Annotated in this window: 50 protein-coding genes, 4 pseudogenes and 1 riboswitch (1 of these 55 only partly in view); of the genes and pseudogenes, 29 read left to right on the top strand and 25 right to left on the bottom strand. The window is 62.2% G+C overall.

From position 1 onward, the window contains the following. Positions 1-491 precede the first annotated feature (491 nt). Entirely contained in the window at positions 492-641 is a 150-nt protein-coding gene (locus M1R55_RS28355; RefSeq protein WP_249396379.1) for a hypothetical protein, read from the top strand. 143 nt (positions 642-784) lie between these two features. Here the strand turns inward: M1R55_RS28355 and M1R55_RS28350 are convergent, their stop codons facing one another. Together M1R55_RS28350 and M1R55_RS28345 are read right to left on the bottom strand one after the other, a co-directional pair. Next, positions 785-1,369: a hypothetical protein gene (locus tag M1R55_RS28350; RefSeq protein ID WP_371827330.1), complete on the bottom strand. Its 585-nt coding sequence runs from the start codon at positions 1,367-1,369 to the stop codon at positions 785-787. A 113-nt stretch (positions 1,370-1,482) separates the two neighbouring features. Further along, on the bottom strand, positions 1,483-1,698 hold the full coding sequence (locus M1R55_RS28345) for a hypothetical protein (protein WP_249396548.1): 216 nt from the start codon (positions 1,696-1,698) through the stop codon (positions 1,483-1,485). Positions 1,699-2,995: 1,297 nt separating this feature from the next. Here M1R55_RS28345 and M1R55_RS28335 point away from each other — a divergent pair. From M1R55_RS28335 to M1R55_RS28300, 8 genes and pseudogenes are all read left to right on the top strand, one after another. Next, positions 2,996-4,423 (top strand): ABC transporter substrate-binding protein, encoded by a 1,428-nt coding sequence (locus M1R55_RS28335; RefSeq protein WP_249396378.1) that lies wholly within the window; start codon positions 2,996-2,998, stop codon positions 4,421-4,423. Between the two features lie 156 nt (positions 4,424-4,579). Further along, positions 4,580-5,503 carry a carbohydrate ABC transporter permease gene (locus M1R55_RS28330; protein WP_249396377.1) on the top strand — a complete coding sequence of 308 codons (924 nt, stop codon included), beginning with the start codon at positions 4,580-4,582 and terminating at the stop codon, positions 5,501-5,503. 53 nt (positions 5,504-5,556) lie between these two features. Then, positions 5,557-6,363 (top strand): carbohydrate ABC transporter permease, encoded by an 807-nt coding sequence (locus M1R55_RS28325; RefSeq protein ID WP_249396376.1) that lies wholly within the window; start codon positions 5,557-5,559, stop codon positions 6,361-6,363. Positions 6,364-7,161: 798 nt separating this feature from the next. Beyond that, positions 7,162-7,596, top strand: coding sequence for a response regulator (locus M1R55_RS28320; protein ID WP_249396375.1), 435 nt, complete (start codon positions 7,162-7,164; stop codon positions 7,594-7,596). A gap of 66 nt (positions 7,597-7,662) precedes the next feature. Continuing rightward, a complete protein-coding gene (locus M1R55_RS28315; RefSeq protein WP_249396374.1) occupies positions 7,663-8,052 on the top strand; it encodes a response regulator in 390 nt (129 codons plus the stop codon). Between the two features lie 133 nt (positions 8,053-8,185). Beyond that, positions 8,186-8,632: a response regulator gene (locus tag M1R55_RS28310; protein ID WP_249396373.1), complete on the top strand. Its 447-nt coding sequence runs from the start codon at positions 8,186-8,188 to the stop codon at positions 8,630-8,632. 250 nt (positions 8,633-8,882) lie between these two features. After that, a pseudogene (locus M1R55_RS28305) lies at positions 8,883-9,640 on the top strand (IS6 family transposase). A gap of 97 nt (positions 9,641-9,737) precedes the next feature. Beyond that, positions 9,738-12,413 carry an EAL domain-containing protein gene (locus M1R55_RS28300; RefSeq protein ID WP_249396372.1) on the top strand — a complete coding sequence of 892 codons (2,676 nt, stop codon included), beginning with the start codon at positions 9,738-9,740 and terminating at the stop codon, positions 12,411-12,413. A gap of 135 nt (positions 12,414-12,548) precedes the next feature. Here M1R55_RS28300 and M1R55_RS28295 read toward each other — a convergent pair whose 3' ends face one another. From M1R55_RS28295 to ribD, 11 genes and pseudogenes are all read right to left on the bottom strand, one after another. Next, positions 12,549-12,914: a response regulator gene (locus M1R55_RS28295; RefSeq protein ID WP_305880283.1), complete on the bottom strand. Its 366-nt coding sequence runs from the start codon at positions 12,912-12,914 to the stop codon at positions 12,549-12,551. Positions 12,915-12,927: 13 nt separating this feature from the next. Then, positions 12,928-16,143, bottom strand: a complete 3,216-nt coding sequence (locus M1R55_RS28290; RefSeq protein ID WP_305880286.1) for a GAF domain-containing protein — start codon at positions 16,141-16,143, stop codon at positions 12,928-12,930. A 191-nt stretch (positions 16,144-16,334) separates the two neighbouring features. Then, positions 16,335-16,520, bottom strand: coding sequence for a hypothetical protein (locus M1R55_RS28285; protein ID WP_249396537.1), 186 nt, complete (start codon positions 16,518-16,520; stop codon positions 16,335-16,337). 132 nt (positions 16,521-16,652) lie between these two features. Next, positions 16,653-17,126: pseudogene (locus M1R55_RS28280) on the bottom strand (DDE-type integrase/transposase/recombinase); the annotation flags it as partial. A 566-nt stretch (positions 17,127-17,692) separates the two neighbouring features. Next, positions 17,693-18,097 carry a hypothetical protein gene (locus M1R55_RS28275; protein WP_249396536.1) on the bottom strand — a complete coding sequence of 135 codons (405 nt, stop codon included), beginning with the start codon at positions 18,095-18,097 and terminating at the stop codon, positions 17,693-17,695. 1,031 nt (positions 18,098-19,128) lie between these two features. Further along, complete coding sequence (locus M1R55_RS28270) at positions 19,129-19,950, bottom strand: alpha/beta fold hydrolase (protein ID WP_249396535.1); 822 nt, start codon at positions 19,948-19,950, stop codon at positions 19,129-19,131. Positions 19,951-19,966: 16 nt separating this feature from the next. Then, positions 19,967-22,336 carry a PAS domain S-box protein gene (locus M1R55_RS28265; protein ID WP_249396534.1) on the bottom strand — a complete coding sequence of 790 codons (2,370 nt, stop codon included), beginning with the start codon at positions 22,334-22,336 and terminating at the stop codon, positions 19,967-19,969. Positions 22,337-22,507: 171 nt separating this feature from the next. Then, positions 22,508-22,969 (bottom strand): 6,7-dimethyl-8-ribityllumazine synthase, encoded by a 462-nt coding sequence (ribE, locus tag M1R55_RS28260; RefSeq protein ID WP_249396533.1) that lies wholly within the window; start codon positions 22,967-22,969, stop codon positions 22,508-22,510. Positions 22,970-23,018: 49 nt separating this feature from the next. Continuing rightward, a complete protein-coding gene (locus M1R55_RS28255) occupies positions 23,019-24,233 on the bottom strand; it encodes a bifunctional 3,4-dihydroxy-2-butanone-4-phosphate synthase/GTP cyclohydrolase II (protein ID WP_249396532.1) in 1,215 nt (404 codons plus the stop codon). Continuing rightward, positions 24,230-24,889 (bottom strand): riboflavin synthase, encoded by a 660-nt coding sequence (locus M1R55_RS28250; protein ID WP_249396531.1) that lies wholly within the window; start codon positions 24,887-24,889, stop codon positions 24,230-24,232. The genes M1R55_RS28255 and M1R55_RS28250 overlap by 4 nt, the downstream gene beginning before the upstream one ends. A 14-nt stretch (positions 24,890-24,903) precedes the next feature. Beyond that, positions 24,904-26,013 (bottom strand): bifunctional diaminohydroxyphosphoribosylaminopyrimidine deaminase/5-amino-6-(5-phosphoribosylamino)uracil reductase RibD, encoded by a 1,110-nt coding sequence (gene ribD / locus M1R55_RS28245; protein ID WP_249396530.1) that lies wholly within the window; start codon positions 26,011-26,013, stop codon positions 24,904-24,906. A 31-nt stretch (positions 26,014-26,044) separates the two neighbouring features. Next, positions 26,045-26,211, bottom strand: a riboswitch (FMN riboswitch). 903 nt (positions 26,212-27,114) lie between these two features. Between ribD and queF the strand changes: the two genes are divergently transcribed. From queF to M1R55_RS32000, 5 genes are all read left to right on the top strand, one after another. Then, positions 27,115-27,579 (top strand): preQ(1) synthase, encoded by a 465-nt coding sequence (gene queF / locus M1R55_RS28240; RefSeq protein ID WP_249396529.1) that lies wholly within the window; start codon positions 27,115-27,117, stop codon positions 27,577-27,579. After that, positions 27,579-27,989 carry a 6-carboxytetrahydropterin synthase gene (locus M1R55_RS28235; RefSeq protein ID WP_249396528.1) on the top strand — a complete coding sequence of 137 codons (411 nt, stop codon included), beginning with the start codon at positions 27,579-27,581 and terminating at the stop codon, positions 27,987-27,989. Before queF ends, M1R55_RS28235 begins: the two co-directional genes overlap by 1 nt. Continuing rightward, the gene (locus M1R55_RS28230) at positions 27,986-28,678 is read left to right on the top strand and encodes a 7-carboxy-7-deazaguanine synthase QueE (protein WP_249396527.1); all 693 of its coding nucleotides are present in this window, start codon (positions 27,986-27,988) and stop codon (positions 28,676-28,678) included. Before M1R55_RS28235 ends, M1R55_RS28230 begins: the two co-directional genes overlap by 4 nt. A 9-nt stretch (positions 28,679-28,687) precedes the next feature. Beyond that, complete coding sequence (gene queC, locus M1R55_RS28225; protein WP_371827339.1) at positions 28,688-29,380, top strand: 7-cyano-7-deazaguanine synthase QueC; 693 nt, start codon at positions 28,688-28,690, stop codon at positions 29,378-29,380. Positions 29,381-30,103: 723 nt separating this feature from the next. Then, entirely contained in the window at positions 30,104-32,767 is a 2,664-nt protein-coding gene (locus M1R55_RS32000; RefSeq protein WP_305880285.1) for an HD domain-containing phosphohydrolase, read from the top strand. Between the two features lie 459 nt (positions 32,768-33,226). Here the strand turns inward: M1R55_RS32000 and M1R55_RS31925 are convergent, their stop codons facing one another. From M1R55_RS31925 to M1R55_RS28185, 7 genes are all read right to left on the bottom strand, one after another. After that, on the bottom strand, positions 33,227-33,388 hold the full coding sequence (locus M1R55_RS31925) for a hypothetical protein (protein WP_371827338.1): 162 nt from the start codon (positions 33,386-33,388) through the stop codon (positions 33,227-33,229). Further along, positions 33,348-33,590, bottom strand: a complete 243-nt coding sequence (locus tag M1R55_RS28210; RefSeq protein WP_249396526.1) for a hypothetical protein — start codon at positions 33,588-33,590, stop codon at positions 33,348-33,350. Before M1R55_RS28210 ends, M1R55_RS31925 begins: the two co-directional genes overlap by 41 nt. Then, positions 33,571-33,687: a hypothetical protein gene (locus M1R55_RS32515; RefSeq protein WP_371827344.1), complete on the bottom strand. Its 117-nt coding sequence runs from the start codon at positions 33,685-33,687 to the stop codon at positions 33,571-33,573. Before M1R55_RS32515 ends, M1R55_RS28210 begins: the two co-directional genes overlap by 20 nt. 124 nt (positions 33,688-33,811) lie before the next feature. Continuing rightward, positions 33,812-34,219 carry a hypothetical protein gene (locus M1R55_RS28200; protein WP_249396524.1) on the bottom strand — a complete coding sequence of 136 codons (408 nt, stop codon included), beginning with the start codon at positions 34,217-34,219 and terminating at the stop codon, positions 33,812-33,814. A gap of 57 nt (positions 34,220-34,276) precedes the next feature. Further along, positions 34,277-35,824 (bottom strand): tripartite tricarboxylate transporter permease, encoded by a 1,548-nt coding sequence (locus M1R55_RS28195; protein WP_249396523.1) that lies wholly within the window; start codon positions 35,822-35,824, stop codon positions 34,277-34,279. Beyond that, positions 35,821-36,273 (bottom strand): tripartite tricarboxylate transporter TctB family protein, encoded by a 453-nt coding sequence (locus M1R55_RS28190; RefSeq protein ID WP_249396522.1) that lies wholly within the window; start codon positions 36,271-36,273, stop codon positions 35,821-35,823. Before M1R55_RS28190 ends, M1R55_RS28195 begins: the two co-directional genes overlap by 4 nt. Before the next feature lie 115 nt (positions 36,274-36,388). After that, positions 36,389-37,336, bottom strand: a complete 948-nt coding sequence (locus tag M1R55_RS28185; RefSeq protein ID WP_249396521.1) for a tripartite tricarboxylate transporter substrate binding protein — start codon at positions 37,334-37,336, stop codon at positions 36,389-36,391. A 204-nt stretch (positions 37,337-37,540) separates the two neighbouring features. On the opposite strand from M1R55_RS28185, the gene M1R55_RS28180 reads away from it, so the two are divergent. The 4 genes from M1R55_RS28180 (at position 37,541) to M1R55_RS28165 (ending at position 42,351) form a co-directional block, all read left to right on the top strand. After that, positions 37,541-38,341 carry an IclR family transcriptional regulator C-terminal domain-containing protein gene (locus M1R55_RS28180; protein ID WP_249396520.1) on the top strand — a complete coding sequence of 267 codons (801 nt, stop codon included), beginning with the start codon at positions 37,541-37,543 and terminating at the stop codon, positions 38,339-38,341. A 224-nt stretch (positions 38,342-38,565) separates the two neighbouring features. Continuing rightward, entirely contained in the window at positions 38,566-39,471 is a 906-nt protein-coding gene (locus tag M1R55_RS28175; RefSeq protein WP_249396519.1) for a shikimate dehydrogenase, read from the top strand. Continuing rightward, positions 39,468-41,438, top strand: coding sequence for a bifunctional sugar phosphate isomerase/epimerase/4-hydroxyphenylpyruvate dioxygenase family protein (locus M1R55_RS28170; protein WP_249396518.1), 1,971 nt, complete (start codon positions 39,468-39,470; stop codon positions 41,436-41,438). The genes M1R55_RS28175 and M1R55_RS28170 overlap by 4 nt, the downstream gene beginning before the upstream one ends. A gap of 37 nt (positions 41,439-41,475) precedes the next feature. Further along, complete coding sequence (locus M1R55_RS28165) at positions 41,476-42,351, top strand: IclR family transcriptional regulator (protein WP_249396517.1); 876 nt, start codon at positions 41,476-41,478, stop codon at positions 42,349-42,351. Between the two features lie 105 nt (positions 42,352-42,456). Here the strand turns inward: M1R55_RS28165 and M1R55_RS28160 are convergent, their stop codons facing one another. Both M1R55_RS28160 and aroQ read right to left on the bottom strand, forming a co-directional pair. Beyond that, positions 42,457-43,398: a DMT family transporter gene (locus tag M1R55_RS28160; protein WP_249396516.1), complete on the bottom strand. Its 942-nt coding sequence runs from the start codon at positions 43,396-43,398 to the stop codon at positions 42,457-42,459. Continuing rightward, positions 43,395-43,838: a type II 3-dehydroquinate dehydratase gene (gene aroQ / locus M1R55_RS28155; protein WP_249396546.1), complete on the bottom strand. Its 444-nt coding sequence runs from the start codon at positions 43,836-43,838 to the stop codon at positions 43,395-43,397. Before aroQ ends, M1R55_RS28160 begins: the two co-directional genes overlap by 4 nt. A gap of 222 nt (positions 43,839-44,060) precedes the next feature. Between aroQ and pcaD the strand changes: the two genes are divergently transcribed. From pcaD to M1R55_RS28110, 9 genes and pseudogenes are all read left to right on the top strand, one after another. Beyond that, a complete protein-coding gene (gene pcaD / locus M1R55_RS28150; RefSeq protein ID WP_249396515.1) occupies positions 44,061-45,290 on the top strand; it encodes a 3-oxoadipate enol-lactonase in 1,230 nt (409 codons plus the stop codon). Then, entirely contained in the window at positions 45,287-46,015 is a 729-nt protein-coding gene (gene pcaH / locus M1R55_RS28145) for a protocatechuate 3,4-dioxygenase subunit beta (RefSeq protein WP_249396514.1), read from the top strand. Before pcaD ends, pcaH begins: the two co-directional genes overlap by 4 nt. Next, positions 46,008-46,628, top strand: coding sequence for a protocatechuate 3,4-dioxygenase subunit alpha (gene pcaG, locus M1R55_RS28140; RefSeq protein ID WP_249396513.1), 621 nt, complete (start codon positions 46,008-46,010; stop codon positions 46,626-46,628). The genes pcaH and pcaG overlap by 8 nt, the downstream gene beginning before the upstream one ends. 63 nt (positions 46,629-46,691) lie before the next feature. Then, the gene (gene pcaB, locus M1R55_RS28135; protein ID WP_249396512.1) at positions 46,692-48,035 is read left to right on the top strand and encodes a 3-carboxy-cis,cis-muconate cycloisomerase; all 1,344 of its coding nucleotides are present in this window, start codon (positions 46,692-46,694) and stop codon (positions 48,033-48,035) included. Further along, positions 48,032-49,321, top strand: a complete 1,290-nt coding sequence (locus M1R55_RS28130; protein WP_249396511.1) for a thiolase family protein — start codon at positions 48,032-48,034, stop codon at positions 49,319-49,321. Before pcaB ends, M1R55_RS28130 begins: the two co-directional genes overlap by 4 nt. Beyond that, positions 49,318-50,679, top strand: coding sequence for a 3-oxoacid CoA-transferase (locus tag M1R55_RS28125; protein WP_249396510.1), 1,362 nt, complete (start codon positions 49,318-49,320; stop codon positions 50,677-50,679). Before M1R55_RS28130 ends, M1R55_RS28125 begins: the two co-directional genes overlap by 4 nt. Before the next feature lie 456 nt (positions 50,680-51,135). Further along, a complete protein-coding gene (locus tag M1R55_RS28120; RefSeq protein WP_249396509.1) occupies positions 51,136-51,297 on the top strand; it encodes a hypothetical protein in 162 nt (53 codons plus the stop codon). Continuing rightward, entirely contained in the window at positions 51,294-51,563 is a 270-nt protein-coding gene (locus M1R55_RS28115; RefSeq protein WP_249396508.1) for a hypothetical protein, read from the top strand. The genes M1R55_RS28120 and M1R55_RS28115 overlap by 4 nt, the downstream gene beginning before the upstream one ends. Positions 51,564-51,841: 278 nt before the next feature. After that, a pseudogene (locus M1R55_RS28110) lies at positions 51,842-52,868 on the top strand (acyl-CoA synthetase); the annotation flags it as partial. 107 nt (positions 52,869-52,975) lie between these two features. Here M1R55_RS28110 and M1R55_RS28105 read toward each other — a convergent pair. Beyond that, positions 52,976-53,200 (bottom strand): hypothetical protein, encoded by a 225-nt coding sequence (locus M1R55_RS28105; RefSeq protein WP_249396507.1) that lies wholly within the window; start codon positions 53,198-53,200, stop codon positions 52,976-52,978. 326 nt (positions 53,201-53,526) lie between these two features. Continuing rightward, complete coding sequence (locus M1R55_RS28100; RefSeq protein WP_249396506.1) at positions 53,527-54,534, bottom strand: diguanylate cyclase; 1,008 nt, start codon at positions 54,532-54,534, stop codon at positions 53,527-53,529. Between the two features lie 381 nt (positions 54,535-54,915). Between M1R55_RS28100 and M1R55_RS28095 the strand changes: the two genes are divergently transcribed. Continuing rightward, positions 54,916-55,308 carry an SH3 domain-containing protein gene (locus tag M1R55_RS28095; RefSeq protein ID WP_249396505.1) on the top strand — a complete coding sequence of 131 codons (393 nt, stop codon included), beginning with the start codon at positions 54,916-54,918 and terminating at the stop codon, positions 55,306-55,308. Positions 55,309-55,386: 78 nt separating this feature from the next. Here M1R55_RS28095 and M1R55_RS28090 read toward each other — a convergent pair. Beyond that, positions 55,387-56,395, bottom strand: a pseudogene (locus M1R55_RS28090) (IS630 family transposase). Positions 56,396-57,202: 807 nt separating this feature from the next. On the opposite strand from M1R55_RS28090, the gene M1R55_RS28085 reads away from it, so the two are divergent. Beyond that, on the top strand, positions 57,203-57,671 hold the beginning of the coding sequence (locus M1R55_RS28085; protein ID WP_249396504.1) for a replication initiator protein A. 896 nt of this gene lie beyond the right edge of the window; only the first 469 of its 1,365 coding nucleotides appear in the window; the start codon lies at positions 57,203-57,205; its stop codon lies beyond the right edge, outside the window.

The following is a 57,671-nucleotide window of genomic DNA, read 5'->3' as shown; positions in this document are numbered from 1 at the left end:
GGGCCGGTCAGCCTCAGTTACATGCTCTGTCTAAGAGCGGAGTGCGCTGCAGGAGCTGGAATCGGCGCTGGGCGATCCCAGTGACCCAAACCCGTGCGGGCAAACCGGAACGAGGCCAGCCCAGAGCGTGGGTGTTCAAATCCCGCAAGACCGCTTCAACGGCGCCTTCCTGATCAGCGACTTGGGCGTGCTCGGCGAGGGTGAACAACAAAGGGGCGAACACTTGAACGCAGGTTTGGAGGGCGTGAGGCTCCCCTCGTCCACAGCCAGATAAGGCTTGTTCAGCCGCTGTAGTCTGGGGAGAGGCGTTCATGTCCGCAGTGTGGTCCCCAGGTGATCATCTCCGGCGCGCCTTTCTTGGGGAACAGCTCATTCAGTAGGGAGAATGTTGGAAGGTTCTCATTTCTGGCACCCTGACGAGCTCATCCGGCGCCTGAATGGACGGAGAACTCAAAGACAACCTTCTGACCTCCCAGCCTGGCCTCGCTTTCATGGATGCCCTGAACCCTGAAGACTGGCAATCTGCGGACGGTCAAGCGGTGGCCGCCCTGTTCAACCTCCGCACGGGAGACCGCGAACGCTTCAGCGGCCTCTACCGACGAGGAGACGCGGTGCCGTTGCAGGTCAAACAACCCCGATGAGCTGACGCGCTAGAGAGGCAGAACCGCCCTGTACCGCGGATCGTGCAATCTCTGCTGAAATAGAGGACGCCACAGACCCTGAGGAGGAGTGGTGGTGAGAGGAACAGGAAGCCCCAGCACTGAGCCGGGGTGCGGGGGGGAACTTATTTTTTCTTAGAACGGGCTTTGGTTTTCCTGTTCGCGCTGCCTAATTTCTGGCCCTTGAGAAAGCTGGCTTCCAGCTGCTGACGGGTGTGGGCGGCCAACACCTTAAAGTCTACGGCTCCAGATTCAATGCTTTCGAGGAAGATGCGGGGGGCAGAGGCCCGGCCTTCTCTCAGTTGCGCGTCTATTGTTTCAAACCAGGCCTGAAATTCAGGCGTCACTTCAAACAGCATGTCTCTGGCCAATTTGTTGTAGGTCTCACCGTCTCCGCTTCGCCGCTTGAACTGTTTGGGCAGTTCGAAGCGGGCACCCGGAAGCTTGACCGCTTCGATCTTGCCTTCACGCACAGCAATCTGAAACTGCTTAACAAAGGCGTCACTGCGTTGGAGATTACTGAGTTTTTGAACCTGTTCACTGAGTTTGAGATAAGCCATAAGGTGTTGTATCAGTTCACTTAAAAAGAAGGAAGAGGTCATTTGATTTGAGAAATTTGGGCTTATGTTTGATACCGCCGTGTTTGTTGAAGAGCTCGCAGCAAAGCGGAAATGCGGTTCAGCAGGATCTGGAAAAGCACTGTAATTCAATGCTCTGACCCTGAGCTTCAAGGTCGGTTCCGCTCTTTGGGCAGCAAGGTTCCTTCACCTCTGCCGTGCTGAGCCACTCAGCCATATCGGTGGCTGAGCCTTGGTTATGGCACTCATTCCGTAAAGATCTGACGCAATTGCGCCTGCACCATCGCCGGGAGACTCTGACGCCAGGCCATGCGAAAGGGCAGGGCTGGACACGGATCATGCACAGGCCGGAACGTGACCCCAGGATGAGCGAGAGCCGTCAGGGAACGGACGATCAAAAACAGGCTCTCCTGCTCAGCGACGAGGCGCATCACGCCCGCGAACGGTTGTGTGGCCTTCACTTGCCTCGCAGCATGTGGAGGGCAGGGGTGGCCTGACGATCAAGCACACCCCTGCCGCAACCGCAGACCACATCTGGAACGCTTGTCTTTGATGCGCTCTTCGGATCAGGGCGGAAACGCTGATGCGAGTGTGATGGTGGAGGTTCAGAGGTCCGGGCATGCCGGCTCAACAATTCCTGAGCGCGTTCTCGTTGTTTGAATCCAAGTCGCTGTCGCTCTTGACGCCGTGTGGGACGATGCGATTGTTTAACCACAGTGTTGCAGCGTGCCGTGGAGATGACCAGGAGGTGGTCGACGTGGATCAGACGGGTGAGTTCCTGAATTGCCGCCCCGTCACTTCGCCGCTGACCCGGTGTGGATGACCTCTGGGACCCCGTCGTCTTCCAACAGCCGGGTCAGGACAGGCCTTGCAGCTCCTCAGTCCCGACGTCTGTGAAGGCGAAGGTCGAGGACGAAGCCGTGGTCATCCACAGCCCTGCACCACCCCTGCCGGACGCCATCGACGCTCGGACACACCTCCATCAGCTGCCACCGGGAACAGGGGCGGGTTGCCGGTGGCGTCACTCTTCAGCGAAGAGGGAGGCGAACTGGATCCACCGTTCGCGCAGCGTCTCGTGACTGACCGGTTGGGCCGCGCCCGTGGAGCAAGTCCTGAACGTCCCGGTCACTGGGAGGAAAGCGGGGAGAGAGCCAGACGGCGTGCTGGAGGATGATCATAGGAAAACGGTGGCGGTCACGCCCAGTCAGCCTCCCCCGATCCGGTTCAAGCAACACAACCGCGTTGGCTGCTGTGGGCGTGCTGTCACTCTGATTTTAAATTTTGACGAATTTCTGCACGCCCATCACGAACATCACTGCCCCACCTTGCTCGCCCCAAATGAATTGTCTTAATGGCACTGACTCGCAGGCACCGCTGAATACTGAGCTTCAGACAGACGAACGAACTGACACTCCCGGCCTGACACTCCCGGCGCCGCGCATGCCATGCACGTTGCGATTGCTGCCCAGTTCGATTTAAGATACCTGGTATCAGCCGTCAGCATACCGAACAAGATTCGACCCCCACGTTGGAGCAGTGCCGCCACTGAAGCGCCCCGGAACTGGGTTTCCCTACCTGCATACGCATTGAATCCCCGTGGCAACAGCCAAGCTGCGCGGTCAGCACCCTGTCGCTGTTCTGATCCACCTCAGCCGCGTATTGGGTATCCTTTTTAATACGTTCAAGCCGTAATAAATCCAGCTGTCCAGACTACCGAGCTTCCTTATGCTGCCTAGGTTACTTATTGAAGGAGCCTGTATGAGACGTAGGATTGCCCTGACCGCCCTCCTCCTGAGTTCGTTCGCTGCCGCAGCGCCTGGAAGCTGGCGCGGCACCATTACCATGAGCGCCGCCGACTACGCTCCTAATTTTCCGGGTCAGTCCAGGCCACTCAAGGTCTTCCAACAGATCGCCAGCGAGTACGAAAAGAAGTACCCCGGGATGAAGATTAAGTTTCATAACGCTCCGGTTCCCGACACCAACACCATGATCCGGGTCAAGGCGGCAGCGGGCGAACTGTTCGACATCTACTGGGCACAGGCGTATAGCCTGAACTCCACGCTGCCCAAAGGCGTGGCCGCCGACCTCGCGCCTGCCTTCCGCCAGCCCAATCCCTATATCTCTGGCAACAAGGCGTGGCAGGACGTAATGGACAAAGCCCAGCTGGCCGAGAGCCGCAACCCCAGTGGCGCCGTGTACACCCTGAGCGGCGATAGGGTGGTGTACACCATTTTTTACAACACAAACCTTTTCAAGAAAGTGGGCATCACGAAGGCGCCAGCCAGCTGGCCTGAGCTTATTGCCGTGTCCAAAAAGCTGAGCGCGGCCGGTATCTACCCTATGCACGCCGTGCCTGCTTACCCCTGGTGGAGTCGCCACTTCCTGACTGACCTGTACAGTAAAGACTACGTCAAATTGACGGGATACGACGGCTTGCCCGGCCAGTCACCTCTGGACGAGGCAGTGGCGATTCACAAGGGCATCCTGACGCCCGAAGACGACCGCTTTATGTCGTGGTGGCCGGTTATGAAGCAGTTTACGGATACTTGGCCGAAGGACTACCTGACCGCGGACCCTTCCAAGAACTACGACGCTTTCCAGGATTTCGTGGGCCAGAAGGAAGCCATGCTGTACGAAGGTAGCTACAAAACCCGCGAGATGCTGGACGCTGGCGTCAAGTTCCCGGTTTCAGCTTTTAACTTTCCACGCCTGACCCAGAAAGAAAGCAAGTACGCGACTGGCGTAAATACCGCCAATGCTTACACAGGCACGGGCGGCTTTCAATACGCCGTCAGCACGCCACTGTCGAACAAGAGCATGCGAGAGGCTGGCAAGATGGAAGCCGTGCTCGACTGGATGCGCTACTTTGGCACGCCGAAGAACCTGCAACGCCTAACAGCCGAGCAGGGAACCTACGTGCCCACCTGGCCCGGCACCACGGCCAAACTCGCCCTGAACAGCTTTGATGCGGCGGCCATCCAGGCGCAGATCAAGCAGCCTGAGCGCTCTGTGGGAATGGCAAACGCTTCGGCTAACTTGGGCTGGGGCGATATGCAGCGTATTTTTGGGCTGTACCTCAGCGGAAATGTTACGCTGGAGCAGGCCAAGGTGCAGGCACAGACGGTGCTGGATCGCGCCGCAGCGGATTATGCCCGCAAGAACAAAATTGACCTGTCGAAGTACTGAACACAGGCCGATGTTTCCCCTCAGATGAGTGACCGTCCTTACCTGCTGACAACCCTCAGCTATACCTGGCTCCAGAGCCGGGCCGCCTGATTTACAGGCCGGACAGGAGCCCCTGCGCGCTTGTCCGGCCTGCTTCGCTTTTCCTAGAGGAGTTCCATGACTGCCCGACCCGGTTTCCGCTCTGCTCGCTCTGCGCGGCGCAGCTTTCTCACCCGGCTGCGTGGCGGGTGGCCTGCCTACCTTTTTCTGCTGCCGACCCTGCTGCTGACTGGCTACTTCTCGTACTACCCAGCCTATACCGCCATTGTACGGGCATTCACTGACTGGGACGGTCTGAACGTGCCCACCTTCACTGGGTTTGAGAACTTCGGGCGGGCGCTGAGCGACCCAGTGATGGGGCAGGCTTCACTGAACATGGGCATCTGGGTGGGCCTGGGGTTACTTCTGGCACTGGTGACGCCGCTGCTCGTCTCCGAACTGGTCTTTCACCTGCGGGGTCGGCGGCGCCAATATGTCTACCGCACTCTTCTTGTCGCACCTATCGTGATTCCCTCACTGGTGCTCCTGCTGGTCTGGGGAACTTTTTACCGCAGTGATGGCCTGCTCAATTCGCTGCTGGGTGCCGCTGGCCTGCCCGGACTCCAACGAGACTGGCTGAGCAACCCCGATACGGCGCTGCTCAGCCTGATCTTCCTGGGCTTTCCGTACATCGACGCCTTTAACTTCTTGCTCCTGTACGCCGGGCTTCAGGGTATTCCTGAGGACGTGTTCGACGCTGCCAAAATTGACGGCGCGTCCGGGTGGCGGCGGGTACTGACAGTGGATCTGCCGCTCCTGCGCCCACAATTGGGACTGATTGCGGTGCTGGCGATCATCGGGAACGTGCAGTACTTCGTCAGTCCATTGGTGCTGACTTCGGGAGGGCCGGGCTTTTCAACCACTGTGCCCGCACTGCTGATGTATTTCACAGCCACCCGCGACGGCGAGTACGGCTACGCGATGGCCATGGCTGTGCTGCTGATGCTGGTCGTCATTGCCCTCACCGGCCTGTCGCGCCTGCTGAGCCGGGAGGGCAGATGAGGCACGAGGTCAGGCCACGCCGCGCGGGACTGCACCTCACGCTTGGAGAGCTCGTGCGTCAGGCTGCGCTGCTTGTGTTCGGGCTGTTGGCCCTGTTTCCGCTCTATTTCAGCGTGGTCAATTCCTTCAAGGATCGCCTTCAGTACGCGGAGAATTTGCTCAATATTCCCACACGTCTGCATCCCGAGAACTACGCAGTCGCCTGGGCACAGATTCAGGGGCCGCTGGCGAGTTCGGTGATCGTGACCGGAGTCAGCGTCCTGGCGACCCTGGTGCTTGCGGCGCTGAGCGCCTACGCCTTTGCCCTGATGGATTTTCCGGGGCGTCACCTGCTCTTTGCTCTTGTCTTTACGCTGCTGCTGGTGCCAGAGTTTCTGACCCTGATACCGCTGTACGTCCAAATTCAGGCGCTGCCCCTGCCCAACAATTACCTTGCCCTTATCCTGCCCACGGTGGCGGCTGGGCAGCCTTTCGCCATTCTGGTGCTGCGCGCAGCCTTCGGGGCGATTCCGCGCGACCTGTTGGAAGCCGCGCGGCTTGACGGCGCCGGGCACTTGGCCCTGCTCTGGCGCATCGTGCTGCCCATCAGTCTGCCGCTGCTCATCAGCGTGGCGATTATTCGGCTGATTCCAGTCTGGAACGATTACCTGCTGCCGTCGTTGGTTCTTGACGAGGCGCACCGTACCCTGCCCGTCGCGCTGGTAGCCTTTCAGGGAGGCGGCGCGGCAACTGCTGCCACGCCCAATTACGGAGCGCTGATGGCGTCCTACGTGCTGTCAGCCATTCCGCTGGTGGTGCTGTTCGCCTTTCTGATGCGCTACTACATTCAGGGCGTCACGAGTGGCGGCGTCAAGGGCTGAACCTGGGAACGCGTCCACTCCGGAGTGCCCGTGACCATGTCCAAGCGCTTTCCAGTCCGGTAGGCTGACCACCAGTCGGCACGCATTAAAGCCCCGGTCTCAGAGCACCTTGACCACTCCATTAAAGTAGGCGCACTACAGGCTACGGCAGGACACCACGATAGTTGTGTCCTGCAGCGAGGCATGAAACCTTTCCTGAAGACACTCCAACCCGCAGGCATCCTACCGCTGACCACTCGGCGACCCCTGCAGTTCCAGTCAGCTGCGCTCTTCCACTCACCTCTTGCACCGCTATCTGCTCGCTGGTGGGAGTCTTATTGCTGACACCTTCAGTTGAAGTACTGCGAGATTCGCGTCAGAGTTTCCCACCAGGTTCAAATGATGAACCACACCTCTTCCCCACGTCTGTCGCCCGTTTTATTCACCGCAGATGAGAAGAAGTGACTGGCAGGGTTGGGGGACGGTCTCCTTCCAACGGGCCCTGAGCGGCAAGAGCTGCAGGCCGAACTCGAACGGCAGTTGCTCCTCACCACCGCTCGCCTGGCGGCCGCCACCGGGCACCGACGCCCCTCCGCTCAAGTGCGGGCTCGGGGCAGCCAACTCAACGCACTCCACCGCAAGGTACTGTTCCTGAAGACCGAGGTCTTGAGCCCCCAGGTCGTCCCTCCTGACCCGATTCCCTCCTCAGATGAATTCAAGGGTCACTGCAGTAAACTTTCTCACACCCCAGATGCGCGTCCGGTAGACTTCAGCCATGACTGATGCCCTGCGCCTCCAGCCCACACCCCCGATCGCCTCATGACTCGACCCCTGCGGGTGCTGCTGGTCGATGACAGCCTCATCGACCGTGAGCTGGCAGAAACCGCGTTTGAGCTGTTGAGGTCGCCCTGCACCTTAGAGACGGTAGACAGTGGCTCCGCTGCGCTCCAACGGCTCCTGCAGCCGGAGGCAACGATGCCAGATGTCATCTTGCTGGACATCAACATGCCCGGTATGACGGGTTTTGAGGTTCTGTCGACCTTTAAGACGCATCCCCAGCTGAGCGTCATCCCTGTGGTGATGCTGACCACGTCCGCGCAAACGGACGACGTGACCCGGGCCTACACTCTGCATGCCAGTGCCTACCTGCTCAAATCCATTCACTTTCAAACGTTTCTGGAACAGATGGAGAAGCTTATTGAGTTCTGGATGCGGGCTCGGCTGACCACTTGGCCGCAAATGATCAGTATATGAAGTGCTGCAATCGCTAGTTGCCTTTAAGCTAGGTCATATGTGGATTGACACCCAGGAGCAGGCCAGGTGACGCCTGCGCGGGTGGTGCGGCGAGTCTTGATCATTGAAGACTGTGTGGAAGACGCGCTGTTGTTGGGACTGGCCTTTGAAGACCATGCCCCCGATGTTCAAGTGGAAGCGGTTTCCGATGGGGCCAGTGCCCTCGCTTACGTTCAGGCCACCGACCCTCCACAGGTCGTGGTTCTGGATTTGCATCTTCCGGGGCAGACGGGGGTGGAGATCCTAACGCAACTGCTGTTGCAGGCGGAAACGCCAGTGCAAGTGGTGTGTTGGAGCAGTCATGCTCATCCGGCAGAAGTGCAGGCCATCCTTGAGCACGGCGCGGTCGCGTATGTGGAGAAGCCTCGGGGAGACGCGGGCTTTGGGCAGATCGTTCAGACCGTGTTGGCTCTCTAAAGCCTGATGCGATCTGACAGTGAAGGATCCCAACGGCTAGGCCAACCGTGCTCAAGGGGTCTACACTGGAGTACAACAGCCTCGACTGTGGGTTTGCGGAACGCTCACTCAGAAAAGCGACGCTGAGACGACGATGACGCGGCTTCTGCAGATCTGGGTCATTGATGACCATCCTGCGGATCTGTTCCTCACCCAACAGGTCTTTGCCACGCTCAGCGATCAGGTGACCGTGACGCCCTATCAGAGCGCTCAAGCCGCGCTCGATGATCTGCGGCGTCCAAATGCCACCTACCCGGACGTGCTGCTGCTGGACATCAACATGCCGCAACTGAACGGTTTTGACGTTTTGAGGGCCATGAAGGCCGATGACCGACTTACGCTCATTCCGGTGGTGATGCTGACCACCTCGGAAGCTGTGGAAGACATTCAGCAGGCGTACGCACTGTTCGCCAGCGCGTATCTGGTGAAGTCGGTGGACTTTTCAAGTTTCATCCAGCAGGTGGAGAGCTTGGTCACGTTCTGGGCGCACAGTCGGCTGCTGAACTGGTCTTCGCCAAATTCAGCGGGGCCTCAGCGGTAAAAGCCTAAAACTGAAGTCTGTGGCGCAGCCCGTTGAGGATCTGGTCAGGTCGCTCCTGAAGTGCCAATCAAAAAAGTGGGAGGCAAAAGGTGTCTCCCCTGAGGGCTCCGAGCGTCTGCAGGTGGACTCGTCAGCAGGGAAGCTAGAGATCGTTCTTTGACCTCAAGCTACAGGTCAGCACCTTGAACCCGGCGGGCGCTACATCCAATGGTTGTGTCGCCTTAATCGGGTTGGGGTAGGCTGACCCGCTGTGACCGACCCGAAACCGTACCGCAATCCTTTCCCCATGACCCTCATCCAGCACGCAATATCTGGCTGTACCACCATTTTTCCCTGGACTACTGGAATGGCCAAGCATTACTGCACCAGCGCGGCCCAACAGGTCAGCCACGAGACCCTCCGCGAATGGTGTATCCCATTCAGCGCCCTCCCCAGTGAAGAACTGCGCCACTGGGAACCCCATCTGGGTTCCCGGTAACATTTGGACGAGGTGCGTACGCGCGTCGATGGCGTCCGACATTGGTGATGGCATGCAATGGACGAGCACGGGTTCGTGCAGGGTACTCTTCGCCAGCGTTACCGCGACACTGACGCCGCAAAAATCTCCCTGACCCGACTCCTGGGTGAATATGATGTCCCAGAGATTATATACCGGGTCAGCTGCGGAGTTATGGATCTGCGATCCGGAAGCTCCCAGTCTGATCAACGTCGACCACCAGCAGGTCATTTCGACGGCACCCTGCAACAATTTGGTTGAACAATCCCACTATCCTACACGGCGTCAAGAGCGAAGTCAGCAGAGCTTCAAACGACGAAAACGCGCTCGGGAATTCCTGAGCCTGCACGCCCGAATCTCTGAACCTTCACCACTACTCCCGCACCAGCGTTTCCGCTACGACCAGACGAAGCAGCCAAGTACAAGCCGTTCCAGACGTGGTCAACCGTCGCGGCAGGGGTGGACTGAACCTCAGGCTACCCTTGCCCTCAGCCTGCTGCGGGTCAAGTTAACGCAACGCAACCCTTTTGGCACCTTCTTGAGCAGGTTGAGCGAATAAGGTGACACAATCCCTGCGGGCGTTGGGTGACAGGCAGAGCACGATAACGCTTGAATCCAGCCCTCGTCGGCGATGAGGTTCTGATGCACTCTATGGAAGGCCAGTACAATCCTGCCCTCGTCGCCCTCTCCTACGCTATTGCCACGATCGCCTCCTACGCCGCCCTCTCCCTGGCCGGCCGGGTCGCAGCCTCAGGCGGACGTGAACGCGCGGCGTGGCTCGTTGGCGGTGCTGCGGCCATGGGACTCGGTATCTGGGCGATGCACTTCGTCGGCATGCTTGCCTTCTCCCTATCCACGCCGGTCGCCTACGACCCCCTCACGGTTTTGGCTTCGCTGATCGTCGCGGTGCTGGCCTCGGGCGTCGCCCTCTTCACTGCTGGGCGCTCCCATCTGCGCCTCCCGCGCCTCTTACTCAGCGGCCTGACGATGGGCTTCGGCGTCGCTGCAATGCACTACATGGGTATGTCGGCCATGCGGCTCGGGGGCTCGATGGGATACAACCCGCCCCTCGTCGTCCTCTCTGTCCTGATCGCGGTTGCCGCCTCCATCGTGGCCTTGTGGCTCGCCTTCCGGTTGCGGGACGGCACCGCACCCGGCGTCTCACGGCTCATGGCAGCGCTGGTCATGGGGGGAGCGGTCGTTGGGATGCACTACACCGGGCAGTCCGCCACCCGCTTCTCCACCCACAGTGCGCACGAAGTGGCCAGCCCGATCCAAGGCGTTGATGCCCTCGGGCTGGCCGTCCAGGTGGCAGCCGGCACCCTCTTCGTCCTGTTGCTTGCCCTTTTCGCCGCCTTCGCCAACGAGCGGGTTAAGGCTCAGGCCCGCCGAGTGGAGGAGCGGATCCAGCAAAGCCGTGCGCTCGAAGCCCGGGTCGCTGAGCGCACGGCCGAACTCGAGGCTGAGCGTCGTCACCTGGAGCGGCTGGCCGAGCAACGTCGGCGCCTGCTTGAGGTGGCCCGGGCCATCCTCCCGAGCCGCTCGTCTGGCGAAACAATTTCGACCGTCCTGGGTGCTGTTCGGGAGTTGCTGGACATCGATGTCGCCACCTTCTTGCGCTTTGAGCCAGGTGCGCGGCGGCTTCGCCCCTCCGGCATGATTGGCGCTGAGCGGATGAGTCCGGGCGACCCTGCCGAGAACTGGTCTGCTGATCAAGGGGTCATCGGCGATACTCTCCGTTCAGGTAGGGCGGAACTCGTCAACCAGGCCCACCTTGACCCTCGTTCGGTGTACCCCGACGGTGTTCAGGTCGAGATTGAGCACCTCATCTCTGTTCCGCTGACGACAAAACGTGGTCTCTTGGGTGTGTTCTACTTCAACCGGCTCCGGAACCCACCCTTCAGAGAGGATGAATTCGAGCTGGTGCAGCTCTTCATCAGCTACGCAGCCGCGGCAGTGGAGCAGCGGGAGCTGACCGATCAGCTCGCCCATCAGGCGACCCACGACTCCCTGACCGGCCTCCCGAACCGCGCGTTGTTCGAGGATCGACTCGAGCAGGCCATCCATGGAGCGGGGCGGCACGGAGGTTCGGTGGTTTTGCTCGTCATAGACCTGGATGGCTTCAAGCGAGTGAACGACAGCCTTGGCCATCACGCAGGCGACGAGTTGCTCCGGCAGGTGGCGCGTCGGATCCTCGGTCGACTTCAGGCAGGCGACACCCTCTCGCGGATGGGTGGGGATGAGTTCACGGTGGTGATGCCCGCCTTTCGCGACCCGTCGGACGCGGTCAGGATTGGGACTGAGCTGCTCAAAACCCTTGAAGGCGCATTCTGGGTGGATGAGCGGGAGCTGTTCGTCACTTGCAGCGCTGGTCTGGCGGTCTATCCAGAGGATGGCCATGACGCCGCAACGTTGCAGCGCCACGCGGACGTCGCGATGTACCGCGCTAAGACAGCGGGCAAGGATACGCTGCGCTGCTTCGCGCCTGAGATGAACGAGACCGCGCAGGAACGGCTTGAGCTCGAGGGTGGGCTGCGCCGGGCGCTGGCGCTTGGCGAGCTCGAGCTTCACTACCAGCCGCAGGTCACGCTGAGTGGGAGGCCGGTCGCGGTCGAGGCCCTCGTGCGCTGGCGGCACCCGATCCTCGGGCTGGTACTACCGGAGAAGTTCATCCCGACCGCCGAGGAAAGTGGCCTGATCGTTGCCATAGGTGGATGGGTGCTGACGGAGGCCTGCCGTCAAGCGGCGGTGTGGCGCGACGCAGGCTGGCCGATCCGAGTCGCGGTGAATGTCTCGGCCCTTCAGTTTGCTCGGCCCGACTTCTTTGACACAGTCGAGCAGGCGATCAAGGATGCTGGCCTCGACCCGAGCTTGCTGGAAGTGGAACTTACTGAAAGCCTGGTGATGCGCGATCCAAAAGATTCGGCCCGGCAGATGGAGCGCCTGCGGGCGCTTGGGGTACGGGTGGCAGTGGACGACTTCGGGACCGGATATTCGAGCCTGTCGTACCTGCACTGGTTACCGATCGACGTCCTGAAGATTGACCGCTCGTTCGTGGCCGGGCTCGGGGCGCCGCGCAACACCCAGGCTCTGGTGCAGGCGATCGTGGCGCTGGCGCGGGCCCTTGGCCTCACAGTCGTTGCCGAGGGGGTGGAGACAACCGCCCAGCTGGCCTTTCTGAGTGAACTCGGCTGCGACCTGGCTCAGGGCTACCTCTTCACCAAGCCGATGCCAGCGAAAGAGGCGAGCGCATTCCTGGCTGTGCATGACTTAGGTGCCGCCTGAATTCGCCAGGAGAATCAAATCGGGGACGAGGGTAAGAGCCTGCTGTATGCCGCCATCGCTGGCCAACTGGCCGCCATCATCGCCGTGACAGACCCCATCAATGGTGGCCGCTACGACGCTGTGAGCCCTAGGCAGTCACGGGATTGCCTGTCTCTCCAGAGCAGCCAGCAGACTCTGCACGGACGTGGGCCCCTTCACCACGTAGGCCCGCACGCCCAGTTCCACGGCTCCAGCCGCCACCGCCTCATCCGCTCGCCCGCTCAGGACCACCACCGGCACATCGCCAGCCAGCTCCAGCCCACGTTCCACCAGGTTCAGCCCGAACCCATCCGGAATATCGAGATCCAGCAGCAGGGCGGCGAAGCTGCCGTCCTGCCAGCGCAAGGCAGCGTCCGCGAACGTCACCACATGCACCACCTCCCACACGATTCCAGCCAGCTCCAACCATTCAGAGAGCAACACAGCGTCTGCAAGATGATCCTCCACCAGCAGCACCCGCATCACCGCCCCCCCCTCATGCGCCCGCCTCCGCCGCCGGCAGGGTAAAGACAAAGGTCGTCCCCATGGCCGGTGTGCTCTCCAGCCAAATCCGCCCCCCATGCCGCTCCACGATCTTCCGGACGATGGACAGGCCAATGCCACTCCCCTCGTACTGTTCGCGGGTGTGCAGCCGCTGGAAAATCGTGAAGATCCGCTCGAAGTACTCTGGCGCAATCCCCACCCCGTTGTCCTGCACGCTGAAGCGCACCAGGGCACCGTCGCGCTGAGCTTGTACGCGCACCACAGGCGGCCGTTCCGGGTGACTGAACTTCAAGGCGTTGCCGATCAGGTTCTGAAACAGCTGGCGCAGCTGAGACGCGTCCCCCCGCACGTCCGGCAGCTCCCCAAGTTCGAGCTGAGCGCCGGTGCGTCCAAGCTGCGCGTCCAAGTCCTGCCTCACCTGCACGAGAATACCGCCCGTGTTCACTGGCTCTAGGGCCGCGTTACCATGCGCCACCCGCGAGAACGCGAGCAGATCCTGCAGGAGGCGCGCCATGCGCTCGGTTCCCTCGCTCATCAGCCGGACATACATCTGCCCCCGCTCGTCGAACTGCCCCGCATACCGGTGGGCCAGCAACTGCGAGAAGCTCGCCACCGTCCGCAGGGGCTCCTGCAAATCATGGGACGCAACATACGCGAACTGCTCGAGTTCCTGGTTCGATCGGCGCAGTTCCTCATTCGCCTCCCTCAGGGTGACTTCCGCCCGTTGGCGTTCCGTCACGTCCCGGAACACCAGCACCGAACCCTCAATCTCCCCACCCTCGTTCAAGATGGGCGTGCTGGTGTATTCCACCGGGAAGGACGAGCCATCCTTGCGCCAGAACACCTCGTCCTTCCGCCGGTGCACCTGCCCATCCCTGGACGCCGCATAGACCGCGCAGGCTTCCCGGGGGAAGGGAGACCCGTCCGGGTACGAATGGTGGATCAGGGCATGCTGCGGGAGATCCAGAAAGTCCTCTGCCGCGTATCCCAGCATCGTCAACGCCGCTGGGTTCGCCAGCGTGGAGCGGCCCTGGACATCCGTAGTGGTCAGCCCTTCTCCGATGCTGTTGAGCACGAGCTCGTTGAACCGCGATGCCCGCCGCAGCTCGGCGGCGCCCCGGGCGCCTTCAATAGCCAGGCCCAGACTGCGCACCGTACTTTCTAGCACCACCCGGTCCACCGCGGACCAGCCACGGGCCCCGAAGAGGACCACTGCGATGACCCCGCAGGGCTCCCCCTCGACCATGACGGGCAGGGTGACCGTGGCGCCCACGCCGCTCGCCTTGTCGCCCAGGTGGTCCAGGTTCGGCGGGTACTGCTCCTGGTAAGACGGCTTCCGGGTCGTCCAGGGTGTGAGCAGGTTGGGCGCCGTATCGAGCTGCAGCCCTGCGTCCACCGCGGCCTGCAGTTCCGGGTTGCGCAGGTCCCCCACCTGTGCCCGGACGCGCCACCGCCCGTCTTCAATCTCGTAGTACAGCGCGAAGCCGTCCGGAAGCAGGGAGAGCATCACTTCCTGCGCCCGCCGGATCAGGGCGTACGGGTCGCTCTGCAGGGTGAAGTCCCGCCAGAGTTCCGCGAAGGCGTCCAGGGCCCGGGTGCGCGCGTCAAGTTCCGCGTTCTGTTCCTGCAGGCGCCGGGTAATATCCGTACGTTCCAGGGTGAGGTTCAGGCCGCTGACCACCGCCTGCACCATAGCTTTCTCGCGCTCGGTCCACGCCCGGGCGTCTCGTGTGCCCACCGAAAAGAGGCTCTGGACCTGGCCATGCCTGCCCAGGGGCAGGAAGGCCGCGGCCCCGTAAGCCTCGGCCTGCTCGACCGCATTGGCCGCGGGACTCCAGCCATCCGCGAACACCGCCTCGCCGGTGCGGGCCGCCTGGGCGTAGTTCGGTGCATCCTGCGGCACCCCCTGCCGGATCTGCGTGACGATGTGCGCGGGGATGTCCTCAGACCATACCCGTGCTTTCCACAGGCTGTCCTCCAGTTCGTAGTACGCGACGCTGACGTGCACTAGGTTCGCGCGCACCACCCGCACGGCTTGACGCGCGAGGGCCAGCACGTCGCTCTCGCTGCCCACCGCGGTCTTGTAGGCGACGAAGGCGTCGAGTGCGGCGCGTTCCTCGTCCAGCTGCCGGGTGTGCGCCCCAAGTTGCGCGGCGTTCTCGGCGCGTTTGAGGGCCAGGCCGAGGGTGCCAGCGGCGCGGCGCAGGAGGTCCTGGTCGCCTTCCGGCCAGGGCTGGGCGCGCGGGGGGCGCCACACACACAGGAATCCGGCCACCCCGCCTCCGGGACCGTGAATGGGCTCCACCGCGAAGGCCACCGTGGGCAGCCCGCTGAGCCCGCCCCGCGCCGCGTTGTAATCCGCATAATACCCTGCCCGGTCGGTGCGGACACATTCGGCCAGCAGGGTCGCTTCCTGCAGGGGAACATCTCGGGTCTGCAGGGCCGCCATGGCGGGCAGAACCTGACCCCAAATGGTCGGCACATTCAGGAAGCCGTGCTCCAGGCGAACGACCATGGCGCTACTGGCGCCCAGGGCGTGACCGAGGGGTTCCAGGGCCAGGGTGGCCACGTCTTCTGGTGAGTCGGCACGCTGCAGGGCGTCACCCAGAGTGGCCAAGACTTCCGCGCGAACACCAGCTTCCTGGAGCTCACGGGTGCGCGCCTCCACCTGCCGCTGCAGGTCAGCGGACAGACGGGCGCGGCCTATGGCGATCGCGCACTGCGCCGCCAGGATGCGCAGGAAGCGCCGCTCTTCCGGCATGAACGGGTGCGGTTCCGTGAAATCCAGCACGATGGTGCCCAGGGGCTCCCCATCGAGGAACATCGGCAGGACGGCGTTGGCGATCGGGACGCTGGCACCGGCGCGTTCCACGAGGGCGGGGTAGGCGGTCGTCAGCGCTTCCTGATGCTCGAAGAACTGCGGCATGTGCTGGATCAGAGCGTCCCCGGTGGGGAGGGTGGCATCAAGGGGGCTGTTCTGCCAGATGGTCGGCGTTCCGTCCTCGCGGGCGTGGGTGGCGGCGATTTCCAGGCGGTCGCCCGCAGTACTGATCAGAAGAACCGCGCCCGCGGCCGCGTCCAGGGCCGCCAGGGCGGGCTGGAGCACGATTCCGAAGATGCCGGCAGGCCTGGTCGCGGCGGCGAGCGCTTCGGTGACGTCCTGCAGGCGATCAGTCAGAGAGGGGGGCGCCGCGGACGGTTCGGACATTCGGGCAGCATAGCGATCCCGCCGAACACATGGTGGTGCTTTGCCCAGCCTCTGGTTGGAACCTTCTTAAGAAATTTCTGACATGCCACCACAACGGGAAGAACAAGCTGACGGCGATGCCCCAGAGGTCAAGCAGGTGACCCAAGGACTGAACGCTCCTGTGCGGTGGGTTCAGTCCCCCGTCTGAAATATCAGCGGAGACGGACGGTAAGAGCGCGTTGCATCCGCAGTGGAAGATGTGCAAGTGATGCGGCTGGGCCAGATCCGCTCAGGAGGCACGCCACCGGAGCGCTCAGCTTTGATCCCGGTACGGCCCAGTCGCGCAGGATGTCCTGTACCGTCTGCATGAAGGCCGAGAAGCCCACAGGCTTGGTCACATAGGCGCCTGCCCCTGACGCGAGGTTCAGTTCGGCATCCCGCGGTGCCGCGGAACTGCTGGACACAACCCTCAGGGGTTGTGTTGCCTTAACTGGACTCACGGCAGACGGAGGGCAGGGGTGGCCTGAGGCTCAGGCCACCCCTGCCGCGATCATTGACCACGTCTGGAACGCCTGCTTCTGATTGTTTCTTCTGGTCATAGCAGGAACGCTGGTTCGCGAGTGATGGTGAAGGTTTTCAATTCGGGCGTGCAGGCTCAGAAACTCCTGCGTGCGTCTCTTCCGCTTGAATCCCTGTTGTTGTCTTTCCTGACGCCTTGTTGGTTGGTGAGATTGTTCAATCAGATTGTTACACCGTGCTGCGGAGACCACCTCTTGGTGGTCAACCTGAACCAGACTTGAAAGCTCCCGGATTGCAGCGCCATAGCTCTGCCATTGGTCGGTGTGAATGGCCTCTGGGACAGGGTATTCACCCAAGAGAGTGGTCAATACGGTCTTCGCAGCGTCAGTATCGCGGTGCCGTTGAAGCACGATGTCGAGCACGAAACCGTGCTCGTCCACAGCCCTCCAAAGCCAATGTCTCACGCCGTCCACTGTGGTGCAGACCCTGACGGCCTGACAGAATTTATGAGGGAGATCGGAATCTCAGCACCCAGCCGACATCGAGGGCATTCACAGGGCTGACTTGCGATTTCTTGCGACGTCCAGGAGGCGCCGAATCGGCCTTAATAGGAGCGGACTTTGGGGCGGCCGCCTTGTTCCCCTATCCGCAAGCGTGGCGGTTTCGGGTCGATCACCGATTGATCACGCGGTCTCGGCCGCACGAGACCTTAGCGCTGTATCCGCGCCCTGAGACCGCAATCGCCAATGTGTTCCTGCGGTTAGAGCAGTATTCCCAAGTGCAGTACAGCGGTTCACTCGATGACCTGACCCCATCATGGGGCTGACCCGAGCTGCAACTGGGTGCGGGAACAAGCGAGATCAACAGCCATCGTCTCGACCCTCAGCTTCCGCTCAATGTTCGCGCGCATTGGCGCGTTTCAACTCCGCAACTCCGTCTACCAGCTGCAACAGGGCCTTGCCGACGGGGGCGCCTGTGTCCATCGGTTCGGCAACAGGTTCAGTAGCCGGGACCTGCCCAGCCACGACCCGGGGCAAGCCGTCCGGTGAGGTCAGTACGGATTGGACACGAACAGGTACCCGTTCACCTCACTGAGACTCAGCCCCCTGAGATTGACCTCGGAGCCCCGCTCGTCCAACCCGCACACCCCCACCCGATTTCCCCTAAGCGAGAACCCCCGGGGCACCTCATCGTCATGTGGTCCTGGGAGATACACCGTCCGGCGGTGAGCCGTCGTGATGTACACCGATATGTGGTCGCTCAGTCCTCGCCACAGATAACTCCTCCAGGCGGAGAGCAGCAATGTGGGTGAGAGTGGTCCTATCCCGTAGCCGCCCTGCACGACCGCAGACCAGGAGTAGGCGTACAGCATGAAGTGGGCTAGCTCGCTGCCCGGACTGTCGAGTGGGTCGTTCCCTGAACCGTTTTCTTCTGCTCCGCCCGGGTCGCTGTTCATTCGCGCACGCCCTCTCCTGCTTGCTGTCTGGGAGTCCCCAGGGCCTAACCCGAGCTCTTTCAGGGATGGCCGCATCCGGTCAAAGCCCCCGACACGGAAGCGCCAGGAGCAATCCTCCCGACTTCACCCGGTCGGCACCTGCTCTGGGTGGCTTACCCTAGACGCGCGCTGTCCAGAGCGGAAGCCAAACCAATGAAGGTCGAGCAGATGAAGTTGGGGAAGGGCCAAGAGTCTGGTGAAGGCCGTTCCATATATACCCCCACACGCGGACTGCCCCGCGACCATCCAGGCGACCCTGGCCGCAAGGGTTCAATGATCTCGGGGGAGGGACAGCGGTGACAGGTCATGGCGAGCCGGGAAGGAAGTACCGCATAAGCGGCTGTGTGGCTGCATTAGTGACGGATCATGGCGATGGCGTTAATGTCAAGTTCAGGTGATGCTGTGACTAAGCGAGAGGACGACCAAGATTTCCAGGGTATCCAGCGGGCAGACCTCTGGCGCATCGCAAGCTCGACCTTGCATTCCTTTTCGCCAAAGCAATGAAGAGGCCAGTTCATGCCCCTAACGCACCTCAAGCAGGTGATCGGCATGCTGCGCAGCGCCTTTCTGCACGCAGCACATGCACTTTGTGCAGATACAAGGCGGCAAAGGCGGCGACCTGTGGCACCTCTGAGACATGCCCGCATTGACGCGGCAGCTGAGCGGTGACGTTCCGCGTGAAGCCCAGCGAGCGTGGCAGGGCAGCGTGAAGAGTCGAGGCCAGAACTTGCCTGTCGACCAGCGATCCTGGCGATCGGGGAAGCCTTCGCCGCTCTTCCTGATCTGTCAGCTTTGGGTATACTCCAACCTGACGTCAAAAATCCGGCTTGAATCTGTCCAAATAGGGTCGAATTCTTGGTGTTCTGACGATGCCCGCTTCAGCTCTCAGATCCCGAGTAGACGGGTGACCTCTGAGCGGGAAATTTCATTCCGACTCTCGTGCGACCCCGCTCCCTGACCCGGCAGTGTACTTGAACTCCAGAGATGGGCGGTTAATCCTGCCCCTGCAGCACTTGAACCAGGAATTGTTTGACGGCCGCGTTGAACACTTCGGGTTCTGTGAAGTTGGGAATGTGACCGACGCCTGGCAGGAAAGCCAGTTGCGAGTTCGGCAGGCTACGGTGCAGGTACAGCGCCACGCTTTCAGGAACAGCGCTGTCCGCCCGGGTCTGCGTCACGAGAACCGGATGTCGTGCCTGAGACAGCAGGGAGCGGTAGTCCGACTCGAAGATGGCCCGCGCCACCACACCCGCCACCTCAGGCTTCACCCCCCGCACGCTCTCAGCGATCTCCTGGAGAGGGAGAGACACCGGCTGGTTGAGCAGGATACCCGTCAGGGTACCCTGCCAGTCCTGACGCCCATCGATCAACCCGTAGAAGCTGTCCACATCCCCCCGCTCGAAGCCGCCCTTGTAGGTCGCGTCATTCAGGTAACGCGGATTCGCCCCGATGAACACCAACGCGTCGAAGCGTTCTGGACGTTCCAGTGAAGCCAGCAGTCCGATCATCGCGCTCATGGAGGCACCCAGCAGGGTAATGTTCCGCAGGTCAAGTTCGTCGATCAAGCGCACCATGTCGGCCGCGTACCCTTCGAACCGCTGGTGACGCTCCGCGCGCCACAGGTCTGAATCCGACTGTCCGAAGCCAGCGAGATCATACGTCACGATCCGGTGGGTCTGTGCAAAAGCAGCCACCTGGTGTCGGAAAATTCCCTGGTGGGAACAAAAGCCGTGGGCGCACAGCAGTGTCTGCGGGCCAGACCCGGTGATGGAGGCGCTGGATCGCTGGGCGAACGTCAGATCAAGAACAGTCATAGTGAATTCTCCTGGGCTAGTGTGGTGAGCTCTCCCTCCTGATCCAAGATGTGCAGGAAGGCCTGAACAACCCGTTCATCCAGCAGCACCCCGGCCTCCTGGCGAAGCTGCTCGGCGGCTTCCTGGGGCGTCCAGGCCTTTTGTAAGGCCGTTCACTGGTCAAGGCGTCGTAGACGTCAACCACAGCGAAGACGCGGGCGGCGAGAGGAATATCCGTGCCAGCCAGACCCTTCGGGTACCCGCTGCCATTCCAGCGCTCCTGGTGGTACAGCACCACTTCCAGGGTGGTCGGCGGCAGAGAAGGAATGTGCTCCAGCATCTCGTACCCAATCCCCGGGTGCCGCTTGATCACGTCCCATTCCTCCGGTGTCAGTTTCCCCGGCTTCAGCAAGATCGCATCGGGAATGGCGACTTTCCCCGTGTCGTGCAGGAACGCGCCCCAGCGCAGGGCGTCCAGGTCAGCGCCGGAAAACCCCAGAACCCGGCCTAGCCTCTCGGTGAAGGCCACCACGCGGTCGGTGTGTCCTTTAGTCTCGTAATCGCGGTACTCCAGCGCCAGACCCATGGCCCGCAGGGTCTCTTCGCGCGACTGCTGGAGTTCCTTCAAATGAACGCTGCGCTCCACCACCCGGCTGGTCTGCTCCCCCACCCCCAGCAGCAGCCGCCGGCTGTCCTCGTCCACGTCCACCGCGTCGTTCGTGCCGAACGCCAGGAAGCCGCGCAGCACCTCACGTGTCACGATGGGCAACACCGCCAGAGAGGTCCAGACCCGTCGGGGCAAAGCCTCGGGCGGGCTGAACACGGGCTCGTCTGGTCCGGCGAAAAAGGCTGCCTGACGCCGCAACGCCTTGCCGACTTCCCCAGCGCGGTGGGCTTTGGCCCACGGGGTCGTCCAGGCGAAGAGCTCGTCGGCCACCTGTCCAGCCCGAAGCAGCTCGATCGGGCTGTTCCCATCCATGGGAAAGAAAAAGCCGTAGTCGTACGCGGTGAGGTCTAGGCAGTGGTCCAGCGCCGCCTGAATGAGCTGTTCTAACGAGTCCTGGGCGGCGAAGTCCGCCGTGAGATTGACCAGATGCTGAAAGCGGCGCAGCTGAAGGTGCAGGGCCTCCTCGGCGGCAATCCGTACCGTGACGTCGCGCGTATTGATCATCACCCCCCCGATGTCTGGATCATCAGTCGAGTTGACGCCGGTGGATTCCAGCCACACCCAGTGGCCCTCTTTGTGCTGAAAGCGGTAAGTGGTCAGCACCGGGGTTCGAGACCTGACCGCTTCCCGGAAGACCTGCATCACCCGGTCGAGATCTTCCGGATGGATTCCGTTGAACACATTGACGCCCAACCGTTCCTCTGGCGTGTAGCCCAGCATGGGCGTCATGGCCGGGCTGATGTACTGGGTCACCCCATCCAGCCCAATGATGCTGACCAGGTCATGACTGTATTCGGTGATTTTGCGGTAGAAGCGCTCCTGCTGCTGAAGTCGCGCATTCAACTCGCTGCGCTCCAGTGCCAGGGCGCACTGAGCGGCAATGGTGCGTAGGAACCGACGTTGTGTTTTGCTCAGGGCCCTGTTCTCCACGAACGAAAGGGTAATCGCGCCCATCACGTGGCCGTTCATCCGCAGGGGAAGAACCGCCTGGTTCCCGCTGGCCGGCGTGAGAAGATGTTGCCACTGCGGATACAGGGTCAGCCAATCCTCACGCGTCAGAAACAGGTCTTGCCCTGCGCGAATCGCGTCTGCTGCGGGAACGGCGCTCTCTAGGGGAAAGCGCCGCCACGGACGCTCTTCGCGGGCGGGATACCCGGCACTGCCCACGATCTCCACGTGCTGCCGATCTGAACAGAGCAGCATCACGCTGCCTGCACTGGCGCCCATGGCTTCTAGGCCCTGAAGGAGGATGATCTGCACGACCTCGGACGTGGTGTTCGTGCTCGCCAGCGCGGTGCTGAGACCTTCCAAGGCGCGGGCGCGCTGCTCGGCGTGGATGCGGAGGGTCGCGTTGCGGGCCTGCACGAGCACCGCGCCCACATTGGGATCGTGCAGCAGGTTGATGGCCGTTCCTTCTAACCAGCACCAACTCCCGTTGGCGTGCTGGAGGCGGTAAGGAGACAGGCTCACGGTGACGCCAGGCAGCAACTGCATCAGCTGCTGGGAAATGCGTTCACGGTCTTCCAGGTGGAGGGCGGTGAAGGTTACGTGGTGCCCCTCAGCCGTGGGCGTGCGGTCACAGCCCAGGTACCGCTGAACGGACGGGCTCTGGTACAGGATGCGGCCGTCCCGGTCGAGCAGGGTGATCAGGTCAGCGCTGTGCTCAATGAGCGCCTGAAAAAGAGCTGGGCCACTGGACACGGGGCTGAAGGTCAATGGCGTGGTTGGGGACTCAGTCACATAAACCTCCAGGCGGCGCTCCCCTAACAAGACTGAGAGGTCGTGAGCGACATGAGCATGGCATGAAGTCACTCACTTTGGTCTTACATCAGATGACCGCAAGAAAAATGGTGTGACTGTCCGGTTGGCTCGATCTAGATCAATCAGGGAGGGGGCCGCCTCCAGGCCTCGTCACAACTTTCTGAGCAGGTTGGCGGTCTCAATCACGGCCAGCACGGCCTCTATTCCTTTGTTCCCAGCCTTGGTGCCCGCGCGTTCGATGGCCTGCTCGATGGTATCCGTGGTCAACACCCCGAACGCGACCGGCACGCCCGTCTCCAGACTGACCCGGGCCAGCCCGGAGGCCGCGTTCCCAGCCACGAAGTCGTAGTGATCGGTGGCGCCCTTGATGACCGCGCCCAGGCAGACCACGGCGTCGTACTCGCCACTCTCCGCAAGCTTTTTGGCGACCAGCGGCACCTCAAATGCGCCCGGGACGGTGACCAGGGTCAGGTTCTCGGTGGTTCCTCCGTGCTGGACGAAGGCGGTCTGTGCCCCCTCGACCAAGCGGTCCACGATGAAATGGTTCCAGCGGGTATTCACGATGGCGATCTTGAGGTCGGTGGCGATCAGGTGGGCTTCAATGTGCTGCATGGGTTCTCCAGGGCGGCGGGCGAGCCGTTCGGTCTCGCCCCCGCCTTCTTTACTTGAGGTGGCCGAGCTTGACGTGTTTGGTGGCGAGGTAGTGCGCGTTGTGGGGGCCCGCTCCGACGTGCAGGGGCACGCGTTCGATCACCGTGAGCCCGAAGCCGGAAAGAGCGTGCAGCTTGCGCGGATTGTTGGTCAGCACCCGCAGGTGCCGGGCACCCAGCAGATGGAGCATCTGGGCGCCGATGCCGAAGTCACGGGCGTCGGCAGGGAAGCCCAGCTGCAAGTTGGCCTCTACCGTGTCTGCGCCCGCGTCTTGCAGGGCGTAGGCACGAATCTTATTCAGCAGCCCAATGCCCCGGCCCTCCTGCCGCAGGTACACGAACACGCCCCGGCCTTCTTCCGCAATGGCCTGCAAGGCCGCGTCGCGCTGCGAGCCGCAGTCGCAGCGCAGGGAGTGGAAGCCGTCTCCGGTCAGACATTCGGAATGAACGCGAACCAGCAGCGGTTCTTCCGTGATTTCGCCCATCACCAGTGCGACGTGTTCGGCCCCCGAGAGGGTGTCCTCAAAGCCCACGATGCGAAACGGCCCATACTGGGTGGGCAAGTCCGCCTCCGCCACTTGGGCCATGAAAGGATCGTGTTCCATCCGGTGGGCGATCAGCGCCTCAATGGAGCCGACCAAAAGTCCGTGTTTCTTTCCGAAGGCCAAGAGATCAGGTAAGCGGCTCATCTCGCCGTCGTCTCCCATCACCTCGCAGATGACTCCTGCGGGAGGGAATCCAGCCAGCCGCGCCAGGTCACACGCGGCCTCGGTGTGTCCGGCGCGGCGCAGCACCCCTCCGGGCCGCGCGACCAGCGGAAAGATGTGGCCGGGGCGGCGGAAGTCCGTGCCGCTGGCGTCCGGGTCGATCAGAGCAGCCACCGTTGCAGCGCGATCATAGGCGCTGATGCCGGTGGAGTTGCTCACGTGGTCCACGCTGACCGTGAAGGCCGTGCCGTGAGGGTCAGTGCTCGCGCCCACCATCGGGGCGAGGTCAAGGGCGCGGGCCCGCTCGAACGTCAGGGTCACGCAGATCAGCCCCCGTCCCTCGCGGGCCATGAAGTTGATCCAATCGGGGGTCGCGGTGGCGGCGGGCATCAGCAGGTCACCCTCGTTCTCGCGCCCCTCGTCGTCCACCAGGATCACCGGGCGCCCGGCGCGCAACTCGGCGAGCAGGTCGGGAACGGAGGAAAGGGTGATGGACTGGCTCTCAGAGGCGGGGATCATCGGGCCACCTCTTCCTGCCCGACCTGGGCAGCTTCCCAGTCCCGCATCAGGATCAGCCGCTCCACGTACTTCGCCATCTGGTCGGCCTCTAAGTTGACCGTCGTGCCGGCTTGCCAGGTGTGCAGGGTGGTGACTTCCAGCGTGTGCGGCACCAGCCAGAGGGTGAACTCGTCCGGCACGAGATCAGCCCGGCTGCCGCCGGGACCTCCCACATCCACCACAGTGAGGCTCACACCGTCCACCGTGACGCTGCCTTTGGGCACCAGGAACCGGGCGAGGTGGCGGGGCGCGCGAACGCGCATGGTGTAGGCGCCGGGTTCCTCACGGACGTCTTGCACTTCGGCGACCCCGTCCACATGACCGCTGACGACGTGGCCGCCGAAGCGGGCAGAGGCGCTCATGGCGCGCTCCAGGTTCACGCGGGTGCCAGACGCCCAGTGGGGCGCAGTCTTGGCCAACGTTTCGTGGGACAGATCGACGCTGAAGGTCTGAGCATTCCACCCCGTCACAGTCAGGCAGGTTCCACCCACAGCGATACTCTCGCCGAGATGGAGATCCGTCCACATCCGTTCAGGCGCGATGTTCAGGCGCAGGTGGCCGTCTTCTTCTGCGGCGCGCGTGATGCAGCCGACTTGTTCGATAATTCCTGTAAACATGATTGGTTTCTCCCTCAAGTGGAGCACGTGGCTGCAGCCTGGGCTGTCACGTGTGGAATGGAGTGGAAAAAGCCCTGGACAAGCACGTCCGGACCAACTGGTGTGACGGTCACGCCCTGCAGGTCTCGCGCCTGACTCATCCGCAGTGGCCCAGGGGCAGCCAGGGGATTTAAGCCCAGCCCCAGCAGCTTCGGGGACACGAAGGCGCGCACCTCGTCAATCAGATCGGCTGCGAACAGGGCGCCAGCCAAGATTGGCCCGCCCTCGAGCAGCAGACTCGAGATGCTGAGCGTGCCCAGCGCCTCCAGCGCCTCCGAGAGGCCATCAGCATGCACGATGTCCACGCCCTCTGCTTCTAGATGCGTGGTGTCGCGACCGGGCGCAGTGACGACTACGGCACCCGGCCGCAGGGCCCGTGCTGTTCCCGGAGTGCGGCCCCGGCGGTCGAACAGGACAGGTCGGGGGTCGCGCCCGCCGGGGACACCGCGGGTCGTAAGCCGGGGATCGTCGGCGAGCACCGTGCCCCCGCCCACCCCGACGGCGTCCAGCTCGTCGCGCCACCGGTGGACGAGAGCCCGGGCGGCCTCCCCACTGATCCAGCGGCTGTCGCCGGAGGTGGCCGCCACCCGGCCATCGAGGGTCATGGCGTACTTGTAGATCACCCAGGGCCGCTTCCGCAGGATCAGGCTGCGAAAGCCCGCTTGCTGGCGTAGCGCCTCTGGGGCCAAGACACCGACCGTGACGTCGATTCCTGCGGCGTGCAGGCGCTCCACGCCGTGTCCGCCGACCTGCGGATTGGGGTCGAGGGCGGCGACTACTACGCGTGACACTCCGGCCGCGATCAGGGCGTCGGCACAGGGCGGCGTGTGGCCGAAGTGGCTGCACGGCTCCAAGGTGACGTAGGCGGTGGCTCCGCGGGCGCGGGCGCCTGCCTCACGCAGCGCGAACACCTCGGCGTGTGGCTCTCCGGCCCGCGGGTGAAAGCCGCGCCCAACGACCTTACCCTCGCGCACGATCACGCAGCCAACCGGCGGATTGGGGGTGGTTCGGCCCAGCCCGCGCGCGGCGAGTGTCAGGGCTTCTTGCATGAACAACTGGTCTGGCGGATGAATTCCGGTATACATGTCAGCTGCCGATTCGCGGGGGCGAATCGACTTCCTCCTTCTCTCATCCGGACTGTGACCGTCGGCCTCGGAATCTCACCGAGTCGGGCTGGGCCTGTGGTGCATTTGGGCCTGGCTTCGCGGGCTGACATGCCGGGCTGTTGGGGCTAGGTCATGATCACCGCCGGTGGGGAATTTCGCCCCGCCCCGAAGGATGGCTTGCGCCACGGACACTCTAGACACTTTGAGCAGGGGACGTGGTGCATCTCTTACCAAGAGGGGTTGGAAACGCAAGTGACAGGGAGGCAAGGGATCCGACGGATTGTCGCCAGGGTATGGGGCGCCGCACGTAACGTCTCAGGCAAGGACTCGTCACAAAACGACAGCGAACCCTACTCAGCACATCCGCCCTGTTCGTTCGCTCTCTGCTCCTCATTTTCAATAGCCCATGCTCTTTGAGTACGTGTCTAAAGCAAGGAGTCCCAACTGTCGAGATGCGGCAGTATCCCGTGACCGCCCCGGATTGTCGCCGAGCAGGCGAGAGACCTCCGCATGCGGCCCATCAGCCCCCAACTCCTGAATTTTTTGAAGCAGGCTTGTCTCTCTCAGGACGTAGCAGGCCGTCAACTTCCCGACACCAGGGATTGAGATGAGCAGTCTGAACCTGCTTCCCGAGTCCAGAAGACTCTGCGGTGGAAGCGGGCTCAACCCACCCCTTGGCAACCTTTCATACACGATCTAGCACGCGAAAGCCGTGATCGCTGGCGTACCGTTGCTCGCAGGTCATTCAAGCAGGCTGATCAACGTGTCGTGGTGGAGACTATCCCAGTCCACCCCTTGTCCACAGGGTTAGGGTTGTGCTACGAACCCACGTGCTGACGGGACCCGGAGCAAGCGCTGGAAACGTAGCGGGTTCTGTACGGGACAACGCGCACTCTTCTCCTATCAGAAATGAGCTCCAAAGACTGAGTCTCTGGCCTTGCCGCATGGCACCTCAATCCCCATAATGCCCCCGAGCTTGTCCCAAGCGCTTTGCCGCAGGAGACAACCTCCCAACAAGGATGACCTGTGCTGTCATCCCGGCCATGCGGTGTCCAGCCCGTGGTCGTCAGGGAGAACACAATGACGAATGCAATTCCTGGGACTGATTGTGGTCCCCAAAACCCTGGTTTTGACCGCCGCTACGACGTGCAAGGTCTCGACGCAATTGATGTGGCTGTCCTCGGTACTTTTCCCCACCTGCGGGAAGACGACCCCGTGCGTTACCCCGGGGAGCCCATGCAGATCGAGATCATCACCGATGAGTTTAGCCCAGTCTGTCCCTGGAGTGGCCTGCCTGACTTTGGCCGCTTGGAAATCCGCTATCACCCGCGCGACACCTGCGTCGAACTGAAAAGTCTGAAATACTACCTGACGAGCTACCGTTTTGTGGGCATTTACCACGAGCATGCAACGCGGCGGGTCTTGGCTGGTCTGGTGGCCCTCCTTAATCCCCTCAGCCTGGAAGTTCGTTGCGATTACGGGATGCGGGGCGGGATCAATACCATCTGCACAGCGAAGTATTTGTCCCCGAGTGCAGCGCCCTGATGCCTTGGACCCTGACGACCGAATTTACCTTTGATTCGGCTCACGTCATCACCGGCTATGACGGCCCGTGTGGTCGCCTCCACGGCCACACCTACCGCGTGCGCATGGCCCTGACCTCTGAGCAATTGCGCCCCAGTGCTCACGTGAAACGGCACATCATGGTGGCCGACTTCAAGACGCTCAAATGGGCCAAAAAAGACGTTGACCAGGGCGGCTTAGATCACGCCTACCTCAACGATTTGCCCGACCTGGGGGATGACACGACGGCAGAAGTGATCGTAGCCTACTTGCACCGCAAGACCTTGGAACGTGTGCGCGCCGATCTGCCGGACGGCGATGATGGGGACGACCTGCGGCTGAGGGTCACCCTCTGGGAAACGCCTGACTCTTCGTGCGAGTACTGGGAATGAAATATCCCGTCTATGAGCGCTTCTACACCTGGCAAGGAGAAGGCGTGCACTTGGGCCGCGCCGCCTACTTCATTCGGCTCTATGGTTGCCCACAGGCCTGTCCCTGGTGTGACAGTGCGGGCACCTGGCACAAGGACTACCGTCCGGCAGGCGTAACCCTGATGAGCGACACCGACTTGGCCGAGGTCGTCCGGCAAGACAGTCCTGACGGGGCGGTCGTGGTCATCACGGGTGGGGAACCCATCCTGTTCGATCTCGCCCCCCTGGTGGACGCCCTGCATGCCCTGGGCCGCCGGGTGCACCTAGAAACCAGCGGAATTGCCCCATTGCGCGGCGACATTGACTGGGTCACCTTGTCGCCCAAGCCCTTTGGCCAGTGGCCGGAGGCCAGTGTGGTTGCCCAGGCCAGTGAGGTCAAAATCATCGTGCACGACCCCGCCGATATTGCGGCTGGGCTGGACACGTTGACCGGCCTGCGGGAAGACGCCGTGATCTGGCTCCACCCAGAATGGAGCAAGGCACGCGAGCGAGACATGGGCGTGCTCAACGCCATCACGGACGCCGTCAAAGCCAATCCCCGCCTGCGGGCGGGCTACCAGATGCACAAGCTCTACCGCGCCGATGACCTCGACGTACACAGCGACAAGCGACTCATTCCATTGGGCGGCAATGCCCAACTGGGATACTGAGAGGACTTCATGACTACTCCCATGAAACGCGCCGTCGTCCTTCTGTCTGGCGGCCTGGATTCCAGCACCACCCTGGCCATGGCTGTTCGGGACGGCTTCGCCTGCACGGCCCTGTCATTCCGCTACGGCCAGCGCCACACGATAGAACTCGACCGCGCTGCCCAGATCGCTCAGCATTTCGGTGCACAGCACCGAGTCATAGACATCAACATCGGCTCCTTTGGGGGCAGTGCCCTGACCGACGACACGCTGGCCGTTCCCACTGAAGGCACCGAGGATGGTGTCATTCCAGTGACCTATGTCCCAGGACGCAACACCGTGTTCATTGCCGTGGGTCTGAGTCTGGCCGAAGCCATTGGTGCCGAGCGCATTTACCTCGGGATCAATGCCGTGGATTACAGCGGCTACCCGGACTGCCGTCCCGAGTACCTCGCGGCTTTTCAGACCTTGGCGGACTTGGCATCGAAAGCAGGCGTGGAAGGACACGGCGCCGTCCTGACCGCACCCTTGATTCACCTGACCAAAACAGCCATTGTTCAAGCGGCCTTAGATTTGGGCGTGCCCATTGAGCTCACTTGGAGTTGCTATCAGGGCGGTGCCGAGCCCTGCGGCGTGTGCGATTCGTGCCGCATTCGAGATCAAGCGTTGATTGAAGCTGGACACCCTGAATTCGCCACTTCTTCTGTGGGTTTGCATCGGTAAGACATAAGTACGGCTAAGTGCAGGTAAAAGAGTCCACACTCCTTACACGAGGGATTTCTAGCACTTCGCAACGTTTTCAGCGCTTGGTCATGTCGCACGCTCCTCTGCTGGCCCAGCAGTGATGTTGGTCAAGTAAGTTCAGTGTGATCCGCACTGGAGGAATACATGTCCGTACCCAAGCAGAAATTCACCCCTGAGTTCAAACACGACGCTGTTCGGTAGTTTCGCACGACCAGTAATGAGGTGCGCCCAGATTGCCCGCGACTTGAGCGTTTCCCCTCACCACGTCGTCCGGTGGAAGCAGCAACAAGACACCCAAACGGCCGCCGGCCGCCCGGCGTTCTGAGGGCGGGGAAGCTTTTATTTCATAATGCCTCCTCGTTGTTCAGCCTGACAAATCAGCACATGGGATGACGAGCCTTCGTCTCTACTTCACGCCGTCCAGTTTATGAGGGTTACTCCAATGAAACGCCTCACTCAGTTCGATCTTGCGTCATTGGTCATCTTACTTTGACGCAATCTCAATCCTGAGACGAGGCCCACCCATCTGCCAGGTCTAAACCATGGATGCTGCTTACTTAGCGGCCGCCAAGCTCTGAATCAGCTGGGTGGGGTTTAACCCTGGTGATGCTCATGTTGAGCTCTACCACCCACAATGGCTGACTGTAAGAGTAGAGAAGGGCTGCACACATACACTGGAAGTCCACCTTGGAGGAAGACGCTATGTTGCTCCGACGTTCCGCCCTGTCCCCGTCTGTGCTGGTCTTGCTGTTGATCTTTGGCGGTTACTTGGTGTGGTTGCTGCCTGGAGCCGGATCCCCGGCTTGGCGGGCAGGACTGGGGAACCTGTGGCCGCTGCTCATCTCTGTGCTGGCCCTGGTCTTGATCGTACGTAGAATCCAGCATCGCCCGGTCGAGGAGCGCCCCGGTTGGTGGGCGGTGGCCGGAAGCGTGCTGGCCTACATCTGTGGGACGGTTATTTGGACTGGGTTGGAACTGTTCACCGACACTCCGCCTTTTCCCTCACTTGCTGACATCAGTTACCTGCTGGTCGCGCCGTTGTTCACCCTAGCCGTGTGGGGTTTCCCCCGGAGCCCGTTGAACCGTCTGGTGGGCTGGCGACTCACCCTTGACCTGCTGGTCTTCTTGGTCGCTGCCGGAAGCTGGTTGTGGGTCTGGCTAATTGCTCCGGCCCTGCTGGACGATGGGGCGTTGGTAACGCGCGTCATCGCGGCGCTTTATCCCCTGTTTGACCTGTTGCTGTTGACTCTGATCGTGGGCATCGCCTTGCAAACCTCGCCTCCCCTGTACCTGCGCTGGCTGGCGGCGGCGGTGGCCAGTTACGCGTGCGGTGACCTGATCTTCGCCGTTCTGACTGCTCAAGACGCCTACTTCACCGGCCATCCAGCGGATCTGTTCTGGCCCCTAGCCAGCGTGCTGTGCGTCATGGCCGTGCACTCCCGTACTGGGACGCAGTCAGTGCGCTGGAAGCGCTTGGCGCCCGCAGTGTGCTTCAGCCTGCCCTACGCGGCGGCGCTGAGCACCATTGGGCTGCTGATTTGGAGTCACAACGGCCCGGTGGGCATTGAACCCCTGGCATTGGGTGCTGTGCTGCTGACGATGCTGCTGGTGTCGGTTCGGCAGACCCTGGCCTGGATAGAAGCCGCCCGGCTTCGGCAGTCGCTGCAGACTCTGAACGCCACCCTGGAGGCGCGGGTTCACGAGCGCACCCGGGATGTGCGGGCCACCTTCGAGGGCGGGTTGCTGAGCCTGGGCACGGCCTTGGAAGCGCGCGACTTCGAGACTGCCGGCCACACTGAGCGGGTGGTAAAGTTTGCCTACGCCTTGGGAGTGGCGCTGAACCTCAGCCCGGCCGAGCTCGACAGCCTGGTAGAGGGGGCCTACCTGCATGATCTGGGCAAGCTGGCTGTACCCGACCAGATCTTGCTGAAGCCGGGAAAACTCACGCCTGAGGAATGGACAGTGATGCAGTCGCATGCCCCGCGGGGCCACGCGCTGGCGACCCGGCTGCCGCACCTGTCCAGTGACGCGCTGCAGATTATCCGCCACCACCACGAGCGTTGGGTGGGCGGCGGCTATCCCTACGGCCTGGTGGGCGAAGCCATTCCCCGGCTGGCCCGCGTCTTTGCGGTCTGCGACGCGTACGACGTGCTCACTAGCGAGCGCCCTTATAAGGCGGCCTGGAGTCGCGAAAGCGCCTATGCAGAACTGCGGGCGCAGGCCGGGCACCGGTTTGAACCCGCGGTAGTGGAAGCCTTCTTGACGCTTGACCTGTCAGCTGTGCTGCGCGACGGAGCCCTGCGCCCGGCTGCCCAGGCTGCGGAAGAGCGCTTTGAGGGGAAGTTGCAGGCCCGCACACAGCAACTCACCGACACGCTGCAGGACACCGAAACGCTGCTCACCCTCTCCCAACTCTCGGAGGTGCCGCAGGAATTCCGTGTCTTGACCCGCTCGGTGCTCGGCGCCCTCACCCCCGCCCTGAAGTTCGATTGGGGCGGCCTGATGCAGCTCAGGGAGGGCCTGATTCAGAGTGAACTCCTGTGGCAAAGCCAGGCGCTGCGACCAGCGCCTAAAGTGCCAAAGAACGTGCAGCTCCCCCCTGATCAGGGGCTGGTATGGCGTGCACTTGAGACGCAGGAGAACCTGTTTATCGACGACTATGCTTCGTATCCCGAGGGCAATCCAGCGCTGATCCAGCTGAACGTCCAGTCCATCGCCTTCCTGCCGCTCCGCGGCGGCCCGGCCGATACCGTGCTCACCGTTGTGCGCACCTGCCCAGGAGCGCCCTTCACCCCCCGGGAGCGCTCGTTGCTCGCAGCAGCGGCCCGCACCTTGAGCAGTGCGCGGGAGCGCGCAGCATACGAAGCGTCACTCCAGCAGCTGGCCCGAACCGACGCCCTGACCGCGCTACCCAATCGCCGGGCCTTCACAGCACATCTGGAGGCGGCCCTGGGTGCGGGATCGACAGGCGCCGGGCTGCTGCTCTTTGATCTGAACGGCTTCAAGCAGGTGAACGACACGCTGGGCCATCCGGCCGGTGACGAACTGCTGTGCTTGGTAGCCCGGGCACTGGATCAGGCGTTTCCGGGAGCCGCCTTTCGGCTGGGGGGCGACGAATTCGCCGTGGTGCGCACAGGCAGAGAAGTGACTTCTCTCCGTGCCCTCGTTGGCCAGGCCCGCGTGGCGGTCGAACGGGCGGCCGCACCCCGCTTTCCAGGGGTCACCATCAGTATCGGCGCAGCCGCAGTGCCCCCCGATGCTGAAAACCTGACGGCTTTGCTGCACGTGGCCGATGAGCGGTTATATGCCGACAAGGCCCGCCAGCGGGCCCAGAAGGGACGCGATTCCGAGATCCCAATCCTCTAGGAAAATGCTGTTCTAGACCCCTAATTACAAAAACCGAACCAACGGGAAGCTGACTGAGTGCAAGGCGTATCCCAGGCGGCTGTGCTTGCCTTCACCTCAACGGCCGCTGCGCTCTTTGGCCTGCCTGTTGCTAGCACGCACTCCGTCAATGCACGGCCAGCAACCGCTCGAGCTCTGCGTTCGCTGCATCCGCGCTAGGAACTGCCCGGGCGATCGCTGTCATGTCGGCCAGCACGCACGCCACCCGCTATCACGAGAGGATAGGTATCGCTCACTCAGCGCACCACCTGAGGCATACCCTTCCAGCAGGGCCGCCCGGTCTTGAGGAGCCAACCAGCGGCGCAGGTCATTCACCGGATGACTGAAGTAACTCTCCCCAAAATCAATCAAACCGCTCAGCCGGCCTGAGGCCGGGTCTATGAATACATACTCCTAGCCCGGGTTACTGTGCAAGACCACTCAGACTTTCTCGCCGGCAGGCACGCCGGGTACGACAACTTTGGGGAGGTTCACGGCCCCGATCAGGCGGTCGAGGCCGTGCACGACCAGCGTGATCATGTTGTCGTTGCTGGTAGCCGCTTCAAACCGGGCCATCAACGTGACGTTCCGGATTTCGTCCACGGTGAGTTTGAGCCTGGGTTCGCGGCTGAGGTTGCCGGTGCTGGGTGGTCTCCGCGAGGTCGGTCAGCAGCTGCTTGCCCAGGGTCTCGCGCAGCGCTTTGAAGACCTGTCCGGCTTGCTCTGCCACTCGCTGCTCCACCTGGACTCGGAGCCGGTTGGCCACCTCCGCCACGCCATCGGGGTCACACCGTGTCAGCACCATGGCAAACTCCTCGCCTCCCAACCGGTACGATGCCGTCGAGAGGACGCAAGTGGTCACGCAGCGCCTGCACCGTTTGAATCAGAACTTGATCCCTCAACTCGTGGCCGTAGTTGTCATTGATCCGTTTGAAGTGATCGAGATCCGGCAAGATCAGATCAGAAAGGCAGGCGGATGAATTTGGAGGTAATCGTCATCGGAGCGCCGTCGGTTGAAGCTCTCCGTCAGGGGATCGAGATAGGCCAAGCCGTCAGCCGCTCGACACGGTTGAGGGACTGCAGGCGGCTACGAATCACCAGGTGGGCGATCATCACACCGAGCGCGCTCAGACCGGCAAAGGTGAGGTACACCGCGAGAGCGTCCATCAACGGCTGCTGGTGGAGTGCAAGTCTTGCAGATGCTTGGATGGGCAAGGCCACCGGACTGCCCTTAGCCTGCCGTGACGCCAGGTAAGGCAACACAGCCGTGACATGCCCTATGTTGCGCCCTTTTCCATGACGAACCGAGTTTCCCAACAGTGCCTTTGAGTAGTCACGGCCCGAGTTTATCCGTTGTCTGATCCGGAGATTCGCCGCTTTCGCCCAGTAGAACGCGCTTTCTTCTGGATTCCCCCTTTCCAGACAGTCGCTCATCCCTCAAGCGAACGTGCCCAGCTCTGGAGAAAGCTGAGCACGACAGGAGGGTACGGATCAGACGGCTTCGAGTTTTTCCGGGTCTGCGGGGCGCTGGCCTTCCAGATCACGGGTGTAGGCCCGCTGCATCCGCACGCCGAAGGCGATGACCAATACGGTCGCCACCATCAAAACCAGAGCCACCGGGCGGTTGAAGAAGCTCGCCAAGTCCCACTGCACTTTAATCACACTGACCATGAAATTCTGCTCAAGCAGTGGCCCCAGCACTAAGCCCAACACCACTTGCGCCAGCGGAAAACCGCCGCGTTTAAGGGCAAAGCCGAACAGGCCAATAATCAACATGGCGAAAATATCAAAGGGGTTGTTGTTGATGGCGTAAGCTCCCACCACCGTAAGGCCCAAAATGAACCCCATCAGTAACTTAAAGGGGATGCGGGTGATATGCCCCGCGCCGTAAGCGGCCAGCAAACCCATAATCGGCATCAGCACCACGCTTGACACCGCAAAGGCCAAGTAGATCTGATTCACGAGGCCCCGGTTTTCAGTGAACAGCTGTGGGCCGGGGGTAATGCCGGCGATCAGGAACACGCCCAGCACGATGGCGGTCAGGGTATCGCCGGGAATGCCGAGCGCCATGGCCGGAATCCACGCGCCGGCCACAGCGGCATTGTTAGACGCGGTTCCGGCCAGCACCACCACTTCCTCTTGCCGCACCACCTCTGCCGGCGTCATGTGAGCCTTGCGGCTGCGAACCCGCTCCAAGCTGCTGGACAACCATGCCGCTAAGTCTGAGCCTGCTCCTGGCAAAAAGCCGACCGCCGTGCCTACCAGAGAAGCGCGGGTCATGGCTCCTTTCTCCCGCAGCATCAAGCGGGTGGGCCGCACCCAGTAATCGTGCTGAAGATTGCGGCGTTGGGCACGCAGTTCAGTGGTGGTGACCACCGCTTCTGTTTTCAACACGCCTTTGTACGCCTGCTCTAGCAGTTCGGCAATGCCAAACAGACCGATCAAAGCCACCACGTAATTCAGGCCGCTTAGTAAGTTCGGATTGCCAAAAGAGAAGCGGGCAAAGCCGAGGGTGGGGTCAAGGCCGATGGTGGAAATCAGGACGCCGATGCCCAGCGACAGCGCCCCCTTGATCAGCTTGCCCTGCGTAGCGAAGATACCGGCCACCAATCCCAGCACCGCTAACCAAAAGTACTCGAAGCTGGAAAACTGCTTGGCGAACTGCGCCAGCACGCCCGCCCCGGCCATCAAGATCAGCACGCCGACCATCGCCCCCACCGCTGAAGGCAAAGTAGCGACGCCCATGGCAAACGCGATACTGCCTTTGCCCATGCGGTTGATTTCGTCGCTGTACGCGGCGCTGGCCGCCGTGCCCGGAATCTTGACCGTAATAGAACCGATGTCTCCCGCAAAAATAGCCGCCGTAGAAATGCCGATGACCGCAGGCAGCACCAAACTGGGATCAAGAAACAAGGCCAGCGGTACAAATAGACTCAGGGCCAATGTTGCGGTCAGACCGGGAATAGAGCCGAACACGGCCCCAAACAGGCTGCCCAACACCAGCGCCGCAAAGGATTCCCAACTCAGGAGATTGTTCATGTGAGGGGCACTCCCAGCAATTTGCCGAAGACGCCGTAGACTATCAATGCCGTGACCACGCCGACGCCGAGCGAGCGCGGCACGTCGCCGCCGATCAAGAGCGTAAAGAGGCAGGCCGCCACTGCTGCGCCGCCCACCAACGTGATGTAGGGCAGCAGGAACGGCACGGCGGCTCCGATGGCAATGGTGGCGAACACCTTGAGCAGCCCGGCCCGCGACGCCAAGAAGGGCAGGGTGGGAATGCGCCCCCGTAGGTCTTTAATGGCCGACCAAGCCAAGAGGCCGCCGCCCACAACCAGGCCGCCGCCGATCACGCGGGGGAACAGGGCCGGGCCGGGGGCTCCGTCGTCAAGGGGCGGAAAGGCGGCAGTCAAGACCCACACGGCAATGCCGATCAGGATCAGAAAAATACTGAGGCCCAGTTCCCAGCCGGGATGTTCTTGTTCCATAGCAACCTCGGTAAGCTCAACAGCGCAAAGAGGAAAGGCCTGCAGCGCAGGGCCACATAGAAGCCAGCGGGGAGCGTCTGCACATGGGCGGACACTCCCCGCTGGGCAGGGCAGCTTATTCGGAGTCGATAAAGTCCTGCACCTCGCGCATCTTGGCCGCCTGCTGGGTGAGGAACACCCGGAACTGGGCGGGGTTCTTGTAGTTCATGCCGAAGCCCGCGTTGGTCATAAACTTCTTGAACTCTTCTTCTTGCATGCCCGCCTTGATGGAGGCGTCTATTTTCGTCACCACGTCTCCCGACAAGCGGCGCGGCCCTACCACCGACAGGAACGAGCCGAACGACCAGTTGATGCCGCTTTCCTTGAGGGTCGGCACCGTCTTGTGGTCACTCAGGCGCTTGTCCGCCATGACCGCCAACGTCCGGACTTCGCCGCTTTTCAGCAGGTTGTTCACTTCGGCCACGCTTACGGTGATCACGTCGACGCCCCCAGCCAACAGTTCCTGAATGGCGGCGGCGCTGCCCTGCGCGGGCACCCAAGGCATGGCCGCGTTTTTCAGACCAACGGTTTTCAGGAAGCCTGCGCGGGCCATGTCCCAACTGCCGCCTTTGGCCGTGCCCGACGCCTTCAGTTTGCCGGGGTTGGCTTTCAGGAAGGTGACCAATTCACCGATGGTCTTAAAGGGTGAATTTTTGGCCACTGTGATGGCCGCCGGATTGATGCTGATCAAGCTGATTGGCGTAAAGTTGTCGATGGTCAGGCCCGAGGTTTTGCTCCAAGACGGAATGACCATTTCCAGCGTGCCCATGCCGATGTCGTAGCCAGTAGGACGGGCCTGAGAGATGGCAAGGTGGCCGATGGCCCCACCGCCACCCGTGCGGCTGATCACGGTCACATTTTCACCGAGAGGCTTGCTCATGGCCGAAGCCAAAGCCCGCGAGGTGAGGTCAGCCGAGCCGCCGGGACTCCACGGCACGGTAAAGTTCAGCGCCTTGGTGGGAAAGCTCTGGGCAGCGGCCACACCAGCAAAAGCAAGCACAAAGGTAAGGGCAATGCGGTTCATAAGACCTCCTGAGAAGCGTGCAGGGGTACAGTGCGCCGGAAACCGGAGTTCCAAAGCGGCTGAGGTTGTGGGGTGCGCTGTACGCACTGCGAACTGAATATCGGTAGGCGCACTATAATTCCACTTGACCACTCTTGTCAATGATTTGTTCACTGTGCATATCCCTGTTCGCAAGGCGCACAAACTGTTAAGATTGAAAGCATCATGACCCCAGCTTCAGTTGTTGTGGCCAAGCCGAGTCTCGATGAACGGTCAGGCGAAACCATTCAGGCGCTGACCCGCGGCCTTCAGGTGATTCGGGCCTTTGATGCCCGTCACCAGCGCATGACCCTCACCGAAGTCGCTGCCCAGACGAACCTGACCCGCGCCACCGCCCGCCGCTGCCTGCTGACGCTGCACCACCTCGGCTACGTCGCGTGGGACGGCAAGTTCTTTACGCTCACTCCCAAAATTCTGACCCTCGGCTACGCCTATTTGTCGTCTACATCGCTGCCGATGATCGTTCAGCCCGCGCTGGTGCATCTCAGCGAGCAGTCGGGCGCGTCGTGCTCCGCCTGCATTTTGGACGGCGACGAAGCGGTGATCGTGGCGCGGGCCAGCGCCCAACGCTTTAATTCTACTGACCTCGGCGTGGGCAGCCGCTTGCCGCTGTACTGCACGTCGCTGGGGCATATTTTGTTGGCCGAATTTCCATCCGATGAACTGGAGCGTTACCTCCAGATGACGGTGCTCATGCCGCACACGCCCCGCACACTGACCCACCCGGACGACGTGCGGGCCGCCGTAGACCGCACCCGCGCCGCGGGCTACGCGCTGAATGCCGAAGGACTCGAGTCGGGTCTGCGTTCGATTTCGGTGCCGCTCCGCAACACTTCGGGCCAAGTGGTGGCCGCGCTCAGCGCCACGCTGCCGGTCGGCCACGGCAGTGAAAATGATCTGCAGGGCCAGCTGTTGCCGCTGCTGCGCGGGCAAGCGACCCTACTTCAGCAAATGCTGAGCGCCTAACCGCTGAGGTTCAGGTCTTTCGGCGGGCCACAGAAGAGGTGTGGTCAGCAGGTGTTCGCGTAGACCGAACGTTGGGCTGTGTGTAGCGGTAGGCCTCTGGTACGGTACAGGCAATCCCCATTTGGCCTGACCTGGCCCCTGGCGGCCTAGCGTGGGCTGCTGGCGTCGTCCCGTTATCGTTCCGACTGCCCCGCGCTGCGTGGCCTATCCGTGAGGTGCCCTGTATGTCTACCGCTCTCTCCACTGTTACCGCTCACGCCTCCAACTCCCGCCTGTTGACCGGACTGATCGGTAGCGGCATCCAGCGGTCCCTGTCCCCCGCGCTGCACGAGGGGGAAGCCGACGCTCACGGTCTGCGTGCCTTGTACCGCCTGTTCGATCTGGACAGCTTGCAGCTGACGCCGGACGCCTTGCCAGAGTTGCTGCGGGCCGCACAGCTCGCCGGATTCAGCGGCCTGAACATCACCCACCCCTGCAAGCAGTGCGTCATAGCGCATCTGGACGCCCTGTCGCCCGAAGCCGAAGCGCTGGGAGCCGTAAACACCGTGGTGTTCCGGGATGGTCAAACCACTGGGCATAACACCGACGGCTGGGGCTTTGCCCAAGGGTTTCGGCGCGGCCTGCCGGGGGCGCGGTTGGGGCACGCGGTGCAGTTGGGAGCGGGCGGGGCGGGCGCGGCGGTGGCACACGCGGCGCTCGGTTTGGGGCTGGCGCGACTGACCTTGTTCGATCAGGAGCCGGGCCGGGCCGAAGTGTTGGCAGAGCGCTTTCAGACCCAGTTTCCGGGGCAGCAGGTGGAGGCAGGAGGCGATCTGGAGCGGGCCATGACCGAGGCCGATGGACTGATTCACGCCACTCCGACCGGCATGGCCGCCCATCCGGGCTTGCCGCTGCCCGCCGAGTACCTGCGGGCTGAACAGTGGGTGGCCGAGGTGGTGTACGTGCCGCTGGAAACTGAATTGTTGCGGCTGGCCCGCGCCCGAGGCTGCGCGACGGTTCACGGCGGCTTTATGGTGGTGTTTCAGGCAGCACGCGCCTTCGAACTGTTTAGCGGCTTTACCCCGGATTTAGAGCGGATGCTGGCCCACTTCGAGCAGCTGACCGCACCACAATTCGGAGCCGCCCGATGAGCGCCGTTGCCGCCCAGCGCGGCCCCTTTCAAAAGTCCATCGCCACCGTGTCCCTGAGCGGCACTTTGCTGGAAAAGATGCAGGCCGCGGCGGCGACCGGCTATGACGGCGTAGAAATTTTTGAACACGATCTCCTGAACCACAGCGGCCCGCCCGCCGAGGTGCGCCGGATGGCCGCCGATCTGGGGCTGGATATCACGCTCTTTCAGCCCTTCCGCGACTTCGAGGCCATGCCGGAGTCTTACCGCGCCCGCAATCTGGAGCGAGCCGAGCGCAAATTCGACGTCATGCTGGAGTTGGGTGCGCCGCAGATTTTGGTGTGCAGTAACGTGCAGGCGCAGGCCTTGAATGATCCTGAGCGCGCCGCCGCCGACCTGCACGCGATGGCCGAACGTGCTCAGGCGCGGGGCCTGCTCGTGGGCTATGAGGCGCTGGCGTGGGGGCGGCACGTCAACCGCTGGCGGCAAGCCTGGGACATCGTGCAGCAGGCCGATCATCCGGCGCTGGGTCTGATCTTGGACTCGTTTCATACGCTGGCGGTGGGGGATTCTTTGGCGGGCCTGCACAGCACTGTGCCCGCCGATAAACTGTTTTTTGTGCAGTTGGCCGACAGCCCGCACAAAAGCATGGACGTCTTGTCTTGGAGCCGCCACTACCGCAATTTTCCCGGTCAAGGTGACCTTGATGTGGTTGGATTTACCCGCGAACTGGTACGGACCGGGTACAGTGGCCCCCTGTCATTGGAGATTTTCAATGATGAATTCCGGGCGGCGTCGGCGTACCTGATCGCGCACGACGGGCTGCGCTCGCTGCTGTGGGTGGAGGCAGAGGCGGGAGCCACCACTCTGCCGGCGCCCCCCAACTTTGGCGGTTACGAGTTTTTAGAATTTGCTGTTGACGCCAACAGTGCGCCGGGACTGGGCCGCCGACTGCGTGCCCTGGGCTTTGAGCAGCGCGGCGTTCACCGCTCCAAGGCCGTGACCCTCTACGGGCAGGGCGATATTTTGCTGACCCTCAACAGCGAACCCGACAGCCACGCCGCCGACTTTTTTCAGGTGCATGGCCCCTCGGTGTGCGCTATCGGTCTGCGGGTCGACGATGTGCCCCGCGCCCTTGACCGTGCCCGCGCCCTACTGTGCAACGAGTGGGAAGAGCGCACCGGACAGGGTGAGTCGCCACTCCCCGCGTTGCGCGCGCCCAACGGGATGCTGTTCTCGTTTGTGGATGAGGCGCTGGCCGCCCGCCTGTACCACACCGACTTCCACCTGACGGCTCCAGTGGCGGGGAGCGATGAGGATTTGGGTGCGGCAAGCGGGGGGGAGGGGCCAAGTGCAGGCGCAGGACTGCTCGGCATTGACCATGTGGCGCAGGCGTTGCCGCCCGACCGCCTCGGCAGCTTCATTTTATTTTACCGCACGGTCTTTGGCCTCGAACCCGAACCGCTCCACGAGATTCCTGATCCCTACGGCTTGGTCAGCAGCCGGGCGATGGTCAGCCCCAACCGCCGAATCAGCTTTCCGCTCAATATTTCTGAGAGCCGCCGCACGGCGACGGGCCGCTTCGTGAATGCGCTGTCGGGCGCGGGCGTCCACCACATCGCGTTTACCACCGCCGACCTCCCCCAGACCGTGACCGCGCTTGACGCCGCCGCAGCCGAACTCTTAGAAATTCCCGACAACTATTACGATGATCTGGATGTGCGGTACCTGTTGCCGCCGCGTGATCTGGATATCCTGCGCGGCCTGCACCTCCTGTACGATCAAGACGCGTCCGGCGAATTCCGGCAGCTGTACACCCATACCTTCGATGACCGCTTTTTCTTTGAAGTCGTGCAGCGTGACGGCTACCTGGGTTATGGGGCGGCCAACGCGTCGGTGAGGATGAACGCGCTGATGGCTCGCCGCGCTTTAGACCATGCCGGAGGCCAAGCGGAGCGTGAAGGTGGGGCAGGCCAGAGCATGATATGACCAACGGCGTGTATGGCTAGAAGTTTCAGGGGCCGCCGTGCCCAGTGAGTCGCGCAGTGTGCATTCGGTGGAGAACATCGGGCGGGTGCTGGAGCTGTTTACGGTTGATACGCCTGAAATAGGCGTGACGCAGGCAGCCCGTCATCTGGGGATGTCCAAAAGCAGTGTCCATGCCCTGCTGACGGCCCTGACGCGCATCGGCCTGCTGCACCGCTTCGTGACCGGGCGCTACCGCCTGGGCTTTCAGGTGATGGCGCTGAACACGGTGCTGCTCTCTCATACCCCCTGGCGGCGCATTGCCCGCGAAGAAATGACCCGGCTGGCCGAAGTGGTGGGCGAACCGGTGCATTTGGCTGCCTACGACGGCGGTCAGGCCATTTGCATCGACAAGGTCGAAGGGCACGCCCCGCTGGTTAATACCCCGATTGGCGGCATCTTGCCCCCACACGCCACCGCGCTGGGGAAAATTATTCTGGCGTACCGTCCAGCGAGCGAAATTACGCAGCTGTATCACGGCGGATTGCTGCAGCCATACACGCCCAATACCATCACCAGTCAAGACGAACTGCTCTCGGATTTGGCGCACACCCGCCAGCGGGGATACGCGCTGGCCATTGAGGAACGGGCGCTGGGAGTGTGCAGCATCGCCGCGCCCATCCGTAATCCCAACGGAGAGGTGATCGCGGCCATGAGCCTGTCCATTCCGACCCGGCGGTTGCAGCGGCGCAAAGCAGGCATGATCGAGCATCTGCGGGCCGCCACCGCCGCCACCTCACGGCGCATCGGATATGACGCCGACCTGAACACCGAAGACGGCCTGTACTGGCACTCGGTGGGTGGCCGCACCACCCTGCGCCGCAGCCACCTGCGCCGGGAACTGGTAGAGGCCGGTGAGAGCGGGCAAGAGCAGTAGAGCTCTGGACACACGGGCAGGCAGTGTTCACCGCTGAGGTGCAGAATCAGTGGTGATTCACAGGCCCGCTGCAGCTGGGCCCTGCCGTTAGTCAGCCCAGCCTGATTAAGTCAGGTCGGCTTTCCGGCGTCCGTCCAGCACGGCCAGCAGGCCAGAGACACAGATCAGCGCCATGCCCAGTAGACCCACGCCGTCGGGAAATTGGCGAAACATCAGCCAGCCTACCGCCACGGCGAACACCAGTTGCAAGTAGGTCAGCGGAGCCAGCAAGGAGGCGTCGGTGTACCGGAATGCCACTGTCAGCAGATAGTGACCGCTACCGCTGGTAACGCCCAGTACGGCCATCAGCGCCAAGTCGGTTGCGCCCAATGGGCCACCCTGATAGGCCAGCGCCGCGGCCAGAGAGCCGACCACCGTGCCCACCACTGCCGACTTGTACAGCAGATGCAGGGGCGGCACCCCCTGAAGCCAACGCGATAACAACTGGTAGGCGGCGTTCAGCACGGCGGCCAACAGTGCCAGCCCCACGCCCAAAACGTCCAGTTGCCCGCCGGGACGCACAATCAGCAGCAGCCCGCAAAAGCCGCCCAGCGTGCCCAACCAGCGCAGCACTCCAGGTTTCTCCTTGAGGAGAGGCACCGACAACACCGTGACCAACAGCGGGCCCAGAAAGGAAATTGCTGTGGCTTCGGCCAGCGGCAGGCGGGCATACGCGCCCATTATGACCACCGTGAGGCAAGCCAAGCACAAGGAACGCAGCAAAATCAAGCGGGCCTGATTCGCAACGCCACTGCCAGCCGCCCTCCCCTCTTCACTTGCAGGCGCGGCACGTACCGATGCAGGCAGCAGCACGCTGAGCAGCAACAGTTGCGTGCAAAAGCGCACCGCCGCGACCACCGCCGGAGAATGCGACTGCACCAGATGGCGGGCCAAGCCGTCCTGACAGGCAAAAATCAGCAGGGCCAACGCGTAGAGTGCCACGCCGCGCAGCGAGGACGCCTGAGCCGTGCGGGCCACGCCGGACGCCGCACCAGACGCACGGTTCACGCGATCAAGACGGCCAAGCGCTGGAGCGCCAACCGGTAGCCCTGCGTGCCGCAGCCCGCAATTACGCCGTCGGCCACCAGCGAGACATAGGAATGGTGCCGGAAGCTCTCGCGGCGGTGAATATTCGAGATATGCACCTCGATGATGGGCGGCGGATATGCCCCCAGCGCGTCCATCAGGGCCACCGAGGTATGGGTCAGCCCACCAGGATTGATGATCAGTCCGGCGGTGCTGGTGCGGTGTTCATGAATCAGGTCAATAAGGTGGTGTTCGGCATTGGTTTGGCGCAGGTCGGTGTGCAGCCCCAGCGTGCGGCCCAGCTCGGCACAGTCGCGGCCCACATCGGCCAATGTGTCGTGGCCGTAGATATGCGGCTCGCGCAGGCCCAGCAGGTTCAGGTTTGGGCCATTGAGTATCAGGATGGTGGGCAAAGCGGACATGCGGGCCTCCAGGGGCAGCGGAATTCGGATCAGAGACGGCTCAGGGATGCGGTCAGCGGATGCCGCCACGCTAGCAGTCCGGGAGACCCGCACCAAGCGTCTGTTCGTCCGTGGCGAACACCTGCCTTTTACTGGAGCCCCGGGCTGACTATGGTAGGGCCATCAACTCCGCTGCCCTGCCTCTGCCCCAGAGGCCGCTCCTTTCTGCGAGGCCCCCTGCGTATGCCTGATTCCCCTGCGTCCACTTTTCCCGCTGCCTTCGTTACGGTCAACGGCGTCACGCTTCACGTCCGGCGAACGGGCGCGCCTCACGCTTCCAGAACCCTCGTCTTCCTGAACTCTTTGGGCAGCGACGCCCGCATCTGGGACGCGGTGGCGGCGGCCCTGTCAGATTCCTGCCGCGTCCTTCAGTACGACCAGCGCGGGCACGGCCTGTCGGACGCGCCACCCGGCCCCTACACGCTGCGCGACCACGCCGAAGATTTGGCGGCCCTGCTGGGCGCCTGCGGGGTCAGGCGGGCCGTGCTGGTGGGGGTGTCGGTGGGCGGCATGATCGCGCAGGAATTCGCCGCCCGGTATCCGGCACGGGTAGAAGGTCTGGTGTTGGTGGGCACTGGCACCAAGATCGGAGAGGCTGCCCTCTGGAACGCCCGAATCGCGGCGGCAGAGGCGGGGGATTTGGCCCGGATCGCGCCCGACGCCCTGTCGCGTTGGTTTACGCCCGCCTTTTTTGAAACCCGGCCCGCCGAGGCACGCGGCTACTTGAACATGTTGTCGCGCACGTCACCACACGGTTACGCCGGAACCTGCGCGGCCCTACGAGACGCCGATCTGGGCCAGCAGACCGCCCGCCTGACCGTACCAGCCGTAGTGCTGTGCGGCGAACATGACCGCTCGACGCCCCCCGAACTGGGCCGGGCGCTGGCGGAGGCACTGGGCGCACCTTTTCACCTGATTCCCGGTGCGGCACACATACCCAGCGTCGAGCAGCCGCAGAGCGTGACCAGTCATCTTCGGCAGTTTTTGGCAACCCTGCCCCAAGCCGCCTCCGGAGACACTCTGGACGGCCAGAGCCTTCGCCGCCGCGTGCTGGGAGACGCCCACGTTGACCGGGCCACCGCCGCCGCCACCGACCTCGACCGCGATTTTCAGGCGTTTATTACAGCCTTTGCTTGGGGCGGCCCTTGGGCGCGGGGCCACCTCGATCTCAAGACCCGGCATCTGCTGACGCTGGCGGTGCTCACGGCCCTACCCCGCGAACACGAACTGGAACTGCACATCCGCGCTGCCCGCAATACCGGTGTGACCCCCGACGACCTGCGTGAAGTGTTTTTGCAGGTGGCCGTGTATGCAGGCGTGCCCGTGGCCAACCGTGCCTTCGCCATTGCCAAGCGCGTGCTGGCCGAAGGTACCTCCCCCGACACTGCCCCCGCCTATAGGAGCGACCCATGACCCCCCGCGAATCCCGGCCCACGTCCCCTGAGCACGTCAGCGTTCACCCGCTGCACCTGTATCCGGCGTATGCCAGCAGTGTCAAGCGTGCGCCGCACGAGCTGCTGATGCCGCTGCCCGCCGCCCTGCGCGACCCCGGCGGCCCGGTGTTCGGCGCGGGCCGCCTGCGACCCGACGACCACGACACCACCCGCAATGCCCGCATCAACGGTGAGCCGATCGGAGAGCGGATTCTGGTGCGTGGGCGGCTGCTCGACAGCAGCGGGCGGCCTATTCGCGGAGCGCTGCTGGAAACGTGGCAGGCCAACGCGGCGGGGCGCTACATCCACACCGGCGACCAACACACTGCGCCGCTTGATCCCAACTTTACGGGAACGGCGCGGATGCTCACCGATGATCAGGGCGAATACGAATTGCTGACCCTGCGGCCCGGCGCGTATCCGTGGCGCAATCATGCCAATGCTTGGCGGCCCGCACACATTCATTTCAGCGTGTTTGGACGCAATTTCACTCAGCGTCTCGTGACCCAGATGTATTTTCCCGGCGATCCGCTGCTGGCCTACGACCCGATCTATCAGGGCGTGCCGGATGAAAAAGGCCGCCAACGCCTGATCAGCCGCTTTGATCTGAGCCTGACGCAGCCGCACTGGGCGCTGGGCTACCGCTTCGATATCGTGCTGGGCGGCGACGCACAGACGCCCCTCGAGGAGCCTGACCATGACTGAGCCGCACCCAGCCAGAGCGCCGCTGCGCCCCGAAGGCTCCAACATTCCCGCCCGCTTGTTTGGGCCGTCTCCGAGCCAGACGGTGGGGCCGTACTTTCATCAAGGGCTGGTTCAGCACGGCGAGCAAAGCAGGTTTCCGGGTGACCAGCAGTTGGTTCCCGGCACTGCGTTGTACCCCAGCGAACGCCTGACCCTGACTGGCCGCGTGCTGGACGCAGACGGCCTTCCCGTCCCCGACGCTCTGCTGGACGTGTGGCAAGCAGACTTGGCTGGACAACGGGTGGACGAGACGGTGCTCACGGGCTTTGGCCGCAGCGACACCCGCCAAGACGGCGGCTTCTGGCGCTTCCACACGGTCAAACCAGTGCCCAGAGCTGGGCAGGCTCCCCATCTGGACGTGTGGCTGGGCTTGCGGGGGCTGCTGACCCACCTCGTGACGCGGGTGTATTTCAGCGATGAAGACAACGCTGCCGATCCGCTGCTGCTCAGCTTGCCTCTCCAGCGGCGCGGCACCCTGATCGCCGTGCGCGAAGACGTGCCGGGCGGCCCGCTGTACCGCTTGGACATTCGGTTGCAGGGCGAGGGCGAAACGGTGTTTTTCAATGTGTATTGAGCCTCTGGGTCTGAGAGGGCGGGGATTGAGGGCGCGGCCACCCGAACCCGTCTTCAGGGCCACATGAGCTTTACTCCGCTGGACTCCGGGCTGTACCGTCCGCTGTTTACCTCCGCGCCGATGCAGCGCCTCTTTTCCGATGAGGCGCACATTGCTCGCTTGGTCGCGGTCGAGGCGGCGTTGGCCCGCGCCCAAGCCGACTTGGGACTGATTCCGCTGGATGCAGCGCAGGCCATCACTGACCTCTCACGCTGCTTTGTGCCCGACTGGGAGCGCCTGCAACTCGGCACGGCGCAGGACGGCTTTCCAGTGATTGCGCTGCTGGCCCAGTTGCGCGAGCAGCTACCCGCTGCCGCCGCTGAGGCCCTGCACTTCGGGGCCACCACCCAAGACATTATGGATACCGCGCTGGTGCTGCAACTGCGGGACGCCCTGCATCTGATTGAAGGCAATGTGCACGTCGTGGTGCAACTGCTGGCGCACCTGTCGGACATGCACCGCCGCACCTTGATGGCCGGGCGCACCCACAGCCAGCACGCCCTGCCCATCACCTTCGGCTTAAAGGTGGCCGGTTGGCTCGCGCCGCTGCTGCGGCACCTTGAGCGCCTGCATCAACTTCGGCCCCGGCTGTTGGTGGTGCAGTGCGGCGGCGCAGCAGGCACGCTGGCTGCGCTGGGGAACGACGGCCTCCGGGTGTCGGCGGCGCTGGCCCGGGAATTGGGCTTGGGCGAAGCGCCCCTGCCCTGGCACACAAGTCGCGATACACTAGCAGAACTGGGGGGCTGGCTCTCGCTGCTGACCGGCACGCTGGGCAAGGCCGCCCAAGACTTGATCTTGCTGGCCCAAAGTGAAGTTGATGAGGTGCGCGGGGGCGGCGGGGGCGGGGGTTCGAGCACCATGCCTCAGAAGAGCAATCCCATCGGGTCGGAGCTAATCGTGGCGGCGGCCCGGGCCAATGCCGCGCTGCTGTCGGGGCTGCATCAGGCGGCCTTGCAAGAACACGAACGCGGCACGCACGGTTGGCAACTCGAATGGTTGACCTTGCCGCAAATGTTGGGACTCACGGCAGGAGCAGTCGACCGCACGGTGCTGCTGACCCAAGACCTTCAGGTCGACGCTGCCCGGATGCGCGCCAACGTGCAGGCATCGGGCGGTCTGATGATGGCCGAAGCCCTGACGTTTGCGCTGGCGGCGCACGTGGGACAAGCTGAGGCGAAAGCCACCGTGCGCCGCGCCGTGGCCCTGGCCCGCCAAGACGGACAGCCGTTGGCCGAGGCCCTGCGGCTTTGCACCAACGCACCGTTAGACTGGGCTGCCTTACACGAAGACCACTATCTGGGCGTCAACGACGCGCTGATCGACAGATTGCTCGGCCTCGCGGACGCCCGGCACAGGAGAACGCCATGACCGCATCTTCACCGCTACACACTCCTTTGTCTAACCGTGATGTGGTCATCGTGTCTGCCGTGCGGTCGCCCATCGGGGCCATTCGCGGCAGTTTATCGACTGTCCGGCCCGACGACCTCGCCGCCAGCGTGATCCGGGCCGCCGTGCAGCAGGCTGGAATTGACCCCGCCCAGATCGAAGAAGTGATCTTGGGCTGTGCCAATCAGGCGGGCGAAGACAACCGCAACGTGGCGAGAATGGCCGCATTGTTGGCGGGTCTGCCCGAGTCGGTGGCGGGCCTGACCGTAAACCGGCTGTGTGCGTCGGGCCTGAGTGCGATCAATACCGCGGCCCGCGCCATCCGCAATGGTGACGGCGACGTGTACGTAGCAGGTGGCGTGGAAAGCATGACCCGTGCACCGCTGGTGATGCTCAAGGGTTCACAAGCGTTTGCCAATGGCAACGTGACTGTGTTCGATTCTACCCTCGGCTGGCGCTTTCCGAATCCGGCGATGGAGGCCCTGTTTCCGCTGGAGGCGATGGGCGAAACCGCCGAAAACATCGTGGAACGCAGCCGGGAAGATGCCCATGTAGGCAGAGAAATTACCCGCACCGATCAGGATGCCTTCGCGCTGGAATCGCAGCGGCGCACGGTGGCTGCGCTGAATTCGGGGGCGTTCAAAAGCCAGATCGTGCCCATTGAAGTGAAGGGCAAGAAGGGCGTGACGGTCTTCGATACCGACGAGCATCCCAGGTATAAGCGTGATGGAGACAACTTCACGCTCGCCACCGACGCGGCTACCCTCGCCGGACTCAAGCCCGCGTTTCGCAAGGGCGGCACGGTCACGGCCGGTAACGCCAGTGGTCTGAACGACGGTGGGGCGGCGGTGGTGCTGATGAGCGCGGGCAAGGCGCGGGAACTGGGCCTCACGCCGCTGGCCCGCTGGGTGGGTGCGGCTTCGGCAGGCGTGGATCCCCGCGTGATGGGATTGGGACCAATTCCCGCCACCCGCAAACTGTTGGAGCGTACCAGGGTAGACCTGAACGACATCGACCTGATCGAACTCAACGAAGCGTTTGCAGCTCAAGCGTTGGCCTGTATCCAAGAATTGAGGCTGGATGGGGAGCGGGTGAACGTGAACGGCGGCGGAATTGCGCTGGGGCATCCCCTCGGCATGAGCGGAGCGCGGTTGGTGGTGGCCCTCACGCACGAACTGGAGGCGCGGGGCGGGCGATACGGCCTCGCGACCTTGTGCGTGGGCGTCGGTCAAGGCGAGGCGGCCCTGATCGAGCGGGTGCAAGCATGAAGCGCGTGCCGATCATCTCCGCTCCCGAAGCGGCGGCCCTCGTGAAATCCGGAGACCGACTCTTGGTGGGCGGTTTCGGCATGACTGGGAACCCCGTGCATCTCGTTCATGCGCTGGCCGAACTAGGGACAGGCGACCTGACATACATTGCCAACAACGTGTCCGAGCCGGGCCTCAGCGGGGGGTTACTGCTCCGCAACGGACAACTGAAAAAGGCCATCGGATCGTATTTCACCTCCAATCCGGAAGCGGTGAAGGCCCATCAAGCGGGCACGCTAGAAGTGGAATTGATGCCGCAGGGCACACTGGCTGAAGCGATTCGGGCCGGCGGGGCCGGACTGGGCGGCTTTTACACCCCCACCGCCGCCGGAACCCTGATCGCTGGAGACGCTGAAACCAAGGTGCTGAATGGACGCGACATGGTGTTTGTGCCTGCCCTGCGCGGCAATGTAGCCTTTATTCGGGCGTGGCGGGCCGATACCGCAGGCAACCTGCAATACCGCCTTACTGAGCAGAATTTCAACCGGGCCATGGCCACCGCCGCAGGGATCGTTGTGGCGGAAGTCGAGGAAATTGTCGAGGTGGGCGAGATCGCGCCGGAACATGTTCACACGCCCGGACTGTACGTGGATTACCTGGTGCAGGCCTCTCTCACGCTGGAAAGTCTGGGCAGCAGCGCCGACGTGAACAGTGGGGCCAAACGGGTGGACGAAGCGAGAATCCGCATGGCCCGGCGCGCCCTCCAAGAGCTGCGGGCCGGCGATGTCGTGAATCTCGGCATCGGCATCCCAACTCTAGTGGCCGATCTGATCACGCCCGACATGAATCTCAACTTGCACACCGAGAACGGCATGCTGGGTGTCGGCCCGGCTCCACAGGGCGGTGGGGCGATGGCTTACCCTGTCAACGCGGGCAAAATTCCCGTGACGGCACTGCCGGGGGCCAGCTATTTTGACAGTACCGAGAGCTTTGGCATGATTCGGGGCGGGCACGTAGACGTGGCAGTCATGGGCGGCCTTCAGGTCGACGCGGCGGCCAACTTGGCGAACTGGGCCGTACCGGGGAAACCGCTGCTGGGCGTGGGCGGCGCAATGGACTTGGCCAGTGGAGCCAAACGGCTGATCATCCTGATGGTCCACACCGACCCCGACGGCACGCCCAAAATCGTGCCCCGCTGTACCTTGCCGCTCACGACTTCAGGCGCGGTAGATATGATTATTACTGACAAGGCCGTGTTTGAATTTCGGGAGGGAAGGCTCACCCTCACCGATCTGATGCCGGAGACGACACTGGATGAGGTGCGTGCCAGTACCGCCACTGCTTTCGACGAACGGCTGGGCAGCCGACAGGACGAGTAAGACGGGTTGGAAATTCTTGACAAGGTGCAGCGCCGCCTTGCTGGGGAAGTCCGTGACGATGGTTGTGTCAAGTTGACCGAACGTTCTGTGAAACATGAGTTCAAGCTCGTTCAGGGATGTAGTCGATCAAGGGTAAGCAGCCCTCCAGTACCCTACAAATTTTGTCTGAAACTGAATGAGTCTACACGTATTTGTAATTAGCTTAAAAAATAAAGTGACATGAGTTACTGAACACTTAACTTGACAGAACCAGGAGGTCTACTATGTATTCCAGAGTGTCAGCTACTGAGACACGACACCTTGATTTACACTCACTTCGATAGCGAACGCTCGCAGTCCAAGGCAGAAGGATAACGGGCAAGCGAGCGCCCTTAAAAAGCCGGGTGCTGCTGTCTCTCCATGGAGGGCCAGCGCGTCAGTGAGATTGAAGACCGAGTGCTGAAGTCAGGCGGGCCGATGAACCACGACACGCTGAATACAATTCTTAAGAAACTTGTCAGCCAAGACCTTGCCCATGTGGAGTATCAAGGGAAGGTTCTCTCCTACCGTTTGGCTGTGGGGCCAGCCGTCGAAGCGGCGCTTGATGAAGCATGGGCGGAAGTGCAGGGCAAGCTATGACAGGCAAGCAATCTCCCCTGACAAGTCGGGTATTGTTGTGTCTCTCGTTAGAGGCTCAGGAGATCAACTACATTGACGACCGTGTGTTGAAGACGGGCAAACCCATTGACCGGGATACGCTCAAGGGCATTCTCAAGAAATTGGTAAGGCAAAAGCTTGCCCACAGGGAACAGCGAGGCCATGCCCTCTACTTCCGCTTGGCAGTCGGGCCAGCCGTTGACCTGGCGCTTGATGAAGCGTGGGCAGCGATGGAGGCCAGCGCATGACGGGCAAGCAATCTCCTCTGACAAATCGCGTGCTGCTGTGCCTCTCATTGGAAGAGCAGACCGTCAGTGAAATTCAGTGGCGAGCGCGAAAGTCAAGCGCGCCCATCAGCCGGGAGAGGCTGAAGATCATTCTCAACAAACTGGTGGGCCAAGACCTTGCCCACATGGGGCGACAAGGCAATGCCCTTTCCTTCAGGCTGGCTGTTAGTCCAGCCGTCAAAGCCGCTTTGGATCAGGCCTAGGCAGCAATGGAGGCCAGCGCGTGAACCTTCCGAAAGGCGGACGTGGGCTGGTTGACCTTCCCGATCTTCGCGCTGGTGGGGGGACTGGCACACGGGGCCACCCAAGTCATCTACGAGGGCGCCATCGACACGCCCACTCCGGCCCGGCCCTACGAGCTGCTGGAGAAGTACCGGGTCACCAAGGTGTTCACGGCTCCGACTGTCCTGCGGATGCTGCGGCGGGCGGGAGACGAGTTCCTGGCTGGACATGACCTGACCCGCCTGGAGCTGATCGGCCTGGTGGGTGAGCCTCTGGACCCGGAGACCTGGCACTGGACCCAGCAGCAGCTCGGGGACGGGCAAGTGTTCGTGAACAATACGTACGGGCAGACCGAGACAGGGACGGCCTGGTTCAGCAGCATGGTCGGCCTGACCCCCACCCGCCCGGGCAGCTGCGGCCATCTCCTGCCCGGCTACCGGGCCCGCGTGGTGCGTGACGACGGCGCCCAGCGAACTCGGTGCGCTGACTCTCACCGAGCCGTTTCCGAGTCTGGCACGCACAGTCTGGGAGGACCACGGCCGTTACGTGCAGACCTACCTTTCGGATGTTCCGGGGGCTTACGCGACCTCGGACGCCGCCCTGCTGGACGGGGACGGGCAACTGTGGGTCACGGGACGGCTGGACGACGTGATGAACGTGGCTGGACACCGCATCGGCACGATGGAATTGGAAGCGGCGCTGATCACCCACCCGTTGGTCAGTGAGGCGGCGGTGGTCGCGCAACCGGACGAGATCAAGGGCTCGGTGCCAGTCGCGTTCGTGGTGCTGCGCGGGGACACCCCGCCGTCGGCCACGCTGGAGGCGGAACTGGCCGAGGCGATTGTTCGGGGCGTGGGTGCGCTGGCACGGACCGCGCGGGTGATCATCACGCCGACCGTGCCGCGAACCCGCAGTGGGAAGATCATGCGGCGCCTCCTGCGCGACCTGCTGGTGACGGGTGAAGTGAGCGGTGACCTGAGCAGCCTGGAAAATCCCGAGGCCCTTGAGGTGGTCAAGGGACGATTGAAGCCGGTGGACCAGTAATGCTGTCCCTGATTAATGCACCACAGCAACCCCAATACGCAGCGAATGAGAAGGCCCACGCACGGGTGCTCATCATCCGCCGTGGGTGACATTCATTGGCTCCGACTTCAGTCCGATTGGGTCATACGGGACTGCTCTTTGACTTGCAACGCCACGGCCTCCGAGCGCCGGTACAGGCCGCTGAGGTGTTCGCGGTCGCCCATACGGAGCTTGAAGAGGGCAGCTACGGTTTGTCCATCAGCAGGTTGCAGGCCTTCCAGCTTCAGGGCTTCAATGGTGGCGAGGTCGGATGGATGGGTTTGGTGATGGGTCGGAATCTTGTCTTTAGGCATGGGGGAAGTTCTCCGTCGGCTGGGGCGGGCACAGAGTATCTCTTAATGGACTGATCCCAGCCCTCCGCTTGATAGACAGCGGCCATGGGTAATCAGTCGCAGGCGGCATTGGCCCCGATAGCAACGGCCTTCAGGGCTTGGCAGGGCGGAGAACATGCGGGAGGTGATTGAGTTTCGGAAATCGCTCCCAACTAAAATAGGGCACCTGGTGAAGCCTCGAAATAAGGGCGACAGCAAACAGTGCGGCACCTGACAGCCTCTCGTGTGGATGCAGTTCGCCCACCTTCAGCCCCCGCCCGGAGGACGCAGTCAGGCCTGGGCGCTGTTCAGACCAACTGATCGCGTCCGGCTGCTTTGGCCTGATACAGCCGGTCATCGGCGAGCGTGACCAGGGTTCTGACATCCTTGGCCTCACTTAAGAAGGCTAGGCCTCCGCTCAGGGACAAGGGCGGACAATCCGGAAGACGCAGGCGACAAACTGCCTCCAGAATGCGCCGGCCTGTTTCCCGCGATTGCATGGCGTTGTCTCCCATCAAGACGATCAGAAATTCTTCACCTCCCCACCGGATCAACACATCTTCAGGCTGCGTCACCTCACTCAAGAGACGAGCGACAGCGACCAAGACATCATCTCCTCGGGCGTGGCCCATCGAGTCGTTGATCTGCTTGAAGTGATCCAGGTCGAGCATCAGCACGCTCAGATATTCCGGTTGATCCGCCCACGTGACACTCATCGCCTCCAAGTGCGCCACGCCAGCACGTCGGTTGAGTAAGCCCGTCAGCGAGTCGGTGGCCGCCAACTTCCGCAGCTGAGCGTTGCGCCCGCGCTCGGAGGTCACCTCCTGCCCATGCCGGGTCAGGTACCAAGTCAGCACCAGCGAAAACCCCAGGAGGATCAGGCCTGCATAGTCCGGTGCGGTGGAGAAGGAGGCGCTCCAGCACAATGCCACGAAGGTTAAGACGACGGTTGCGATGGCCGGGCGTGCGGGCAGCCACGAGAATGCCAGCAGGGCCAGCATCACGGTGTGGAGCAGCATGCCGGAGGTCACGGGCCGGTGAGTGACGATCACGTTGTGCACATTCGTCAGCATCCAGACGGCAGCCAAGAGCACGGTAAGGCGCTGAAGGTGTGCCGGACGCAGGTTTCCGGAGATTGTGAGGATTGTCAGGACAAGGGTGACGGCGAGACCGATCAGGACGGAACGGAGGCGGTCCGCGTGTTGGGGATCGTGAGCCAGGAGGAAGGCTACACCCGCCTCCGTCAGAACAGCGAGCACCATCACACCCGTGAGCATCCAGCGTTGCTGCCGTTCAATCGGTGACGGGCCCCCCACACCTCATCCTAGAGCCATTTAGCCCGAACGAGGTGACCGGGGGCCACCCTTTGGATCGTTGCCGTCCCGTCCGCTGTCCAATTCGCTGGGTTGGTCATGACGACGGCGCACGGGAGCTCAAGAATTGCCAGGGAAGCAGCTGAAGATAGGTGGGATTGAGGAGCCGAGCCAGAGCGCTTTTCTGGCTAAGTGCAGATCTTCAGCCGCCGGGCGGATCTGCAACAGGAGCGAGGGCTGCCCCACGTCTCTTTAGGGGCGGATATGCCCCGCGGCAGCCGTGTGAGCGGTGAATGAACACAGCTGTTCAACGTGAAGGGCGTCTCAAGTGATGCCTCCGCACGTGCGGCCACGGAGGAACCGCTCATCTGTCACGCTAAAGCTATGCCACAACGTGCCTTGCTGGCGGCGGCTGCCGCGCTGTTGTTCGGTTTCCTCGCGCCTGCTCAAGCCCACCGAGACGGCTGCCACCGCTGGCACTCGTGTCCGAGCGATTCCGGCTCGTACGTCTGCGGAGACCTGGGCTACACCTCGGGTTGTCCTACGGCTCAGGCTCCCGTACGCACTGTTGTTCGTGCCGCCGCTCCGCCGACCTCGGGTGCCACTCGGCGCACGACGACCAGTCTCAATCTGCGGGCTGGACCCTCAACCACATCCGCCAAACTGGCGACCCTGACCAACGGAACCACAGTTGGACTGATCGGCTGTGGGAATGGCTGGTGCCAGGTGAAGTGGCAAGGTCAGAAAGGGTACGTTTCGCAACAATACCTGAAGTAATGGTCGAAATTTCTGCGGTGAAACTGATCTTCCGGAGCAAGAATGCTCTTCATCTGGCCTATTGATCTCGGCTGAAGTTTACGACGGAAGGTAGCTATGAAGCAGCTGTTTTGGCAGCCGGATATATCGAACGCGCTGCCAACCGACCCGGAGTCGTGCCTTCAACACCTTCAAGGTTTGCGCGCAGAAATTGCCTAAAATATTGCGCTTCACGTAGGCCCAGACGAGTTCAATAGGATTCAGTTCCGGAGCGTATGGCGGCAGATACGACAAGGACAGCCGTGTTTCAGCAGCAACGAAGGCCGTGACGGCCTTCGTTTTATGGATGCTGGCATTGTCCAACACCACCAGGAGATCGCCTGGAATGTGCGTCAAGAGGTGTTGAAAGAAGCGAATTACCTGGGGGCCTGTGAAGGCCCCCTGCTGCGTGTGCTGCAGAAACTGGCCGGCACTGGTGATCGCCCCTAGGGTGGACACCTTGTCCCAACTGGCTTTGGCGAAGACCACCGAGTCTGCCCACGCAGAGCCCACGTCTGCTTCACGGTGCCTTTCAAACTGAACCCCACTTCGTCGAGAAAGACTAAAGTCGCGCCCGCAGCTACTTTTTTTTCAGTTCCGGAACCGTGGTTTGGATCCAAGTCGCCACGGCTTCTGGGTTCTGTTCCAGAGCGCGTTTATCGGGTTTCTGACGAGAAAAACCTAGCTGGTGCAAGATTCTGCGGACGTGATCGCGATGATGCCAGATGTTGAACTGACGACCGATGACGTCCCTGACCCGGAGCGTCGTCCAACTCACGTCCGGGAAGCCGTGAACCTGCGCCCCTTCGTTGAGGAGGCGCTTCAGCGTCTCCCGTTGCTCTGGGGAGAGCGCCGGCGCTCTCCCCGTAGTGACGGTGGCCTGCAGGGCGTCTGACCCCTGCTGCCGCAGGCGTTGTCTCCAAGTGCGGAGGGTACTCATCGAGACCCCTAGGAACTCAGCCAGCTCTTTGGAACTATGCTGCTGGGTCTCGAGCAGCTGGAGGAAGTGCAGTCGACGTTCTTCAAGTTGAGCTCGCGTAAGGTGCGAGGGTCGCCAATGGTCGGTCACCCACACAATCTATCGTCTTTTACTTCAGCCGAGATCAATAGAACCAGTGTTACTTCCCTGAAGTTACTGGCTGGATTCGGGACGGATATCTCAACCTCCACTGGTTCCAGAGTTTGGCCTAGGCTCGCCTGATTTTGGCCGCTGGCATCAGGACGACAACCAAGTTCGTCCGCACAGTTCCTTAGATGACCGCTCACCGAATGAGTCCGTCCGCCTGAAACAGGCGGACGGACGTACGCATTTTGCAACTGGGCTGAACCGACCGAGGCGGGAAGCTCACGTCAGTATGGCGAATCAGCTGAAACTTCGACTCCCGGAAGTTCGCAGAGTTCTGGCTTTAAACACCCGGAAGTTCGCAGAGTTCATACCGGAAGTTCGCAGAGTTTTAGAAGCTTGACTCCCGGAAGTTCGCAGAGTTCTGGCTTCGAATTCCCGGAAGTTCGCAGAGTTTGTATTTTAAGGGCCCGGAAGTTCGCAGAGTTTGTACCGGAAGTTCGCAGAGTTTTGGAAGCCTGTCTCCCGGAAGTTCGCAGAGTTCTGGCTTCGAATTCCCGGAAGTTCGCAGAGTTTGTACCGGAAGTTCGCAGAGTTCTTGGTAAAAACGTCGATCTAGACGTCGAATACCACTATCGCTTGATGATGATCATCATTTCTTTTTAAAGCTTTTTTACTACATGATGATCATCATCCCAGTGAGGCAAGCATTGTTCCCCGTCAACTCCATCCGGTTCCTGATCAGCCAGACCCCTTCGTTGGAACCGACGTCATCGCTGGCCACTACCCGTCCCACGTGAGTACACTGAAGGTATGACCCTGGTTCCTCGGAAGAGCGCGACAGTAACGCGAATTCAGTACGAGCGCAATTTGCTGCAATTGGGGTTGGTCCTGGCGGTGCAAAATGTTCAACCTGATCGCACCAGTTTCAAACGTGAGATTGTGAGTGACAGTATTTTTGGGATGACGACTTCTATTTCATGCCAAATGAACAATGGGTATACAGTCCCACATGGCGTTGACAATGACGTCATTGCTGCTTTCATTACTTTGTTCACTGAACAGGGAATGCCTGAAAGTGGAGCAGTAATTTCAACTGGTTACCGTCTGTTGTCACTAGTAGGCCTTAGTGATGGCGGTCAAAACTACAAGATTTTGGCTGAATCTCTTTTGAGAATGCAAAACGCGAAGTATAAAATTACTCAGGGGTGGTTTAATCCCAATCAAAAGAAAAGAGGTCGCGGAGGTGAAGTAACCTTTCACCTGTTAGCTGATGTGGGCA

Origin of the sequence: Deinococcus sp. QL22, from assembly GCF_023370075.1 — a bacterium.
Classification (GTDB): Bacteria; Deinococcota; Deinococci; order Deinococcales; family Deinococcaceae; genus Deinococcus.
The sequence above is the reverse complement of the archived record's forward strand: the minus strand, read 5'-3'. Positions and strand labels throughout refer to the sequence as shown.

Bases quoted from the DNA above. Each gene is read 5' to 3' on its own strand.
- M1R55_RS28355 (WP_249396379.1), top strand. From the start codon at position 492: ATGGATGCCCTGAACCCTGAAGACTGGCAATCTGCGGACGGTCAAGCG.
- M1R55_RS28335 (WP_249396378.1), top strand. From the start codon at position 2,996: ATGAGACGTAGGATTGCCCTGACCGCCCTCCTCCTGAGTTCGTTCGCT.
- M1R55_RS28330 (WP_249396377.1), top strand. From the start codon at position 4,580: ATGACTGCCCGACCCGGTTTCCGCTCTGCTCGCTCTGCGCGGCGCAGC.
- M1R55_RS28320 (WP_249396375.1), top strand. From the start codon at position 7,162: ATGACTCGACCCCTGCGGGTGCTGCTGGTCGATGACAGCCTCATCGAC.
- M1R55_RS28310 (WP_249396373.1), top strand. From the start codon at position 8,186: ATGACGCGGCTTCTGCAGATCTGGGTCATTGATGACCATCCTGCGGAT.
- M1R55_RS28295 (WP_305880283.1), bottom strand. From the start codon at position 12,914: ATGCGGGTGCTGCTGGTGGAGGATCATCTTGCAGACGCTGTGTTGCTC.
- M1R55_RS28290 (WP_305880286.1), bottom strand. From the start codon at position 16,143: ATGTCCGAACCGTCCGCGGCGCCCCCCTCTCTGACTGATCGCCTGCAG.
- M1R55_RS28275 (WP_249396536.1), bottom strand. From the start codon at position 18,097: ATGAACAGCGACCCGGGCGGAGCAGAAGAAAACGGTTCAGGGAACGAC.
- M1R55_RS28270 (WP_249396535.1), bottom strand. From the start codon at position 19,950: ATGACTGTTCTTGATCTGACGTTCGCCCAGCGATCCAGCGCCTCCATC.
- ribE (WP_249396533.1), bottom strand. From the start codon at position 22,969: ATGCAGCACATTGAAGCCCACCTGATCGCCACCGACCTCAAGATCGCC.
- M1R55_RS28255 (WP_249396532.1), bottom strand. From the start codon at position 24,233: ATGATCCCCGCCTCTGAGAGCCAGTCCATCACCCTTTCCTCCGTTCCC.
- M1R55_RS28250 (WP_249396531.1), bottom strand. From the start codon at position 24,889: ATGTTTACAGGAATTATCGAACAAGTCGGCTGCATCACGCGCGCCGCA.
- ribD (WP_249396530.1), bottom strand. From the start codon at position 26,013: ATGTATACCGGAATTCATCCGCCAGACCAGTTGTTCATGCAAGAAGCC.
- queF (WP_249396529.1), top strand. From the start codon at position 27,115: ATGACGAATGCAATTCCTGGGACTGATTGTGGTCCCCAAAACCCTGGT.
- M1R55_RS28235 (WP_249396528.1), top strand. From the start codon at position 27,579: ATGCCTTGGACCCTGACGACCGAATTTACCTTTGATTCGGCTCACGTC.
- M1R55_RS28230 (WP_249396527.1), top strand. From the start codon at position 27,986: ATGAAATATCCCGTCTATGAGCGCTTCTACACCTGGCAAGGAGAAGGC.
- queC (WP_371827339.1), top strand. From the start codon at position 28,688: ATGACTACTCCCATGAAACGCGCCGTCGTCCTTCTGTCTGGCGGCCTG.
- M1R55_RS32000 (WP_305880285.1), top strand. From the start codon at position 30,104: ATGTTGCTCCGACGTTCCGCCCTGTCCCCGTCTGTGCTGGTCTTGCTG.
- M1R55_RS28210 (WP_249396526.1), bottom strand. From the start codon at position 33,590: ATGGTGCTGACACGGTGTGACCCCGATGGCGTGGCGGAGGTGGCCAAC.
- M1R55_RS28200 (WP_249396524.1), bottom strand. From the start codon at position 34,219: ATGAGCGACTGTCTGGAAAGGGGGAATCCAGAAGAAAGCGCGTTCTAC.
- M1R55_RS28195 (WP_249396523.1), bottom strand. From the start codon at position 35,824: ATGAACAATCTCCTGAGTTGGGAATCCTTTGCGGCGCTGGTGTTGGGC.
- M1R55_RS28190 (WP_249396522.1), bottom strand. From the start codon at position 36,273: ATGGAACAAGAACATCCCGGCTGGGAACTGGGCCTCAGTATTTTTCTG.
- M1R55_RS28185 (WP_249396521.1), bottom strand. From the start codon at position 37,336: ATGAACCGCATTGCCCTTACCTTTGTGCTTGCTTTTGCTGGTGTGGCC.
- M1R55_RS28180 (WP_249396520.1), top strand. From the start codon at position 37,541: ATGACCCCAGCTTCAGTTGTTGTGGCCAAGCCGAGTCTCGATGAACGG.
- M1R55_RS28175 (WP_249396519.1), top strand. From the start codon at position 38,566: ATGTCTACCGCTCTCTCCACTGTTACCGCTCACGCCTCCAACTCCCGC.
- M1R55_RS28170 (WP_249396518.1), top strand. From the start codon at position 39,468: ATGAGCGCCGTTGCCGCCCAGCGCGGCCCCTTTCAAAAGTCCATCGCC.
- aroQ (WP_249396546.1), bottom strand. From the start codon at position 43,838: ATGTCCGCTTTGCCCACCATCCTGATACTCAATGGCCCAAACCTGAAC.
- pcaD (WP_249396515.1), top strand. From the start codon at position 44,061: ATGCCTGATTCCCCTGCGTCCACTTTTCCCGCTGCCTTCGTTACGGTC.
- pcaH (WP_249396514.1), top strand. From the start codon at position 45,287: ATGACCCCCCGCGAATCCCGGCCCACGTCCCCTGAGCACGTCAGCGTT.
- pcaG (WP_249396513.1), top strand. From the start codon at position 46,008: ATGACTGAGCCGCACCCAGCCAGAGCGCCGCTGCGCCCCGAAGGCTCC.
- pcaB (WP_249396512.1), top strand. From the start codon at position 46,692: ATGAGCTTTACTCCGCTGGACTCCGGGCTGTACCGTCCGCTGTTTACC.
- M1R55_RS28130 (WP_249396511.1), top strand. From the start codon at position 48,032: ATGACCGCATCTTCACCGCTACACACTCCTTTGTCTAACCGTGATGTG.
- M1R55_RS28125 (WP_249396510.1), top strand. From the start codon at position 49,318: ATGAAGCGCGTGCCGATCATCTCCGCTCCCGAAGCGGCGGCCCTCGTG.
- M1R55_RS28120 (WP_249396509.1), top strand. From the start codon at position 51,136: ATGAACCACGACACGCTGAATACAATTCTTAAGAAACTTGTCAGCCAA.
- M1R55_RS28115 (WP_249396508.1), top strand. From the start codon at position 51,294: ATGACAGGCAAGCAATCTCCCCTGACAAGTCGGGTATTGTTGTGTCTC.
- M1R55_RS28105 (WP_249396507.1), bottom strand. From the start codon at position 53,200: ATGCCTAAAGACAAGATTCCGACCCATCACCAAACCCATCCATCCGAC.
- M1R55_RS28095 (WP_249396505.1), top strand. From the start codon at position 54,916: ATGCCACAACGTGCCTTGCTGGCGGCGGCTGCCGCGCTGTTGTTCGGT.